Source organism: Patescibacteria group bacterium (genome assembly GCA_028717685.1).
Lineage (GTDB): Bacteria > Patescibacteriota > JAQUNI01 > JAQUNI01 > JAQUNI01 > JAQUNI01.
Window position 1 is genome coordinate 57,672 of the sequence record JAQUNI010000001.1, and the last position, 57,671, is coordinate 115,342.

Sequence of the window (57,671 nt, forward strand, 5' to 3'; positions counted from 1 at the left end):
AGCACGCCTAACACCTTTTTACGCTCCACGGGCCCAATTTGTTTGTAAATAAAAGAACCGTCCTCGGTAATGGTAAGTTTAAGGGTATCACCCTGAATAATCTTGGATTTAGAGGCATAATTGGCAGGCACGGGGTATTCTGTGTCGTCCGGCGCGACCATACTCTGACCATTGAAAATTCCCTGAATAATCCGCGTTTTTCCCACAGAAGAGGCTAACTCTTGAGCCTTTTCTATAATTTGTTTTTTACTGATTTTTGGCTTGGAGCTTTCCACATCTCCCCCCAAAAATTCAGTCAGAACCTTTTTAGCCTGGGAAAGATTGGACTCCGCTTGCTCTAATATTTCACGAATTAAAGCGATTTTTTCTAAATCTGCCATTTTTTTGCAATTTCTCTTTTATTTTATTTTTGGAGAAATTACCTGTTAATTTTTAGTTTTTGTTTTTGCGACTTTTTGATAAAAATAATATAGCAAAAAAAAGGGGAAAGGTCAATGATTTGCATTTGACCCCACTAGAGAAACATGCCCCACACGAATTTCTAACGGGGTTGACCTTCCAGAAATAAAGTTTTATAATTAATTTAACAGCACGAAACTTGCCTGTACTTTTTGAAGTTAAGACGAATAATGTCCTCCTTCGTTCTAGCGAACTACGGAGGGCAAAAAAATGAAAACCAAAAAAATCAGAATCATTAAATCTTATAATCTAACTTGGTATGATCTGGAGGCGCCGGAAGAAAAAGAATATAAATTTTTGCGTGAGCGTTTTCAATTTCACCCCCTAGATATTCAGGACTGCATTTCACCGGTGCAACGCCCTAAGATGGAAGAATATAATCACTATATTTTTTTAATTGTCCGCATACCCTTCTACCAAAAGGAGGAGAGAGTGATTCGCGCTATGGAGATAGATATCTTTGTGGGGCAAAATTATCTCGTTACCGCGCATCAGGGCAAAAGCACTACCTTGAAAGACTTTGTCCGCGAATGCCACGATTATCGCACGATTCGGGAAAAATATTTTCAATTTGGACCTGGCTTCTTATTATATGAAATCTTAAACCGGATGTTTGACCGCTGCTATTCTCTCCTTGACGCCGTAGGTAGCGAAATTGACCGCGTGGAAAATAAAATGTTCAAAGGCCAGGAAGGAGAGATCGTGGAAATCATCGCGGGAATCAAGAGAAATGTAATCAATCTACGCAAAATCATGAAAGCGCACGGACCACTGATGAAAAGATTAATCAACAACGAAAAATTCTTTTTAAATTTAAACGGCGCCCGCTTTAACAACAAGGACATTCTTTTTGATAATCTTTCAGACAAGGTCCAAGACATCTGGGACATCCTTGACGGCCATACGGAAACGATTGCCGCTTTAGAGACTACGAATGAAAATCTGATTTCTCATCGTTTGAATGAAATCATGAAAACCCTCACGATTGTCTCATCTATCCTTTTACCAGCAGCGTTGGTGACACAAATCTTCGGCATGTCCTACGACAACGCGCCTCTTTTAACCAATCGGATCGGATTCATTATTGTTTTCCTTTTAATCTTCTTTTTACCGCTTACTCTCATTCTTTTTTTCAAAAAGAAAAAATGGTTGTAAAATTGATTGACTTACGTTATATTATAAAGGCAGCTTTTTAAAAAATAGCTGTCTTTATTAGTTATGTGCTGTTGGCAAAGAATACCGGAAAGGAGGGATAACTGATGCACCTTGCAAAAACTACGGCGGCACTCCATATGGGTTCCGAGCTAATCGGTAAAATATACAGAACCCAAGGAGGCTTAGCGCTAAGGATCGTGCGCGTGGTTCATCAATGGCCAATTTTCAAATGGGTCACAGCGGATATATTGACAGCAATGCGTATGGTAATTGCATTTACCAATGTCTTGCTGTTTATCCTAGGAATAAAATGGGGCTTAAAGAATTTTCTTCCTTTCTTGCTAAGCCTTACCATTATTGCCTATGGATCCGACCTCTTTGACGGACAAATGGCCCGCTTGGAAGTAGAAGAAGGGAAAAAGAAAAAAGATACAAATTTTGGTCCTTGGTTTGACAATATGGCGGACAAAGCCGTATGCATACCAAGTATGTTTTTCATAATGTGGTTGCGGAGAGTTTATCTTGCGCCGATTGCAATGCTAATCGTAGATATCACTTTGGGAATTTTTCGCTGGGTGATTGCTCGGAAATATAAAATCCAGCTTAGCGCTAATCATTATGGAAAATTCAAAACATGGTTGCAGGGTTTTAGTATCAATTTTGTTTTAGTAGACTACCTTATTCCGGGTATTGGACAGGTGGGATATTACATTTTGCTCTTTGGGGCTATCCCTGTAGGCATATTAAGCTTCCTAAAACATTATCAGAATGCATATCCTCAAATCAAGAGAGCGCAAAACGGGCTTTGAAATAAAAGGCCCTTTTTTTTATCAATTTAATGAGGTAAAATAGGAGAAGGAATGAAATTATTCTACCTTGAATTACGAAATTCATTTGTCTATTAGCAGGCTATTCTCCCTCCCCCTCCAACTCCCCCTCGGGCAGGGGGAGTGTAATCAAGCTTATCGCTAATAGACGATACATTTTAGAATAATTAGAAATTTACAAATTTATGCTTCAACTCTACAACACTCTAACCAAAAAAAAGGAAACATTTATACCTCTGCATCGCGGCAAAGCAACGATGTATACCTGCGGTCCGACGGTTTATAATTACGCCCACATTGGCAATTTTCGCGCCTATTTAACCGCGGACATTTTGCGCCGTTTTTTGGAATATTCAGGCTATGAAGTAAAACACGTAAAAAATATTACCGATGTGGGACACTTAACGTCTGATTCCGACACTGGCGAGGATAAAATTGAAGCAACCGCGAAAAAGAAAAAATTGGATCCTTATGAAATTTCGCGTTTTTACACGGAAAGATTTTTAGAGGATGAGGCACGGCTTAATATCCTCCCGGCGCACAAATATCCCCGCGCCACCGCGCATATTCAGGAAATGATTAAAGCAATCGCCAGTTTAATCAAAAATGGCTACGCCTATGAAAAAAATGGCAATGTATTTTTTGATATTGCGCGCTTTAAAGATTATGGTAAATTATCCGGCAACACTTTGGAAAAACTAAAACAAGGAGCGCGGATTGAACCCCATCCGGATAAAAAAAATCCTTTTGATTTTGCCCTCTGGAAAAAAGCGGAAAAGGACCATATTATGCGCTGGGAATCGCCTTGGAGCGCGGGGTATCCCGGGTGGCATATTGAATGTTCAGCAATGAGCATGGAATACCTTGGCGAAACATTAGATATTCACACGGGCGGAGAGGATAATATCTTTCCTCACCACGAAGATGAAATCGCCCAATCAGAAAGTTTAACAGGCAAGCCCTTTGTCCATTATTGGGCGCATACAAGCTGGCTCCTTGTGGACAACGAAAAAATGAGCAAATCGCGCGGTAACTTTTACACTTTGCGCGATCTTGTTAAACTTGGCTACTCGCCGATGGCTTTCCGGCTTTTGGTTTTGCAATCACACTACAAAAGCCATCTCAATTTCACCCATGGGGCAATTGACGCGGCGCAAGAAGGCTTACAAAAAATATACGATTTTACAGAAACTATGCTCTTATCCGGCGAACACGAAAAAGGCGGCGCTTCGCCTCAAACAATCCGAAAGTTGATAAAGGAATACGAAAAAAAATTCATAGAAGCGCTGAACGACGATTTGAATACGCCCCAAGCCGTAGCCGTATTGTTTGATTTTATACGAAAAATCAATAATCTCGCTCCTCTGCGCAAGCGCGAAGCAAAGCCGATTTACAAATTTATATTACATTTGGATCGGGTTTTGGGACTCAAGATAGACAAAGTGGGTCAAGAAAAGCAGGAAATTCCAGAAGAAATAAAAAAGATGGCAGAGGAAAGAGAAAAGGCGCGCGAGGCAAAAGATTTCGCGCAAGCGGATAACTTGCGAAGGGAAATTAAAAAGGCCGGATTCCTAATCCGCGATACAAAGAAAGGCGCAATTTTGACTAAAAAAAGAGGGCACTCTCTAAACAGTGCCCACGTAAGGAGCTAACAATTTTTTAACTTGAATCATTATTAGGACAGGGGTGGGTAGAAAAAAAACAACTGGACGCGGGGATTGCCCACGATCATATAATCTCTTTCTGATAAACAGTGGGGCATCATTAGGGTCACGCCCGGTTTTAAATAAAGGTCGGAACCAAATCCCCTTAAGTATCCGCTCCCAGAAGTCACGGCTATTCCATAGAAGAAGCCCTCTTTGCATATTTTAACCTCTGAATTAACCGTAAGGCGAGAAGCGCCAAAGAATTGCTGTGTACCATCTGGCAGGATGGCGCATTCGTTATTTCCGCCTTCCGCCCAGATGGTGCGGGGCTTCATAAACACTTCACTTTCAAACTTTTCCCTGTTGAGATAGCCAAAGTCAAGAGAACCTAGGGCTGTTTCCCAGTCCAATCCTAATAGCCCGTCGGCAGCACGAGGCAGACCAAGCATCTTCCACTCGGCGAAGATGCTCCAGTCCGTCGGTTCCTGCGGCTCAAGGACACAGCAACCCATCAAGGAATGTGGCACTCCCGCGGGAATATAGAAGATATCCCCCCCAATCTCTGGTTCATATATATACATATAGTTGCGCATCGCGTTTCCGTTTTGATCCTTATACCATCCCGTAATGTCACGGCGAGTGATCTGGCGGTCCCAGCCCACCCATACTTTGGCATCTCTCCTTATTGCTATAATAATCCAGGCTTCCGTCTTCCCAAAAGGAGAGTTTAAATGTTTTTGCGCAAATTTGCGATCCGGATGCCAGTGGACAGGGATATAGCTTGCTGTGTCAAAAATCTTTACTAAAATCCCCAGCGCCTGCCCCCATTTTAGTAAATGGTCGGGTCCTAACATTTCGGCTGGGAATTGCGCAATCAGCTCGGTTAAAAGGACGGTGCCGCCTTCAGGAAGCGCAACCCGCCCAATCCCTTCATTGGGCTCGTTCGTTCTTCCTGGCGTCATTGCCTTGTTTGTAGAAAGAAACCAGCCTTCGGGGCGGCGATCATCTTTAGGATGAGGTTCGCCAAAGAATTGCGCCCTTAACTTTCCACCCTGGTAACAATGTGGAAAAACACTGGGGACCAGAACCAACGGACGTTCTAATAAGCTTCCCATCTTTGACCTCCTTGAAAGAGAGTTATTGGTTTATAGCGTTGTGAAAAAGAGCCCTCTAGAATTTAAAATTTTAACACTGTCTTATAAAAATGTCTAATTTTTGGCAAAAACTTCCCAAACCCTTTATTTGTCTGGCTCCCCTGGCAGGGATCTCTGACTCCCCTTTTCGCCAAATCTGCAAGGAATTTGGCGCGGATGCGGTTTTTACCGAAATGATCTCCGCTGAAGGACTTAGCCGCGAGCAAAATAAAACTCTAGAACTTACTTATTTTTCTCAAAAAGAACGACCCATTATTTTGCAACTCTTTGGTAAAAATCCAGAGAGTTTTGGGCGCGCCGCGCAAGTGATTCAAAATTTATCGCCTAGGAAAAAACCAGATGGCGTTGATTTAAATCTAGGCTGTCCGGCGCGCAAGGTAAAAACTCACGGTTCGGGAATCGCTTTGATGCGCGATCCCGATCTTGTTAATAAAATTATCGCCGCAATCACCGCGAACACCGATCTGCCGCTCTCCATTAAAATCCGCGCGGGAATTAGGAAAGAAGGGATTAAAGCGGCGAGTTTCGCCTCAAAAATCAACTGGCAAAAACTAGCCGCCATTATTGTCCACGGCCGTTATCTAGAACAAGGATTTTCCGGACCCATTGATTATACGGAAATTAAAAAAATCAAAATGATTGTGGGCGATAAAACCGTGATTGGAAATGGAGGGATTAATGGCTTAAGAAGCGCCCAAATAATGTTTAAAAAAACAGATGTTGATGGCATAATGATTGGCAAGGGAGCTTTGGGGAGACCGTGGATTTTTGAAAAAATTAAAAAAGCCTTAAAAAGAAAGACTCCCCCCTTCCTCCCGGAGGTCAAGGGAGAAATAAATACTCCCCCTCTTGATAAAGAAGGGGAAAGAGAGAGGGTCTTCGCCCCTTTATTGCCAAACACAATAAAAACCGCCCTCAAGCACGCGAGATTGATGATTGAACTCAATGGCGAGGGAAAGGGAATACGGGAAATGCGGAAACACCTTTTGTGGTATTTCCGCGATTTTGAGGGCGCTAAAGGAATAAGAAAAAAACTTACTAAAATTGAAACATTTAGAGATTTGGAGGACACTCTCCTTTATCTTTCCAGCAATTAGCCGCAACAATCATACCGCAAAAGATTAAGGCTGAAAGAATGATGAGCAATTTTATTATAAGCATCCCCCACCTTTTTTTAAAAGATGGGGAACCCTCTTTCTTTAATAAACGCACCCTTTGAACCCCTTCTTTTTCTATGCTATACTAAAATGAATTAACAGGCAAAATCTAGAAGCCTATGGCCGGAACGCAAAATCAAAAAGAAATAGAAAAAATGCCGCCTCAAAATATTGAAGCCGAGAAATCGGTTTTAGGGGCGGTGATGCTTGATCAAGACGCAATCATAAAAATCGCGGACACGATTAATGCCCAGGATTTTTATGTGCAAAAAAACAAACAAATTTTTGAAGTAATGCTTGAGCTTTATGAAAAGAGAGAACCGATTGACATCTTAAGCCTGTCTAACTGCCTGGAAAACAAAGGCACATTAAAAGAGCTGGGGGGGTCAACGTATTTAACGAGCCTCGTGAATAGCGTGCCTAGCGCCGCGAATATTTTGCATTACGCGAAGATTGTTCGGGAAAAAGCGACCTTGCGCAGACTGATTCAAACTGGCCAAAAGATTGTGGAGTTAGGATATCTGGAAGAAGAGGATTTGGAAAAATTATTAGATAAAGCAGAGCAAGGATTATTTTCCGTTTCCCAGAAATACTTAAAACACAATTTCATCCCCATCCAGAGTATTTTAACCGAGGCCTTTGACCGCATTGATGAACTCCACAAACAGAAAGGCAAGCTCCGCGGCTTGCCGACAGGCTTTACAGATTTAGATAATCTCCTGGCAGGTCTGCAAAATTCCGACCTTATTGTCCTCGCCGCCAGACCTTCAATGGGGAAAACTTCTTTAGCCCTGGATATTGCCCGCCAAGTAGCCACGCAAACGAAAGTGCCGGTTGGCATCTTTAGTTTGGAAATGAGTAAAGAACAGCTTGTGGACCGTCTCCTTTGCGCCGAAGCGGGCGTGGACCTTTGGAAAATGCGTACCGGTAAAATTAAAGAGGATGAATTCCCATATATTGGCGAGGCAATGGGCGTTTTGGCGGAAACGCCGATCTTTTTAGATGATTCCGCAACCAGTAATATTATGGAAATCCGCACTAAAGCCCGCCGCCTGCAAATGGAGCATAAAGTGGGACTCTTAATTATTGATTATTTGCAGTTGATGGAGGGCCGCACAACTGACAATCGGGTGCAGGAAGTTTCAGAAATTTCCCGCAATTTAAAGGCAATTGCCAGAGAACTTAATATCCCCGTCCTTGCTTTGTCTCAGCTCTCGCGCGCCGTGGAATCGCGCTCACCGGCCATTCCTCAACTTTCTGATTTACGCGAATCGGGCAGTATTGAACAAGATGCCGATGTGGTAATATTTATCTATCGGGAAGTAATGTACAAGCGGGAAACCGAACGCGCTAATATTGCCGACATCTTTATTAAAAAACACCGCAATGGTCCTACTGGCCAACTGGAGCTTTATTTTAACGAAAATCAAGCTTCATTCAAAAATCTAGACAGGCAACACAGTGAACTAACTACCTAACTGTCATTTCATAAAGCAGCCTGCCATGGGCGGACTTCGTCACGCCGAAGGCGGACTCCTCGCGTAATGACATTTATTTACTAACTATGTTTGACTCTCTTAAAAATCTCAACCAATTAAGGCAACAAGCTAAAAAAATCAAAAAAGAATTAGGTAAAGAAATCTTGATCGGCACCGCGGAAGATGGCAAAATTCAAATCACGATGGACGGCAACCAAGAGGTGAAGGCTGTGCGCGTAGAACCGGATTTGCTTACTTCCGAAAACAAGGAAAAAATTGAAAAAGGCATCAAAGAAGCGATTACCCAATGCATTACCCAAATGCAAATGGCGATGGCAAGGAAGATGCAGAATGGAGGAATGTTTTAAGTTAAAAGTTAAAAGTGCAAAGTGAAAAGTTGAATTTAAAGTTTAAAGTTTCTTTTGTAAAAGCAGCTGCTCCGCAATAATTTTGTACTTTAAACCGCAATTTTGAACTTTGAATTTTTAACTTTGAACTAATTTTATGTCTCTTCTTCCCCAATCCATAAAAGATTTAATAGACGAATTTGCCAAGCTGCCCGGCATCGGTCCTAAGACCGCGGCTAGGCTTACTTTTTATTTATTAAAACAGCCGGATCAAGAACTGGAACGTTTTGGCGAAACCTTGCAAAATCTAAAGCAGAAAATCAACCTCTGCCCCACTTGCTTTACATTAGTTCAAAATAACTTCTGTCCTTTTTGCGATAATGTTAACCGCGATTCTGATCTAATCTGCATAGTGGAAGAACCTTTGGATATTATTGCCCTGGAAAAAACCAAAGAATACCGCGGGCTTTACCATGTCCTCCACGGCATCATTTCACCGATGGATGGAATCGGACCCGAACACCTAAAAATCCCCGAGCTAATCTCCCGCATTAAAAAAAATAAACCCAAGGAGATTATCATCGCGACCAATCCCTCTCTTGAGGGAGAGGCAACGGCGATGTATTTACAACGGATTTTAAAAGATTTCAAGATCAAGCTTACTCGCCTTGGACGGGGATTGCCCACAGGCGGCGAATTGGAATATGCGGATGAAATTACCCTAGTGAACGCTCTGCAAGGGCGGAGAGAAATAAAGCTGTAAAACAAAATATAGAGACGCAATTCATCATATCTCTATAACATATTGATTCTATTTTCTATAGAGACAGGTTTAAAATTTGTCTCTATAGTTTTTTTTATTTACCCCGTTAGATTCGGTTTAGAAATATATTTCTAAACGGGATTGGATCTAACCTGGTTTACACACAATCTCTTGCACTTGTAAAACTGTATACTGCGGACGAAAACCTTGCCTTTTGGTATATCGCTTTTTCGCTTTGAATTTCAAAATATGCACTTTTTTACCTTTCTTCGCTGGCTCCAAAACCTTGACGGAAACCAAAGCGCCAGAGACGCGCGGCTGACCGATCTTAATCCCTTTGTCATCTGCATATGCTAGAACATCATCTAAATTCACGATTTCTTCTTTTTGGACATCCATTTTATCCACTTCTAAAACATCACCCCGCGAAACCATATATTGTTTTCCCTGAACACGAATAATCGCAAACATAAAATAAGGTAAATAATAATACGTGTTGAGATTATAGCAAAAAAAGAAAAACTGGTCAAATAAAAATAATACGCGCTTCTCTAGAAAAGGTGCTATAAAGAAACATTACGCGCCTCCTTACGGCGGTACCGCAAAACCAAGGTTAAAGCCAGACTAACCATAACGACGATCATAATGATCAGCGCCAAAAGTTTTTCTTTAGCTTGTAGAAACAAACCCGAAACCCCAAAGGCAAAAGATAAAAAATATAGAAAGAGCACGGCTTGACGATGAGTAAAGCCAATGCCCAAAAGACGGAAATGCAGATGTTTTGCGTCGCCCTTAAATGGCGAACGGTGCTCAAAAAAGACACGGCGGCAAATCACCCACAATGCGTCTAAAATCGGAATCCCCATAATAAGGAGCGTGGTGGCGATTTTTCCTCCCGCTAAAATAGCAAGCACCGCAAGCATAAAACCAGCGAACGTACTCCCGCCTTCGCCTAAAAAAATCTTCGCTGGATGGAAATTCAGAACTAAAAACCCCAAGAATGCGCCGGCGCAAATCACGGATAATAAAGCCGTTTCTGGCTGGTGCACGGCTTGGCTTAAACTTAAAAAAAACAAAATGCCTGCTCCAATCGCTGTAACCCCCGAAGCCAAACCATCCAAACCATCCAGATATTTCGTAGTGTAGATCATGCCCAAAATCCAGAAAAAGGCAAACAAATCCGCAAACAAAGTAAGATAATAAGGAATACCCGCTAAAGTAAAAATATGGATTTTCACCTGATCAAAATAAAAAAGCCCACCCAAAGGATTAGTCGCGTATTTGATGCCAATGCCGGAAGCTACGATGGCGGCAGCGGCAAGGAGCGGCCAGATAAACTGCTTCCACGGTTTCAAATTATATTTGTCGTCTAAAATTCCTCCAATCATTAAAAATAAGCCGCCTATTAAGACGCCAATAATATTTTTCAGCCTAATCGTGCCTGTGGCTAAACTATGCGTAAAGAAAAGGTAAAATAGAACTACCAAAGCGAAAGCCGCATAAACCGCCAGACCGCCTAAAAGAGGAATCGGCGCCTTTTGAATCTTGCGTGGTAAAATTGGATAATCCAAAATCTTGAAATGCAAAGCCAACTTGCGTACTAAAAAAGTCAAAATCAAACATAGCAACGCTCCAATGAAAAAGGGAGGAATAAAACTGGCTAAATTATAATTGAAAGTTGACATTGAAAAAAATTAAAAATGAAAAGTGAAAAATGTAAAATTAAATTGAAAACAATTTTTTCATTTTAGATTGTGATTTTTAATTTTTCATTTTATATTTTACGTTTTCTACTACACTTCCTTAAACAGCGCGCTGGAATGGGCTTTTGCGTCTTTGATATTTTCGGCTTTATGCAGCCGCGGTTTAGGCGTTACTAAAAAGCCCATATATTTTTTTAAGGCAAGTCGCGTCTGGGCGTCAATCGCGGGCACGCTCCCAAAAAAGATGGTTACAACGGGCAGTAAAATCCACTGTAAAACCATATAAAAATACTCATAACGCCGATGCCGTTTGGGTCGCGGCGGCACTAAAACTGTGGAAATAATCGCGGAAACGAAAATCCCAACCATAGAAAGGGACATTAAAAGCCGCGTCAAATAGGGAAGATTGCGCGCTAACACTGTTTCCCGAAAATCATCGCCTCCCAGAAATATGGGCATCCAACCGACAACCATTAAAATAATCGCCGTTACCGCCCAAGAATATTTTCCCTCTAACTCCCTGTAAATAATGCGCGTCTTTTTGAAAAAAGGAATGCCGCGCGTTCTTATGGAACGAAAAATCACATAAGGCAAATTTTCCACGCCCCAACCCCAACGCCTCCGCTGTTTATATTGATTTACAATACTTTCCCAAAAAGATCTGCCCAAAACCGTATCCATAGAGACCGGCATATAAAGAGGAATCACGCGATAGTTCCCGCGATAATGGAAAAAGCATTGATAGAAAATGCGCGAGTCTTCCGAGACGATATTCGTCTGCCAAAAACCGATTTCCACCGCGGTTTGGAAGCTCATCGCGTGGGAAGAAAAAGTTCCCATTCGCTCTGGACGCTCCTGCTCCATCATATGCCAAAAGGTAGTGGAAGCGCTAGCCACGCGCGCGAGAGCCGGCGCATCCCAAAGGTTGTTATTAAAGAAAGGAACAGGTTGGTAGGAAGCGCGCGTCCGATTTGGTGTCGCAAGATAATGATAGGCAAGACAGGAAAAATATCTGGGGTGGACACAGGTATCGGCGTCAAAAACAGAAACGATCACATTGTCATAGGGGATACCCTCTCTATCAAGCCATTTTTGGACCTCGCGACCCGCCCAAGTCTCGTTAGAACCCTTGCCGGCAAGTTCGCCGATAATATCGCCAGGGTGCACCGTAACCATAAATTTATAAAACTTGCTGCCAAATTTTTCTTCTAGGGCACCTGCGTTTTTTAAACCGTTTTCACAATCCCTCTCTTCCACGCCGAGCACAACAATCATCTTCCCTGTAGGATAATCGGAATCCACTAGGGCTTTAAAAGTGGTTTCTAAAACCTCCAATTCTTCTTTATAAGTAGGCAGGATAATCAAATGATAAAGCTCGCTCCATTTTTTATCACCCTGAAAGCTCTGGCATTTTGAGAACCAATCCGTTTTCAGATAGCGCTTCATGCGAAAATAAGAAGCAACCTGGTGGATGCAAAGATAAGAAACGCGCAAGAGCCAGTGCAAATCAAAGGCAATAATAAAAATCGCCACGGAGACAGGCTCAATAAATGAGAATATAATACAAGAAAGAAGCGTGCCCCAAGCCAAAGCCGCAGGAAGAATTTCTAAACTGCGATAAAGAATCCGATCAGAGGGGCTATCTAAACTTGTGTAGTGAGCGATACCTTTAGGGTCCATAAAAAAAATGTAAAATTAAAAATGAAAAATGTAAAATAACATTTGAGATTTTACATTTTTACTGGTTAATATAAATAAGACTTACTGCTCCGATTAAAACAAAAATTTGCACCGTGAACGCGGTTAAAAGTAAAATATAATTTACAAGACGATCTTTCAAATAAAACCAAAAACCGAGGACAAAATTCATTAAGATAATGAAGAGCCCGATTAAAGGAAGGGTAAAAACACGGTGATAAGAACCGATTAAATCAATGCCAAAATAGATATTATAATGAAGAGGAATGGGATATTCCGAGGGTTTGATAAAATAAGCCAAAAAAATCCAACTTAAAATGTTAAAAAATAAGCTCCCCAAAAAAAATCCTAAATTAGTTTTATTGCGCCAAAACTGGGCGCGAAAAAAGCTCCGGACATAAGCCCAGAAATGGCGAAAAATATTCGGTTTTTCTTGATTCTGAACTTCTTGCATCTTGCTATAACTATATCTAAAAAAGCCTTAAAAGTAAACCCCGTTAGAGAATTTTGTCGTCCTTCGGTTCTTTGAGCTGAGCTCAAAATTATATCCCTACTGTTCATAAATTAGATTGCTAAAATGTGGAATATTTTCTATAATAAATACGAAGTGACATCAGTAAACCCCATTAGGGAACGAAGCTTTCTAGCAGGGTAAATAAAAATGCACACAAAAAGCAAAATCACAGTAGTTTTATTTTTACTGATTTTGATTCTCGCCGGCGTCTTCCGTTTTTGGCAAATCAGGGATCTTCCTGGCGGACTCTACTCGGATGAAGGCGCGAATGGCTTGGATGTTTTGGATATCTTATCCGGCAAGAACCGCGATGTCTTTTATGAGCGCAACTATGGTCGGGAGGGATTATTCTTCTACCTGCTCGCTCTCTCGGTTAAAATTTTTGGCATTGGTGTCTGGCAAATGAAAATCGTCTCGGGGATTTTAGGAATCCTCACGATTATCGGCCTTTATCTCTTGACCAAAACACTTTTTAACCGCACGATCGCCCTTTTAGCCTCTCTATTTGCCGCAGTGTCTATTCCTTATACTTTCTTGAGCCGCGTGGCTTTCCGCGCCAATATGCTGCCTTTTGTCTCGGTTTTTCTTTTTTATTTCTGCGTGAAGACCCTCAAAGATAAAAAGGATAAATACTTTTATTCTTTTTTAGCCGGCATCTTCTTAGCCTTAGGATTTTATACTTATATTTCTTTCCGCATTATCCCCTTCTGCATCATCGCTCTTATTATCCTATTTGAAATTATTTGCCGCCGCACTGGCAACCCGAAAGGATTTATTGTCCCTCACCGAAAACAAATTTTCACTGCTCTTATTGCTTTTCTGATTGCCATCGCGCCTCTTGCTTTCTATTTCTACCAACACCCCTCTTCTTTTTTTGGCCGCGCCAATGATGTTTCTATTTTGAATCCCAATCTAGCGCATGGCCCTTTTTATTATCTCCTCCGTAATGTTGGTCTCACCGCAATTATGTTTAATGTCTATGGCGATGCCAATTGGCGCCATAATCTTTCGGAAGCGCCATTTTTTGACCCTGTGACTGGCGTTCTTTTCTTAGTCGGCTTGATCATCGCGGCGACTATATTTTTAAAAACAGGTTTAAAAGTTTTAAAGCATAAAGACATCGCTTTGCGCGAAACCTTTGCCGGCTATCTTCTTATTTTTGGCTGGCTTTTCAGCCTCCTTGTTCCGATGATAGCAACAGAAGAAGCAATTCCGCATTTCTTGCGCAGTATTGGCATTATCCCTGTCGTGTTTATTTTTCCCGCTTTGGGTCTGCGCGCCCTTTTCTTACGCATCCGCTACCGACCAGTGATGCTCGGTTTCCTGCTTCTTCTTTTAGTTGTCTTTGTGGTTAATTATAATCTCTGGCTATATTTTCAAGTAGCTAAAAACTCTTACGGATATTATACCTCCTATTATGGCGATTTAACTTTGGTCAGTAACTATATCAATGAAATTAACACGGGTAATACTAAATCCTCTCTCACTACTAGCGCTAATACTTTTCTAGTGCTTGATGATAAGGCTGACCGCACTGTCAGCTTCTTAACTGCGCCCGCGAATCCTTATACTTTAATACCAATCAACGCAGAGATAAAAACGACCTATCCCGAAAGCGCGAAAATTATCTTCCCCTCTTTAAGTTTTAATCGCTTGGCTTCCTTCCAGAATATTTTCCCGGAAGCGAGATTAGTCTACGAAGAATACAATCGGTTTGGGGAAAAGGCGTTTGAAGTATATACCCTGCAATAATTTTTTTACTATTTATCAAAATTTAATAATTTTCCCTGCGAAAAATTTTCAATTTTCAATTTCTAATTTTTATTAAATTTTTAATCTTAAAATTTTTAAACATTTAAAATTGATTTATTGAAAATTTAATAAAAATTGAAAATTAGAAATTAAAAATTACTTATGAAATGGCTCACTAAATTTGCTCCTCCTCTTCTGATCACTATAATAGTTTTGGTTTCCTTTTTTTCGGTCCAAAAAGATTCCGCGATTATGGATGAGGTCGCCCATATCCCTGCTGGCTATTCCTACCTGAAATTTGGAGACTACCGCTTAAATCCCGAGCATCCCCCTTTAGCGAAAATGCTGTCCGCTCTTCCTCTCCTTTTCTTGCACCTCCAATTCCCCTTAAACCATCCCACTTGGACAACCGACGTGAATGGTCAATGGGAAGCGGGATATCAGTTTTTATACCACCTTGGCAATGACGCGGATCAAATACTCTTTTGGTCGCGCCTGCCGATTATCGCTCTTTTAATCTTGCTGGGGATCTATGTCTGGAAATGGGCAAAAGAGCTCCTGGGGGCAAAATGGGCGCTGGCGGTTCTGTTTTTGTATGCTTTCTCTCCCACGATTATTGCCCATAGCCACTATGTGACCACTGATTTAGCCGCAACATGTTTTATCTTTATCGCCTTTTATTATTTTGTTCATTATTTAAAAAAACCGAGCCTTAAGAATACTCTTTTGGCTGGTCTTGCTCTGGGCTTAGCCGAGGTCGCTAAATTTTCGGCGGTTCTTCTTTTCCCGTGTTTTGTTCTCCTTGCCCTTATTCCCCTCCTTTTAAACAGGTCTCCCCAAACTTCTTGGCTCAAGCAAACAAAAAACCATATCGGCAAATTTATCCTCATTTGTTTGATCGCGCTCGGAGTAATCCTTATTGTCTATCAACCCGCGGTCTGGGCTTTCAATTTAGAAAAACAACAAGAATTAATCCGCGGTTCTATCGGACCGGAAAAAATTGAAAATATTGTGCTCGCTATAAGTAAAATCCCAGGAGCGCAAGGTTTTGCCCAATATATCTTGGGCGTTGTGATGGTCTTTGCCCGCGTGGGAGGCGGCAACACCAATTACTTCTTGGGTCAGGTTTCTAATCAAGGGTGGTGGTATTATTTCCCAACCTGTTTTTTTCTAAAAGAAACAATTTCGGTCTTAATCTTAACAGGATTAGCTTTGCTTTTTGTGATTCGCAAATTTGTCATCAATCTCGTAAAAGACCGTCCGCGCAAATGGCTTCCTTGGTTTAGGGAATACGCGCTTTGTCATCTGGCGGAAATCTCAATGGTAGTTTTTATCATTGTTTATGGGGTAGTCAGCATGAGAGGCAAACTGAACTTAGGCGTCCGCCACATTATGGTCCTTTTCCCCTTTATCTATATTTTAATCATTAAAGAATTCAAACGGCGTATAGCAGAAACTGCCTATAAAAAACTTTTCACAGGAATATTGATTGTTCTCCTTGTTTGGGTTGGCGTGGAAGTCACGATAAATTATCCTTCGTACCTTGCTTATTATAACGAGCTTGGTGGCGGTCCGAAGAATGGCTATAAATTGATCACAGATTCCAATCTGGACTGGGGGCAGGATTTAAGACGTATGGCGGAATGGGTGAACGCCAATCCTGAAATCTCAAAAATTAAAGTAGATTATTTTGGCGGCGGAGTGCCCTCTTATTATCTTGGCGATAAATATCAAGAATGGCATTCGCAAAATGGACCAACAACGGGTTGGATTGCTGTCAGCGCAAATTATTTTTCTGAAAGTATTTATCGCAAAGATTCCACCTTTGCCACCTCTTACTATTATCTAGAATTAAAAAAGCCCGAAAAAATCTTCGGGCATTCCATATTTGTGTATTATATACCGGAGGAATAAATTTCTAATTTTCAATTTCTAATTTCTATTAAATTTTTAATTTTAAAATTTTCAAACACCATTAGAAATGAAAAATTTCTAGACGGGATAAACCTTTTAAAAATTAATTCATTAGAAATTTAATAAAAATTGAAAATTAGAAATTGAAAATTACTTATAATACACCAATCCCTGCACCCTTAAATCAATATAGTATTTAATTTCTTTATTATTTTTCCCAATATCCTCTTTGAAAACTAAGGTTAAAGCTTCAAGTTGGTTTTGCAAGCTCTGTCTAGTGTCAAAAAATATTTGATAACCTTTGTCCGTTTTTATATACAAGTCGCGGGAATCAGAAATCGGCACAATGAATTCTTGGATTTTCAAATCCGTCTTTAGAGATAACAAATCCCGCACTTGAAAAAGGAAACTTAAAAAAGAGGGGTCTAAAATCTGCTCGCGCGGTTCTACTTTTTTAAAAGACTGATCATAAAGAACGGGTAATCCCTTTTCCCATACCGTTTCCTCGGGAATTTCCTCGCCGATTATTCCTTCCGCATCTAAAAAGTGATAAAGAATAGTGGGATTTTCGGGATAGGAGGTTGGAGTCAAGATGGCTTGTGACTCTTTATCTTTAACTTCCCCGATTTCCTCCCTACTCGTAGAATCACTGGCAAAAGCTTCAGGGGGTAAAAATAAATCCTGCGGCGCGCCATTTGCCCAAATCGCTTTCGGCTCCCTCTCGGTAATGATAATTTTTAAAACATCGGGGAATTCTTTTTTAATGTCTATTTTCTCAATCTGGGCAAAATGGGCATAGATTACGCTGCTTAAATGCTTTTTACCCGCAATAATCAAATTTTCTTTGGGAAAAATAAAGGCGCGTCCCTTTAAATTCTCGCGCGCCAAATTTTCCACATCTTCACCCTTGACATTAACATTGCCTACCACTACAATCTCCTTGATTTGCCAGAACGGAAAAAAGAATAAAAAATAAACAAGCGAACCTAACGCAAGCAAAAAAAGGAAAAAGGCAATTTTCCGCTGCAAATGTCCCGAAGCCTCGCGGACGCGAAAACGAGGAGTCGCGAGATAAATCCTCGGGCTCGCTAAGGTCCGCTTTTTCCTAAAAAACCCGCGTTTCCACTCCACTTTCCTTTTGCGGGATTTTTGTTTATACGGGTTTAAGTATAATTTTTTGCGGCTGGGTTTATGAGAAAACACTTGACAAAATACTAATGTTTATTATATAATATTAACTCGCTCTTTGATGGTACATTCTATATCTATATTTAGTTGTGCTTTGAATAGTTACAAAAAATTCTAATAATAAGGAGAGATGTTATGTCTTTTAATAGCGATATATATGATAGTTTTAGGGATATAACAACACCATATCAAGAGAAAAAAGTCGTAGCAGAAAAATTAGAAGGGATTATGCAAGAAATAGGAGAAATCTCTGCTAATTTGGTGCAACTCAACTCTGTGGAATTGTTAAAAGAGATTCTTTCCTTCCTTAAGCAAGATAGGCGAGGAGAAGCAGAGGAAGCCATTGGAAAAGCATGGCCAACTCTGGAACGTGAGTATTATAGTCTCGCGGAAGGATCCTCTTCCATCCCTCCTGAAAAGAAAAAAAAATTCTGGAAAATAGCCTCTTTAATAGAAGAGGCTGAGGACGATTTTATAGCCCAAGGATTAGATACTAACGTGTCTTTTTCTTTGGGCGGGGATAGCCATATAAGAACCATTAAACAGGACATGTGGCTCCCTCCAGACAAAAGAACCTATACGGTTCTTTTGCAAGAATTAATGCAAGCTGTATCTCTTCCGCAACCCTAAAAGTTGCGGATTTTTTTATAAGAATTGAAATATGATTTTTCACGATGCGATTTCCCAAACACTTGCTCTGTGATTAATCTTCTGCTTTAATATAAACAGGTTTGTTCCTAAATGCACCCTTAATGCACCTTGAATATCTTCAGGAGGTGAAAAATGGCGGAAGGTTTAAATATAAAACTAAGCCCTGTCCAAAGCTTAACAGCAAGAATAATCGCTGGAAAAGAAAATATGACAGGAGAAGAAATAATAACTGTCGCCCTAAACCTATATGAAACCGTACAGGGTGAGCTAGACTCATCACCTGACCGAGTAACCTTAGCGTTGGTGAAAAACGATGGAGAAATTTACAAGGAAATAATTCTCCCTAACCATATTCCTATACTACCCGCCCACACCGATATAATTTCAATATAAAAACCATCATCTTAAGGGAGGTTTAACAATGTCAGAGTTGAGTATCACATTTAGTAAGAACTGGAGTGCCGAGATAACAAGAATGGCTGAAAAAAGGGGAATAGAACCAAAAAACTTGATTTTAGACGCGCTGACTGTATTATCAGCCTTAGAAGAAGAACTAGCTTCTGGAGAGGGAAAACAAGGTTTAGCTTTAGTAAGCCCCCGTTTCCGAATCAGAAAAGAAATAGTGCTTCCCCGTTATTCCTCTAAACTATTAACAAAGAATGCGCTCACAATAGAGCCCACACTCGCCGTAGACTAAAAGCTACGGTTTTTTTATTCTACTAGACCCTTCTCCGCCTCCCGCTTCCCAAGGGGAGAGGAGTTATTATCCCCTCCTTTCCAAGGAGGGGCTAGGGGAGGTTCTGAGTCAGAACCCCACCCATCCTCCCCTTGGAAAGGGGAGGTGGGGGGAGAAAGGAAGGGGTCTTTCTACCTCTTAATCTCTTTGAACCCACAATACTTCTGCAAAATCTTGGGCACTTCAATGGAACCGTCTTTGCGCTGGTAATTTTCCATAATCGCAATTAAAACCCTACCAATCGCAATAGCAGTAGAGTTGATAGTATGGACAAATTTTTTATTCCCTTTCTCGTCTTTATATTTGATATTCAGACGGCGCGCTTGGAAATCCGTGTCGTGACTCGCCGAAACTACCTCGCGATAACAACTCTCTGACGGCAGCCAAGCTTCTAAGTCAATTTTTTTAGCATTAGGCGCGCCCAGATCGCCGGTTGCGATATTCACGGCTTGATAATGAATTCCCAAGCCCTGCCAAATTTCTTCCACGATTTTAACAATCATTTCGTAAACTTGCCACGAATCTTCTTGCGTAGCGAACGCGAACATTTCCAGTTTATCAAATTGATGCCCCCGCAAAATTCCTTTTAAATCCTTACCATAAGCGCCAGCCTCCCGCCGAAAGCAAGACGAAAAACCCATATAAAGTTTTGGTTTCCCGGGGGCTAGCCCCAAAATCTCGTCCATATGGTACGCTGCAAGCACAACCTCGGCAGTGCCAATTAAATATAATTTTTCTTTTTCATCACCCGTGAGCTCATAAATCTCATTTTTATCCGCGGGGAAGAAGCCTGTGCCATACATCGCGGCTTCGCGCACGAGCATAGGCGGCAGGATCGGAGTAAAACCTTTTTTAATTAAAATATCTAAGACATATTGTATAAGAGCAAATTCCAGGCTCACAAGCTCGTTTTTTAGATACCAAAAACGGGCGCCTGAAACCTGCGCGCCTTTTTTAATATCTATTAAATCCAAAGCCTCTCCCAATTCATAATGGGATTTGGGTTTAAAATCAAATTTTGATGGCTCTCCCCATTGATGATCCACCGCGTTGCCAGAAGCATCCGACGCCACTGACACAGAATGATCCGAAAGATTGGGAAATTGATCTAATAAAATTTTGATCTCCGCTTCTTTCTTCTCCAATTCCTCCCTTAAAACCTGCAATTGCTCCTTGTTCTTTTTCATTCCCATAATCATCTTGGCTTTTTCCTCCTCGCCCTGCGTCTGCACAACCTTTGCTGAAAATTCGTTCTTGACTTGTTCCAACTCATTTTTCTTTTGAATTAATGCCCGCCGTTTTTTATCCCAATCTAAAAATTCATCCACTTTTCCTGATGGCATTGCCTTTAAATGGCGATTTTTTAATTCTTGGCGCCAGAGGTCTGGCTGTTCGCGCAATAATTTTATGTCAATCATAATTTTATCTTTATAACGTGAATATTAAAGTCCTAAATTTTGAGATATATCTTGCATCGCCCGGAGGCCGATTTTCACAAACTCTTCTAAAGATAAACCAAAGGATTCACAAGAAGTAATTACTTCTCGCCGCGCGCCTTGGGCGAAGGATTTTTCTTTAAATCTCTTTAAGATAGACTGCATTGATAAATCAGATAATTTTTTTGATGGCAAAACCAAGGTGGCAGCCACAATCAAACCAGTCAAAGGATCCACAGCGTAAATCGCTTTTTCCATCAAGGTTTTGCGAGGCGCGCCGCATTGATCATTATGCGCCTTAATGCCAACCAAAATTACGGGATGCACTCCTTCCTGCTCTAAAATCCCTACGGTGGTCGGACCGTGTTTTTCCGGCGCTTCGCGATAATCAAACATTTCCATATCTAAGTCGTGCAGAAGACCAGTAAGCCCCCAGACTTCCTTATTCTTTTGAAAATGCTTGGCAAGAGCAGCCATTATCGCTTCCGTTGCCAACATATGTTTGCGCGAATTTTCATTCTTCACATATTGGCAAACCAAATCCCAAGCTTTGGCGCGCGTAATCCCTAGGTTCTCTGCCTCTTCGTTTTGAGCGGGCGCTTTTGTCGCTGGACAGACCTTTTGCGTATTTAATGGTTTCATTAAAGGAAAAAATACTGCCTCACGGATGCTCGGAGCGTTGGTTAAAAACATTACCAGACGATCAATACCCATGCCCCAACCCGCGATCGGCGGCATTCCGTATTCCATTGCCCGCACATAATCTTCATCCATCATATGCGCCTCCGCGTCTCCCGCTTCCCGCATTTCAACCTGTTCTTCAAAACGCCTACGCTGCTCCAGAGGGTCAACTAACTCAGAATAAGCATTGACTAATTCCTGCCCTAAAACCACTAACTGAAAACGATCCACAATCTTTGGATTCTGGTCATTCCTGCGCGCCAAGGGCGATAATTCAATGGGATGACCAGTTAGAAAAAGGGGACCTTTAATTTTCGGCCGCGAAACCTTTTTGTATAATTGATCTACTAAACCCCCAAAGCCTAATTTGCCAAAGCCTTCAATTTCAATTTTTTTCTTCCGCATTTCCTTTCTAAGTTTCTCCGCGGTATCAGCCTTGTTAATATCAATACCGCAATCTTCCAAAATCAAGCTTCCAAAATTTTTTCTCTGCCAAGGAGGAGTAAAATCTATTTTCTGACCTTGATAGTCAATCTGCAAGCTCCCAAAAACGCGGTTTAAGAGATAAACCAACATTTCTTCAGTTTGCGCCATTAAAAATTCATAATTTTTGTAAGCCCAATAAAATTCCAGCATCGTAAAATCTTGAAGATGGGCGGTGTCCATTCCTTCATTGCGAAAAACCCGCGCCATCTCAAAAACCTTTTCCAAACCGCCTACAATTAAGCGCTTCAAATATGTTTCCGGCGCAATCCTTAAATACAAGGGAATTTGCAGGGCTTCGTGCTCTGTAATGAAAGGACGCGCGAGCGCGCCCGAAGCCTTGGTTTGAAGCACTGGCGTCTCCACCTCCAAAAAACCCCTCTCCGTCAGAAAATCACGCAGGGCATCGCAGATCTCCGCGCGCTTTTTGAAACGCTCACGCACTTCCGGATGAACAAGCAGATCCAAATAACGTTCCCGAAATCTAATCTCTTGATTAGAGAGACCTTTCCATTTTTCCGGCAAAGGACGGATGGATTTAGCGAGAATTTTATAATCGGAAACGAGGAGGGTTCTTTCCCCTTTCCGAGTGACAAATACGGTTCCTTGGAGTTCAATAAAGTCGCCAATGTCAAAATTTTTAAAAAATTTGTATTTCTCCGGACCTGAAATGTCTTTTTTGAGATAAGCTTGGATTCTGCCGCTTTCATCATCAATATGGATGAAGGTAGAGCCGCCGTGTTCGCGAATGTTGCGTATGCGCCCCGCGACCACAATCTCGCCTTTTTCTTTTTCTATGGCTTCAAAATCATCCAATATTTTTTTGACTGTATGCGTCCGACGCGAAGAATCAGGGTAAGGATTGATTTCGGCTTTTAAAATTTTATTCAATTTTTCTTTGCGATTTTGGATTAAATCTTTAAGCATATATTTTATTATACCTTGAGTTACGAAATTCATTTTGTTATTGTGGGAGATTTTTCCTCCTCTTGACCTGCGGGAGACAGGGAGGGGTCTAATAAATGACTATTCTCCCTCCCCCTCCGCCTCCCCCTCGGGCAGGGGGAGTGTAATCAAGCTCCTCGTTAATAGATGACATATTCCGCAATTCAAGGTCTTTAATATATTATACCAAAAACCGTAAATTTTACCAAACAAAAACAGAGACGCAAAATTTCACGTCTCTACGCATAAAATATTTATCATCCCTCTCCTTAAGATATTTCCAAAATTTTGTATTCTATCTTACCACCCGGGGTCTCCACCTCTACTGTATCTCCTTTTTTCTTACCAAGAAGCGCCTGACCAATCGGGCTTTCATTAGAAATCTTCCCCAATGGAGGGTCAGCCTCGTTGGAGCCGACAATAGTAAATTCCTTCTCGCTGGCATTATTTTTCACCTTCACACTGTTTCCCACTGCCACAATATTATGCTGACCATTTTTATCAATAATAACCGCATTTTTAATCGTATTTTCAATCTCTATGATCTTTCCTTCATTAAAAGCCTGTTCATCCTTTGCGTCTTGGTATTCCGCGTTTTCAGAAAGATCGCCCAGTTCCTTGGCTACTTTAATCCGATTGGCAATTTCTCTTCTCTTGACTGTCTTGATAAACTCCAATTTTTCTTTTAATTTTTTAAGCCCTTCGGCAGTAATATATTTCTTTGTCATATTTTGTAAGTTTTTTAAAATGCGCTTACGCACTATATAAGCACATTTCTAGAGTTTTCTATTTAATTTAATATCACCATCATAATCCAAGGAAAAGGTGATGTCAAGAGGATAAATCAAATGCAAACTTTAAAAATCAAGATGCCTGCCTAAGCTGTTACTTAAGCTAACGGGGATTTTTAAACTTTGCATTATTTACCAGTTCCACCAGATTCATAAGGAGCATCATCACGGTCATTGGTCCGACGCCGCCCGGCACAGGCGCCAGAAAAGAAGCTTTTTTCTTCACGCTCGCCGCTTCCACATCCCCTTGGATTTTTCCCGCCCTCCAGCTCGTACCGGCATCAATTACGACGGCTCCTTTCTTGATCATCGTCCTGCGAATTAAATTGGGTTTACCCACACCCGAAATAATGATATCAGCTTTTTTAACTTGAGCGGCTAGAGCTTTTGTATTTTGATCGTAAACCTTTACGCTTGCGCCTAGTTTTTGCATTAAACGCGCCGTTGGCTCGCCCACTAATTTCCCCGCTCCCACTACCGCTACTTTCCGACCCTTCACTCCAATCTTATATTCCGCAAGAAGCGCGGCAATTCCTAAAGCCACAGGCGAGACGACAGCGCGATTTTTAAAACCCTCTACGTCCATCTTCTTGGGTATACATTTCAAGACTTGATCTCTATCAATACCTTGAGGCAGGGGCAATTGTACCACTACGCCGTGAGGTTTTTTTTCTTTAATCGCTAAACGCAATATTTGGCAAATCTTTGGAGCGGGAGAAGAGGGAGGCAAAGTGACTAAGGAAAAGCTGACCCCCAAGGAATGGCAAATTTCCTTTTTCTTGCGCACAAAAATTCGGGAGGCTCGATCCTGTCCGACCATCAAAACTAAAAGGCGAGGCTTTATAGATAGGCCCTTTATCTCCTTCTGAAGATAATGAAAAAAATTTCGGGCTAGTTTTTTACCATCTAAAATCTGGAACATAATATTGGTAATCAGTAATTAGTAATTAGTAATTGGTAATCGGGAGTCCTATAAATTACAAAATTTTTGAAAAGGAGTGAGCAAGAAAATTAGAGACAAATACTTAATTCCTGCTTCCTGATTTGTTCTTCCTACTGCCTATTGAAATACCACTCTAACACATTTTTTGCGATAGGCACGGCTGCTGCTTCACCGCCACCGCCGCCTTCAATTAAAATAGTAAGTGCAATTTTAGGGTGGTCGTAAGGCGCAAAACCAGTAAACCAAGCATGGGTAGGCTGTCCGCTGCCCGCAAATTGCGCGGTGCCTGTTTTTCCCGCCACCGCCACGGGAAGGCTATTAAGCAAACGGGCGGAACCTTCGGTCACGGTTTGGCGCATACCTTGCCGCACCACCTCTAAACTTTTGCTACTAATAAAATCTTTTCGGATAATCTCGGGGGAGATTTCTGTTTCTTTTTTTTCTATCTCATCAATCATCTTGTAGCCAATCTTTGGCTTGTAAAGAATCCCGCCATTCGCAATAGTAGCAATATAATTAGTAAGCTGCAAGGGACTCACTAAAATATCCCCTTGGCCAATACTCGCGTGATAAGTGTCTCCGATGTACCATTGTTCCCCTTTGACTTTTTCTTTCCATGCCGCATCAGGCACGAGGCCCGCTGCTTCTCCCGGTAAATCCACGCCGAGAGGGGCATTAAAACCAAACTTACTTGCCCAGGCTTTTATTCTATCTATTCCTAAACCCTCAATTCCAATGTCTTCATTTCCTCCGCCTACCATATAAAAAAACACATTGCAGGACTCGGCAATCGCGCGTCTGACATCCACCGCGCCGTGGGCTTTCCAGTCCGGAAAATTCCAAACCGTCCCTCCCCAACCTTGGTAAATGAGATTCCCCGGGCAATTCACTACTTCCGACGGGGTAATAATTTTTTCCTCTAAAGCGGCGGCGGCGATGAGAGGTTTGATAATGGAACCCGGGGGATATTCTCCGGAAATCGCTCGATTAAACAAAGGCTCGCTAGGATCACGATTCAACTCGTTCAATTTCTCTTCTGAAATCCCTTGGGTAAAAAGGTTATTATCATAAAAAGGGAAATTAACCAGCGCTAGAATGTGGCCATTCTCCGGATCCATAGCCACAACGGCTGCTCTTTCTGTTTTTGTTTGAGAAAGCATTGCCTTAACTTCCTCGGCAATCTTTTTTTCCAATTCTAGGTCCAAAGAGAGCTGCAAACTGCGACCCGCCTCGGGACTTTCTTGCCCGATGATCTTGGCAATTTGCCCGCGCGAATTTACCTCCGCAATCTTGCGACCATTTTTACCTTTTAAGACTTGTTCGTAGGAATATTCCACACCTTGTTTGCCAATATAATCGGTTAAAAAATAGCCCTGCTCTTTGTTCGCGGCGTACTCTTCCGGCGAAATCCTGCCGGTATAACCTATAATATGGGAAATAAGTTCCCCGCCAAGATATTCCCGCACAGGAGAACTAAGAAGACTAATCCCGGGCAGAGAAGATAATTTTGCGTCCAGAATTAACGCCTGGTCGCGCCCTAAATTACGCACCAAGATTTCCGGTTCATAAGAATGAGGATCCGCCTCCTGAAAAGCGGTCTCAATCTCTGTCGCGTCTTTCCCTAAAATCTGGGCTAAATTTTCAATAAAACTTTTTCTCTCGGGAGGAGGAGGCAAATCCGCAGGAATGAACACAACCTCGAAATTGGGAATGTTGCGCACCAATAAGTTACCCTTCTGATCATAAATAACGCCCCGAGGAGCCGCCAGGCTTAAAGTGCGAATCCGATTACTTTCCGCTTCCCTGGTGTAAGACTCCCCAGCTAAAATCTGCAGGGAAAAAATACGCCAACCCAAGATCAAAAAACAAATAATCACTACCAATCTGAAAAGACTCAAGCGCCCTAAGCGGAAACGCAGATCCGCCGGCCTTAAATCATCCTCTTGCGCAAAACCTTCCTGTCCCTCCCAATCCTTCTCCGCTAAAAACTTTTCGGAAATCTTAAATTCGGATTTTGAAAAATTAAAAAAATGCATTAATGGTTCGGCACAGCTCCTTAAGCTTTGCCCTGTAATCCGCCTAAGGCGGACAGGGCTTTGCCGAAGGATTAAAGTATAAGTCCGCCCAGCCGTATGGCGTGCGCGGCCTGCCTGCCTCCTTTTTTTATTTAATTTGTTCTTCTGTCTTTAATAATACAGAATAACAATATCTTAATATCCTGTAGCTCAATATTGTCACCGCTAAATTATAAAATATTGTGGGCAAAACCAGATATTTTAAATCATAAAATAAATCTATTTGAAGATCGCTTAAGCGCATCCAGCTAAAAAGTTTTACCAAAATAATCAGGGCTAAATTGTAAATCATACTGCCTAAAATAGTCATGAGAATAATCGCGCTCACGCCCCTTTCTCTGAATAACTTAAGAGATAATATTCTGACCAAGAAGATAACTAAAATAAAACTTAGAGTTACCACCCCGAAAGGAAGACTGGAACTAAAGTCTAAAAAAAGCAAAAATGGGAAATACCATTTCAAGGTTGTCTTGACTCCGAGGGTAAGAAAACAAATTAAGAAACCAATCAAAATAAAGTTTGGCCTCGCTAATCCAATACTTAAATGAGGTCCCCAAACCAACTCCAGAAAAAGTAAAAATAATAAAATCAGCAAGAAAAAAAATTTATTCATAATAGTTAAGCTTGCGGCAAAATTCTCCATTTAAAAGATGCGGACCACACCTATCTCCTTAAAATCTTCAATCTGAAGGATTGATGGTTCGGCTTCGCTCACCATTAATCATTGAGCGTAGTTGAAGAGTTGACATCCGTCACGACCAGCACCTTTTCTAATTTTGAAAAGTTCACATAAGACCGCACTTGGGCTTTTTGGAAAAGTTCACCGCTATTACTTTCCACCTTCACAATTTCACCAATCACTAACCCTTTGGGCAATTCACCGGAAAGCCCAGAGGTAATAACTATATCCCCGACCTGCACAATCTCGTTTTGGGGAATCATCTCCATTGTCAATCCCAAACCATGCTGACCATAAATATTACCACTTGCTCGCGAATCAATAATTAAAGCGTTCACCACGCTATTTTGATCAGTAATTAATAAAACGGTCGCTGTTTTGGAAAAAACTTCAATTACCTTGCCGACCAAAAATCCTTCCCCGAAAATCACGGGCGCGCCAACCCTGACATTATCTTGCGCGCCGCGATTGATTTTCAGACTCTGAATGAGATTGTCCGGATTCCGCCCAATGACTTCAGCGTCAATTCCTCTCACTCCTCCCTTCTCTTTAAATTTTAATTGATCACGTAAAAACACGTTTTCCTTCTCTATTTCTCTTAATCTCACATTTTCCGCAATTAAATGATAATTCTCTTCACTTAAACCTTGGTTTTCCCGCGCGAGATCTCGGATCGCCGTCAAGAGATGAAAAAAATTATCAATTTTATTGACTGTTTTAAAAGCCGCTCTTTCCACGGACGCAGTAACAACAAAAATCGCATTTTCCACAGGACGCAAAACCTTCACGTAATGCAAAAAAATGAGCAGTGTAATCACGCCCATTGCTAATAAAATCATACCCGATTTAGAACGAAAAAAACGAGGCATAAAAAAGCGTAAAGTGAAAAGTGTAAAGCGTAAAGTGTAAAAAATAATAACCCAGTATTTTAAGTTGCACGCTGTTCATTTTATGCTTTACGCTTTAAGTTTTAAGCTTTATTTATACTGCGTGTCCACCAACACCTCGCGCAAGAGGTCTAAATTTTCTAAGACCATGCCCGCGCCCCGAACAACACAAGTCAAGGGATCATTGGCGATCTGGACGGGCATCTGCGTCTCGCGTGCGACAAGACGGTCAAGACCGCGCAGGAGCGCGCCTCCGCCCGCCAAAATAATACCCCGATCCATAATATCCGCGACAAGTTCAGGAGGGGTTTCCTCAATCGTTCCTTTAATATTAGAAACTAGATTTCTGATGGAACGCGATAAGGCTTCGCGCACCTGACTATCATTAATAATCACCTCCTTTGGCAGACCCGTGACGAGGTCCCGACCGCGCAACTTTGCTTCCAAGGGTTTCTTCAAAGGCCAAGCCGAGCCAATGGCGATTTTAATTTCTTCGGCTTTCCTTTCGCCGATTAATAAATTAAAGTGGTCGCGGGAATATTGAATAACATTCTCGTTTAATTCATCTCCCGCAATCCGCAACGATCGCGCCACCACGCCCCCGCCCAGAGAAATTACCGCCATCTCGGTTGTGCCGCCGCCGATATCCACAATCATACTTCCCGAAGCATCTTGCACGGGAAGGCGGGAACCGATGGCCGCGGCCATCGGTTCTTCAATCAAGAAAGCTTGCCTCGCGCCAGCCGTGCGCGTGGCATCCTCCACCGCTCGCCGCTCCACTTCGGTGCAGCCCGAAGGAATGCCAATCACTACCCTAGGTCGCGGAATAAGAGTGAACATTCCTTGGTGCACCTTCTGAATAAAATATTTTAACATCTGCTCGGTCACTTCAAAATCAGAAATCACCCCGTCCACAAGTGGACGAGTGGCTACAATATGCATCGGCGTTCTTCCCACCATCTTTTTCGCTTCATTGCCAATTGCCAAAACCTGACCCGTCTTCGTATTCATAGCCACGACCGAAGGCTCATTGATGACGATGCCTTTCCCACGCACATACACTAAGGTATTCGCTGTCCCTAAATCAATGCCGATGTCGCGGGAAAAAGCGCCTAAAAAACGATTAAACATAATTTGGAATTAGGAATAGAGAATAATGAATAAGGAATAAGGAATTCTGAAAGTTACGCAATTCCTAAAAAAGGAGTAAGCAGAAATCTAAGGCAAACGCTTAACTCCTGCTTCCTAATTCCTGATTCCTGATTCCCAACCTAGTACGCTTGGGCGAAGAGCCAGCGATATTTCGCGTCTTTGCCGCAGTAAATACATTTACCTCTCTCTTCCTTTACGTCAAGCTCCAAACATCGCGCAGTCGCACGAGTTTCTTCTTTAATCTTATCCTCGCATTCGCTCTTCTCACACCAAAAGGCGCGCAGAAAACCCCGCTCCTTCTTCATTATATCTTGAAACTCCGGATAAGAATCAATAAGATGGGTGTGCTCTTGCGTGAATTTTTGGTGCCGCTCGAAAATCTCTTTTTGCATTATCTCCAGAGCCTTGCGAACCATAGACGGCAATTCCGCAAGTTTTATTTTCTCTTTAACAAAATTATCGCGCCTGACTAAAGTCGCCGCTCCCGCTTTCATTTCCCGCTCACCAATTTCCACGCGCAGAGGCACCCCTTTCAATTCCCACTTATTAAATTTAAAACCGGCAGTTTCTCCTTCTCTTAAATCCACTTCCACGCGGAAATCTTGGAGCGACTCTTTCACCTTTTCCGCAAAACCCAATACCTTGTCCTGACTTTCTGTTTTGAATATTGGAATAATGATGACCTGTAGGGGCGCGATTTGCGGAGGGAGAACCAAACCATTATCATCGCCGCCCGCCATCACAAGACCGCCGATGCTGCGCGTGGAAAGACCCCAGCTGTTCTGCCAAGGATAAAGATCGCGCCGGTCTTTGTTTTGCACGGTCCAATGAAAAGCGCGCGAGAAGTTTTGACCCAAATCGTGCGAAGTGCCACCCTGCAGAGCCCTGCCATCCGGCATCAAAATTTCAAAACTAAAAGTTTTTGCGGCGCCGGCAAATTTTTCTCTCTCGCTCTTCACGCCCGCGATGCCATAAAGAGATAAAAGCTCATTGTAGACTTTTTTGTATGTTTGAAGCGCCCACGTTACTGTCTCCAGACTCTCTTTCTGGGTCGCGTGCGCGCAGTGCCCTTCCTGCCACAAAAATTCCGAAGTCCTTAAAAATAAATAGGTTCTTTTCTCCCAGCGCACTACATTATTCCACTGATTAATCATAATCGGCAAGTCGCGCCAAGACTTCACCCATTTTTTGTACATTTCATACATCACAGTTTCCGAGGTGGGACGAATCACAAGTTTCTCTTTCAGTTTCTCGCCGCCTGCTTCCGTGACAACAGCCATCTCCGGAGCAAATCCCGCCACATGCTCTTTCTCTTTATTTAAAAAACTTTCCGGAATAAAAAGGGGAAAATAAGCATTTTGGACGCCATGGGTTTTAATTAAAGGGTCAAGAAAGGCTTGGATTTTCTCCCACAAAGCGTAACCATAAGGCCTAATAACCATACAGCCCTTCACAGGCGCGTAATCCGCGAGTTCCGCTTTCAAAATAACATCTTGATACCACTTTCTTAGATCTTGGCTCTTTTTGGTAATTTGTTTAACCCTCCCGCTGTTCGCCTCAGATAAACTGTTTGAGGATTTCGCTTGTTCGGTTTTATTTTTAATCATATGGATGCAAAAAACTTGTAGTGAACCCCATTAGAGAATGAAGTTCTCTAACGGGGTAAATTTATTGAATATTAGAAGAACATTTTAATTTTGTCCACAATGCCGAATTTTAAAACATCACGCGAAGTAATCATCAGCATCAATCCCATCAAAAGCACAAAACCCACTGTATTAGCCCATCTTTCAAACTTCCGATTCAAAGGGCGACGGATGATGCTTTCCACGCCTAAAAAGAGCAGACGCCCGCCATCCAAAGCGGGAAAAGGAAGGATATTGATAATCGCGAGATTAATGGAAAGAAGAGCGGTAAACTGCATCAAATAAACAAACCCTAAAGCAGTCGCGCGCCCCGTCATCACCGCCACGCCCACGGGACCAGACAGGTCCGCGGAAACTTTTCCCGTCATAATAATGTTCGCAACGAGATCATACAAAGTCCGCGCAATGAATTTCACGGCATAAGCAGTATCTATAATTCCCGCTTTCACCGCCTGCAGCAGGGGATAAGAAATAATCGCGGTTTTTACAAGCCCCACGCCCATAGGACCGTCGCCCTCGGGAAAATTAACGCGCGGCGTCCCTTTAAGGATAATTAATTCCTTACCCCTTTCAACGAGGAAGGTGGTTTCGCTACCGCGCGACGCGTTGATTATTTGCTGCATATCCTCTATTTCTTTAATTTCCTTGCCATTAATCTCGCGCACGGTATCGCCTATTTCCAAACCTGCGGCTTCAGCGGGCGAACCTTTATTAATCTCCAAAATCTGTACTTTAGGATCCCTAATGTTGCCTTTAACCTCGCCCTCCACCGTCTGCGGCGCGCCAATCTTGTAGCCCGCGGAAATTAAGACAGCAGCTAAAACAAGGTTCATCACGACCCCTGCCACCAAGGTGAGAGCGCGCTTGCCATAAGACTTAGAGGTAAAACTGCGCGGATCTTGCTTTTCTCCTCCGTCTTCACCCTGAATCTTAACAAAACCGCCTAGGGGAATAAGATTCATCGAGTAAACCGTCTCCCCGCGCCGCACAGCAAAAAGACGCGGCGGAAAGCCGAAGCCGAATTCTTCTACCCCCATTCCGAATTTCTTTGCCATCACAAAATGGCCCAACTCGTGGACAAAAATCAGCAAACCTAAAATTAAAATAAAAACAAAAAGAGTAAAAAACATGGAAAATTTCTAATTGACCTAATGTCTAATTTCTAAATAATTCCCAATGTCTAATAACCAATGACTAAAGAAAAATTTTAGACATTAGACATCAGTTATTAGTTAGGTCAATATAAAAATTAGATTAATGAGGCATGATTTCCTTTTCTTTCTTCTCGCTCATCATTTCTAATTTCAGGGTATATTCCTTGGTCTTCTGATCCAATTCCTCTAAACCACGAAACTTTTCATCCTCGGACATAGCTCCTTGTTTGGTCGCTTCTTGAACCTCTTCCCTGACCTTGTCACGCCAATGCCGCAAAGCAATCCGACTCTGCTCCAGTTTTTCCCTCAAAACCTTGATGAGCTGCTCCCTCCTCTCCTCCGTAAGATCAGGGAGTTTAATCCGAATAGCGTCCCCTTCTATGCTCGGATTTAAACCTAAGGGGGAACTCGCAATAGCCTTTTCCACATCCTTAATCACATTTTGATCCCAAGGTCTCACCACTAATATATTCGGTTCCGGAGCGGAAATGCTGCCTAGCTCTCGAATCTGCATCCGCGAGCCGTAAACCTCTACGACTAAATTTTCCACCAGAGAAGGATTTGCCCTGCCCGTCCGTATCCCCGCCAATTCTTCACCAAAATGCTTTAATGCCGCATCAAACTCGGGAGCGTATTTTTTAAAAATTGACTCAAACATATAGTAAGTAAACCCCATTAGAGAACTTCTTTTCTCTAACCCCGTTTGGAAATATGTTTCTAACGGGGTCAGCGTCTATATTTTTCCCACCACCGACTTTGTCGGCGGCTTTCTCTAACGGGGTAAAAATAATTATTTCTTGACTGCTCTCAAACCTAAATAAATAGTGTTGGGATTCACAGGATGATACCTGATGATATGGATCGCTTCAGCCGCATACATTTTGCGCACCTGCCAAGACTCGCCCTCGTTCACCGACTTAAAGACCGTATTCCCAGCAATAAAAAACAACTCTTCTTGATTCTGGGGATTCACCGCGATCGCCACAATCGGCAAAGAAGCGGAGGGCGTTAAAGTCTTCATCGGCGTCCAAGTCCTGCCTCCGTCTTGACTTAAGAGCAAGCCATAGCTCGTCGCCAGATAAAAAGTATTATTCCGCCTATCCCTTTCCAATTGATAAATCCACGACCCGCCCTTAAAGGGCTTTAAACCCTCCAGGGCAATTTCCGTCCAGGAAATGCCGCCGTCCTCGCTTTTAAAAATACCCTCGGTAGACGTTACATACCACATCATTCTAGAATCCTGCTCGTCCATCTGCAGCCTTCCTGTCTTCGCCGTAAGTTCTGCTAATTTAGTCCATGTTTTGCCCTGATCCTCTGATTTTAAAATCCCGCCCCAACCCGTGGTGGTAATGATATTATTATGATTATACCAATCAATCACAACATTATAAAGGGGCTGTCCCGCTATCGCGTCGGTAAAAATCATCTCCCAATTTTCTCCGCCGTCGCGCGTCGCGTATAGCCGGCCTGCCCCGCCCGAAAACACGCTCACATACATAATCTTAGGGTCGTCAGAATCAATAGCCATATCCCAAACGTCCCCAATGGTAATTTTCGTTGCCGCCCAGGTGTCCCCATTATTGCGAGAAACATACATTCCCTTGCCTTCCGAACCAAGATAAATTGTCTCTTTGTCCACGGGGTCAAAAACAATCTTTAAGATATTTAAAGCGGCAATGCTACTCTTCTCGTCAATCTTCACTTTGAAGGCCCAGGTCTCACCCCCGTCATCCGATCGCCAAATCCCCGCCTGCTTGGATTGAAAACAACCTGGCAGGCTTAAACCTAAAAAGAGGAAGGTTATAGGGAGCAAAAGAAGGAACGATTTTCGGGTCATAAAAATTAGATATTAATTAACAATGTTTCTAAAGCCAAACGTTTATTAATATTAAATTTCAAATTTTTTAAAATGATTTGCGTTGTCTGCGCAAGAGACAAAACCTCTCGGCTGGCGTAAGCTTGGCTTGCCTTCACAATCTCCGGAGCAAAATCGGGATTACTCGCTAAATCCAGGCAATTATTTTTGGCTAAGATTAAATTGTGATAAAAACCAAGCCACTCTCTTAGCATCTCTTCTAAAGCTTTGCCGTCGCGGGAGACTTTTTCCGCAAAGATAAAACGCCTGGCCAGAGAATCACTTTTTAATCGGATCAGATTGCGGACATAATCTATTTTCTTTTCCACTTCCTCGGGATTTTGAAAATAAGTCCAAGCCAATCCCGGACGCCCTTCCGAAAGATAAGCCAAGACGCGGGCTTGCTCCGAAGAGGCTCCCGCGCTCTTTAAAAAACTTTCTATCTCGCATAGGGCGACGCGGTAAAACTTAAAAATCTGGCACCGCGAAACAATCGTGGGCAATAAAATTTTTGCAGAGGGAGCGATTAAAATCAAAATCGTCTGCCCCGATGGTTCTTCTAAAAGCTTCAAAAAAGAATTCGCCGCTGGTCGGTTCATCTTTTCCGCGCAGGGCAGAAAGGCGATTTTATAAGAAGCGAAATAAGGAGTAAGAGCAAGATGATGTTTTAGTTCCCTCATCTGGTCAATAGTCACCAGTTTTTCTCCCTCCACAATTTTCACATCTGGATGCGCGCTTATTTTTTCCTTGTCTGCCAAATCCAAAATTTCCGCGATAAACCGCTTTGCGATTGCTTCTTTTCCTAAATGCGGATCGCCCGCAAAAAGATAGGCATGAGCAAAATTTTTCCGCGCCAAACTATGGCTCAAAATCTCAAGCTGAATTTTATGTCCCGCAATGCCGGAAAAAACATTCTTTGGAGGATTCGCCATATTTTCTGTGTCCAGCGCCTTTTTGAACGCCCCGCCGTCTTTTTCGTCGGAGGAAAAGAAACTACAACTTTTCGGTGAGGCTTTAATAGCTTGCCAAAAAGGGGCTTTAATTTATTATAACATAATTTTGAAATAAAAAAAGTGCGGGCTAATTGACCGCACCTAAACATAAAAAGTCTGTATTCGCAATCTAAATTTCTGTCTGTGGAACAATTATAAAATCTTTAATAACTGCTCATGAATTTTCGTGCCATTACTCGCCAAAAAGATACTATTTTTATCATTCTTTTCCTGCCTCCCTTTAAAATCGGTGATTAAAGCCCCTGCCTCTTGAGCAATTAATTTACCCGCAATATAATCGTAAATTTCATTGTCATTATTGATAATCGCCTCAATTTTCCCAGAAGCTAAGAGACAAAAATCCAAGGCGGGCGACCAATTAGTTAAGACTCTTTTCACTTTTACTGCGTTTAGTTTTCTGGTAAGATTATCGGCGTATTCTCTGGAATTAACATCATTACAAGTATAAACAACACTAACTCTTTTGATGTCCGCTTCTTGATTAACTCGCAGTTTTTTATTTTCCAAAAAGGCGCCTTTTCCTTTTTCGGCGCGATAGGTCTGATTTAAGATGGGGCTGTGAATCACCGCGGAGATCACCTCATTATTTTTCAATAAAGCGATGCAAACCGAAAAATTGGGAATACCTAAAACAAAATTATTGGAGCCATCCATAGGATCAACAACGAAGGTGTAATCTGATTTTTTATCTATTATTCCTTTCTCTTCGGAAAAAATATTGTAATGAGGAAATTCCAGGGAGAGAATCTTTAAGATTACAGCTTCGGATTCCAAATCCGCCTCTGTACGAAAATCAGAAACAGTGGATTTCTCTTGCAGCTCCATCGTCTTGCCAAAATATTTTTTGAGAATTCGGCCGCCATTTTCTGCGGCTTGGATTATTTTTTTTAAGCTAGAATCCATATATCCCTATTTTACCAAAAAATCCTGCTTGCGGATAAAAAAACAGAATTATATTCATTTTAAAAAAATAGTTAGCCCTACCTTTAAGTTTTACTAGACAGAATACTGTGCTTGTAGAGTTCCAAATTCTCTAGGGCTATGCCCGTGCCGCGAACCACGCAGAGAAGGGGATCTTCGGCAACATAAGAAGGCACGCCGATTGCTTTGCTCACGAGTTTATCCATATTGCGTAAAAGGGCGCTTCCACCGGATAAAACCATCCCCCGATCAATCACGTCCGCGGAAAGCTCGGGCGGTGTTTTTTGAAGCACGGATTTAATCACGTTGATAATCTCTCGCAAAGGATCTTGAATCGCTTCGGTCACTTCATTAGAGGTGATTTCAATGCTGCGCGGCAATCCCCCGACAATGTCGCGACCGCGAATCTCCGTCTTTTTATTTTCCGAAAGAGGCAAAGCGCTTCCGAGCTTGATTTTTACCGCTTCCGCCGTGGCGTCGCCAATCGCTAAATTATGCTTCGCACGCACATAATCTGTAATCGCTTGATCAAATTTATTGCCAGCCACGCGCGCAGAATTGGAGGTTACCACCCCTCCCAAAGAAATAATCCCCACCTCGGTCGTCCCGCCGCCGATGTCAATAATCATATTCCCCACGGATTGACCGATTGGAATCCCCGCTCCAATTGCCGCCGCCACAGGTTGCTTGATTAAATAAACCGCTTTGGCGCCCGCGTTCATCGTAGCGTCCACCACCGCTCTCCTCTCTGTGGAAGTAATCCCCACAGGCACAGAGACCATCACTTCCGGACGAAATAACCTGACCCCGCCAGTCGCTTTGTTAATAAAATAACGCAGCATCGTTTCGGTAATCCGATAATCCGCAATCACCCCGTCGCGCATTGGCTGGGAAGCTTTGATGTTTTCGTGGGTGCGGCCAAGCATTTGCTTCGCTTCCAACCCCACCGCTAAAATTTTATTGTCATCTAAAGAAACCGCCACTACTGTCGGTTCGTTAATCACCATTCCCCTCTTCGGCACGCAGACTAGGGTATTCGCGGTGCCGAGATCAATACCAATGCGTTTTGTGAACATAATGAAAACTTAAAACGAAAAGCGTAAAACGCAAAACTACAATGCAAAACTTAAAACTTTTTTTATCTTACTTGACGCCTTGATTATAGCATAGCGGAAATTGACGAGTCAAAGGAACGAATCTAGCAGTTGGAATTAAGAATCAAGAATTAAGGGATTGTTATATTTGTTTCATTGTTGCATTGTTGCATTGTTGAATTCGTAAATATCTTTTCGACCGTCATTGCGAGGCTATTTCCATAGAATCTTAGAAGCTACATTATCAACCCCCCTACCCCCTTGCCAGGGGGGTCAATTTTTTCCCCTTAGAAAATGAAGGGTGGGGGCTGGAAAAATTTTCTCCCCTGATAAGGGGAGAAGCAAGAGGGGTTGTAAAATGTAAATCAAAAAAGACAAGATTTTTTTTCTTGCCTTTTCTGTTGTAACCTCTTGATAATCTAATTTTTTAAAAATAGAACTTTAAGCCCCTCACTTGGTGGCATGGGGGAGAATTCAGAGAGATTATTTTACTCTTTTTATTTCCGCTCCTAAAGACTTTAATTTTCCTTCTATATTTTCATATCCCCGATCAATCTCCTCCGCCCGTTCAATGATTGATCGTCCGGAGGCGGCGAGAGCGGCGAGAACCAAGGTCGCGCCAGCGCGCAAATCAAGGCTCGTAATCTTACGACCGCGAAGTTTGGTCGGACCAAAAATTTTGGCGCGGTGGGCGTCCAGAATCTCCACTCTCGCGCCCATCTTTTTAAGTTCCCCTAAATATTGCAACCTGCCTTCGTACATTGGATCGTGAACCATACTCTCGCCTTTAGCTTGAGTCAAAAGCACGGCAAAGGGCGCCTGCAAATCTGTAGGAAAACCGGGATAGGGCAAGGTTTGGATTTTCAGAGCATTAAAACGGGGCGAGGGTAAAGTCTGCACATAATCCTTGCCCACGACAAAATGAGCGCCTGTTTCTTCTAACTTCTTCAAAAAAATCTTCAAATGTCCCGGATCCAAATTCTTTACTTTCACTGCGCCACCCGTGATTAAACCCGCGATAATCAATGTTCCCGCTTCAATCATATCGGGTATAATTTTGTGCCGAACGCCATGCAAAGTCTTGACGCCTTCAATCACAATCGTGTGCGTCCCCGCCCCATGAATCTTGGCTCCCGCTTGCCTTAAAAAACGCGCCAGATCTTGGACATGGGGCTCCGAGGCGGCAAGCTTAATCACGGTTCTACCCTTGGCCGTCACAGCCGCCATAATTAAATTCTCAGTTGCCGTCACGCTAAATTCTTCTAAAACCACTTCCGTTCCTCTCAATGCTTTCGTTTCCAAAACATAACAATCTTTCTCATGACGGATTTTCACCCCTAAGGATTGCAGAGCGTCCAAATGCGTATCTATAGGTCTTGCGCCAATATGACAACCACCAGGGTGAGGAATTTTTACTCTTCCAAAACGCGCGAGGAGTGACCCCACTAAAAGAATAGAGGAGCGCATCTCCCGCACTTCGGGAAAATTTAAGCCTCGAGATTTGACCGCCATCGCGTTCAATCGCACGCGATGGCTTCTCAGGTCACTTGCGACCTCTATATTCAGCCGCTCTAAGATTCGCTTCATCTTTTCCACATCCAAAATATTAGGGACATTTTCCAAAACCGTGCTACCCTGAACAAGTAGGCTTGCTGCCAAAATGGGAGTAGCTGCATTCTTTGCGCCTTGCACAGTAACCTCACCATTTAATTTTTTTCCACCTTGGATAATAAATTTTGCCATAAATGACTTTGACAATTGGTTCTTAATATGCTAAGTTAAATGCCGCCTTATTTTCCCTTGTTCAATGGCTGGCTGGATTATAATATGGTTAAATTCTCAAGAACAAACACTAAAACAGTTAAATAACAAACAATTGATTTATGCCCTATCTTTTCCGCCGCTTTCTTCTATTTCTAATCATCTTCATCTTTCTCTTGGCTGCCCCTTTAGTCTGTTTTTACGCTCGAGGGTATCGTTTTGATTTCCAAACTTTAGAATTCACGAAAACCGGCACCATCAGCATTAAAACTATTCCGCGCGGCGCTAGTATTTATCTGAATAATAAACTCTATCAAAACTTAAGCCCGACAAAAATTGATGGCTTAAAACCCAAAGACTACACCCTGAAAGTCACCAAACCCGGATACCAAGACTGGCAAGCGACCTTGACCGTAAAGCCCGAACTGGTAACCTCGGCAACACACATTATCCTCTTCCCAGAAAAAATCGAAGAAGAAGTATTGACAGCCGGCCAAATCAATAATTTTAATTTAAGCCCAGACCAAAAAAAAATTATTTATAATATCGCGCAGGGCGAGGATAAAGGTCTCTGGATCTTTGATCTGGACAAAAAACAAAATCTCAAAATTTCTGACATTTATTTTGATGAATTTGATTGGTCAGAGGATAGTCAGAAAGCGATTTTAACAAGAGAAGAAAAAAGCCAAAAAAGATACGGCATTTTGAATCTGAAGGCAAATGATGCGCCAGATTATTCATTTAAAATTCAAGATTTAGGAAGTGTCTTCCAAAAACCAATTGAAGAGGTGCATTGGCAAGCGGGTAATAATCAGAGGCTATTTCTTTTAAGCCAAGGTGATCTTTATGAAGTGAACTTTATAAAACTTGAAATTACCTTGCTCCAAAAAAACATTAAAGCCTACGCGCCCAATGCTTACGGCCTTTTCTGGATTCAAGAAGATCAAAGAAATTATTCCCTCGTTGCTCAAGATTACCGTCTTCTGAATCGCACCCAAATGATTGCTTCTTTGCCGGCGCGAGAAGAATATAAGATTATCCCGGGCGCAAAAAAAATTGCCGTTCTCGCGGATAATGATCTTTTCTTAATCCAAGACGAATCAACCTTGCAAATTGCGTCTAACGTAATAGACGCAATTTGGTCGCCAGACGGACAAAGATTGCTCTATTTTAACGAGCATCAATTAGGGAATTATTACTTAAAAGATGAAGAGAATATAATCTTAACGCGAGATAGCAGAATTCTAAAAAATGTCGGCTGGTGGCCGCGATCACAATATATAACCTTCACTGCGGAAGGAAAATTAAAATTTCTTGACGCAGCGCCAGAGATGAATACCCACTATATTACCGAGATAAAAAACACCCGCATCCCTGACACCAGAATTTACTGGAATAAAGATACAAAAGGAATCTTTATGCTTTCCCAAAATAGTCAAGAAGAAAGGGAAATTATGGAGATGAGATTAATAGAAGAATAGAATCTTAAGGGCGGCTTCGCCATTTAGGGTGTCGCTCGCAAGCGACACCTTTTTAACAAATTAACAAAAAATTCAGGTTTAAGTTTACCCCCACACCAATACATTGATGGTGGGGGCACACCAAAATCTTTGGTGAAGGATTTGGCGCCGCATACTTTACCTCTTGGAAAACTGCGGCGCGCGCCGGGCTCCTTTGAGCCCGTATTTTTTTCTCTCTTTTTTACGCGGATCGCGCTTTAGGAAACCGGCTCGTTTTAGCCTTTTCCGGAAATTGGGCTCAAAAAGGAATAAAGCTCGCGCAATCCCATGGCGCACTGCTTCGGATTGGCCCTTGACCCCGCCACCCTTGACCTTCACTTCCAAGTCAAAACCCTCCGGACGACCGACACAATTCTGGGCTTCGCATACTATTTTTTGCAAGCGGGATTCTAAAAAATATTTTGGGTAATCTTTATTATTGACTGTGATCTGACCCTTTCCGACCCTTAATTTGACACACGCAACCGCCTCTTTTCGCCTCCCCACAGCATAAAAATAACGCCCCTTGCGCGATCCCTTGCCCTTGGATACCTTCAGGTCCACTTCCTTCTCCGCTATTTGCGCGGGAGTCTCTTTTTTCGATTTAGATCCGGGTTTGACCTTCACCTTTTTGGAAATACTTTTCGTTTTTTTTGAACTCTGCATAAATTAATTGTTCTTTTGAAAACTTAGAAGATAAAAATTTTTTAAGAAATAATAAACCCTTACCACAAACTAAAGCTTAAAACGACCTCTGATGTTCTGATAACGAGGTAAACTTATTTTGATAAGGATGTTTCTGAGCCGTAAAAATTTTTAACCGTCTTAACATTGTCTTCCTTAATTTATTATCGGGCAGCATTCCCCTCACTGCTCTTCTTAATACGAGAGACGGATCGCGACCAAAGGCCTTTTTAAATGTTTCCGTCTTTAAACCGCCAGGATAGCCGCTATGACGATAATATTTCTTTTGCTCGACCTTTTTGCCTGTGACCCTTATTTGACGCGCGTTAATCACTACCACCCAATCCCCCCGATCTTCATAGAGAACAAATTGGGGCTTGTTTTTCCCCCTTAAAAGAATAGCAGTCTCACCTGCCAAACGTCCCAGCACTTTATTTTTGGCATCAAGGAGATGCCACTCTCTTTCAATTTCTCTCCCTTTGACTTTCATAGAGATAATATCTAATTTCTAATATTAAATACAATAGCTAATAATTAAAGCTTTTGTAACTTATAGCCTATAACTTGTGACTCAAGCCTTGTATTACAAGTTTCAAGTTATAAATTATAAAAATTATTTTACACTAATTCTATCTTCACCATTTTTGCACTGTCGCCAGCACGAGAGGAAAGTCTGATTATTCTGGTATAACCGCCAGGGCGCGTTTTATATTTCGGCCCTAGGACTTTAAAAACTTTTCCAGTCGCTTCTTTGGTCAAAAAGCGCAAAACATAACGCCGGTTCGCCAAACTTTCCGATTCTTTTCCCCGGGTCACCAATCTCTCCGCTAAAGGCCGCACCGCTTGCGCTCTGGCAGCTGTGGTCACAATTTGGTTATGCAAAATCAAAGCATTAGCCAACTGCCTAAGCAAAGCCTTTCTTTCATCGGGAGTTCTTTTTAATTTATTTCCCTTCTTTAAATGACGCATAATAAAATCTTTTTACCCCACACCTTTGTAAGAAGAGTACCCCGCGAGCCTAGGCTAACGGGTATGAATAGATATCAGTGAAATCCTTGCCTTCCGAGGTTTAATACTTCACGAGAAAGTGCGGGATTTATTTTTTTTGCTGCAATAAAATTCCTTTCCGACCTAGAATTCTTTTTATCTCTTTTCTCGCCGAATCACCAATGCCGGGGATTTTGCCCAACTTCTCTTCAGTCATTTTAGCTAAATCTTTCACCTTGGTAACTCTTTTCTTCTTGAGAGCGTTCAACGTCCGCTTAGATAACCTTAGTTCCTCCAAAGACAAATCTTCTAAAATGGCGGCGCTTGCCAAAACCGCTTTCTCTCTCTTATCCCCTACGTTCCGTCTCGGAGTCTTTTTAATCATCTCCTTGACTTTAGCCAGTTTTAACCCTGCCAGACAAGAAAAATGATTCACTAAAATCTTTGCCGCTTCTTCCAAGGCGTCTTTAGGGCTCACTGTACCATCCGTCTCCAAGTCTATATTCAACTTATCAAAATTCGTCATTTCTCCCACCCGAATATTCTCAATCTTGTAGGATACATTCTTAATAGGAGTAAAAATCGCATCAACGGCAATTTCACCAATTTCGCGCTTCTCTTCCTCCCTTTGTTCCACTGGTTTGTACCCCCTCCCTTGACTCACTGTAATTTCCATCTCCAGTTCAGCTTTCTTATCCGTCAAGGTCGCAATGCGCAAATCGGGATTAGCGATCTCCACATCGCTCCCCGTTTTTATATCACGCGCCTTCACTTCCTTTTCACCCTTAACATTTAAAGTAATCTTGACTGGTTCTCTTTTATACACTTTGAACCTCAACTGCTTCAAATTTAAAATGATATCCACCATATCTTCTTTCACAAAAGGCAAAGCGGAAAATTCATGATCCACCCCCTTAATCTTTACCGCGGTTACCGCCCCTCCAGGCAAAGAGGAAAGCAATACCCTCCGCAGAGCATTGCCCAGGGTTAAACCGTATCCTGGAAAACAGGGCTCAATTACTAAAGTCGCCCGATTCCCTTGGGATTTAATGATTTCCACTTTTTGCGGTAATTGAATTTCCTCCATATTATTTGGTTCTAAAAGACACTTCTTGAAGACTTAGGGTAAATTTTTATCTCTAAGCCTTGAAGCGCTTTTTATCTAAAATGTTATTAACGCGAATAGTACTCCACAATCAACGCCATATCCACGGAATGATCGACATCTCTGCGACCTGGTTTTCTTAAAACTGTAATTACCTTAGTTTTAGGCTCTACAGAAAGCCACGTTACGGGTGCTTCCACAGGCAAATCAAGTTCTTTAAAATACTTATTATTTTGCGCCCTGGGAATTAAGGCAATCTTATCCTTCTCCTTCACCTCATAAGAGGGGATATTAACTTTTTTACCGTTGACTACAAAAAATTCATGATTCACTAATTGCCTCGCCTGCTGACGCGAACGAGCTAATTGCGCCCGATAAACGACATTGTCCAATCTGGATTCTAAAATTTGAAACAAAATATCGCCGGTAACTCCTTTTTTTTGACTTGCCACTTTATAATAGCGGCGGAATTGCCGTTCCAGAATACCATAAAGACGGCGCAGTTTCTGTTTCTCGCGCAAATGAAGACCATATTCGGATAGCCTGGCATTAAAGGCTTTAGGGCCTGTCCTGCCAGGAATATAATTTTTGCGCACCATCGCGCATTTAGGACTAAGACACCGCCCACCCTTTAAAAAAAGTCTTATTCCTTCACGGCGACAAAGGCGACATTTAGGACCTATTAATTTAGCCATAAATTCGGAATTAGGAATAGGGAATTATGAATCATGAATCAGAAATTAGGAAGCGAGGAAAAAAGCTGTTCATCTTTATTCCTGATTCCTGATTCCCACTTCCTTTAGTTATACTCTTCTTGCTTTGCGCGGCCGACAACCATTGTGAGGAATAGGCGTAACATCCTGAATAGATAGAATAGTTAAACCGTTGGCCGCAAGTGCTCTCACTGCCGATTCACGCCCCGACCCAATCCCGTTTAAGAAAACGTCCACCTTTTCTAAACCATAAATCTGTGATTTTTCGCAAGCGCTTTGAGCTACTTTAGAAGCGGCATAAGGCGTGGATTTCTTTGCTCCCCTGAATCCCAAGCGTCCAGCAGAACCTTGGGCAATCACATTACCATGCAAATCGGTCAAACTAATAATAGTATTATTATAAGTAGCATAAATGTGTGCTTGACCTTGCGGCACGTATTTCCGAATTTTCTTGCGTTTTCCCTCGGGTTTCGCCTCGCCCGTTTTGGCTTTCTGCTCTGTATCGTAATCCGCATTAGATTCAATTGTTTTAATCTTCTTTTTGCCCATAATGTTGGAATTAGGAATTGTGAATCAGGAATTAGGAAAGAAGAAAAAAGGCTATTCATCTTTATTCCTTATTCAGATTTTATGTTTTTTCTGACGCCGACCTGCGACCGCTGCCTGCTGTTTTACGGACATTGCCCCGCACTGTCCGAGAGTTGGTGCGGGTACGTTGACCGCGGGCAGGAAGATTCTTCGCGTGCCGCGAGCCCCTATAACTTCCAATTTCTTTAAGACGTTTAATATTGGTGGCGACTATCCTTCTTAAATCCCCTTCCACCTTATATTTTTTTTCAATAATATCCCGGAGCCTCCCTTCTTCTTCACTCGTCAGGAGAGACACATGTTTATCGACATCCACCCGCGCCTCCACTAAAATTTTTCTAGCCAAAGATTGCCCTATGCCATAAATATAGGTTAAACCAATCTCTATTCTCTTATTGGGAGGTAAAATAACCCCTGCGATGCGAGCCATAAAATTGGAATTGTGAATTATGAATTATGAATTATGAAATTTGACAGCACATTCTTAATTTTAGATTTTCGCGATTCGTAATTCGTAATTCTAGATTCGGTGTTAGCCTTGCCTTTGTTTATGTTTGGGATTTTCACAAATCACAAAAACCCGTCCCCTCCGCCGGACAATTTTACATTTTTTGCAAATCTTTTTTACAGAAGGTCTGACTTTCATAATCCAAAATTATTAACTCTTCGGCAAAGTTCAGGCCGTTCAGGTCGTTCAGACTCCGAAGAGTCTTCAGACTCAAGGAGCTCTGAAAAGGTACTGAACAAAGTCGAAGCATTAAAGACTATAATGATCGATAAACGATGCGGCCGAGGGAAAGATCATAAGGACTTAATTCCACGCGAACCCTGTCACCCGGCATAATCCGAATCTTGTTCAGCCGCATTTTACCGGAGAGATGTGCTAAAATCTCATGGCCGTTTTCCAGTTTCACCTTAAAGGTCGTAGATGGCAAAACTTCGGAAACTTTCCCCTCCATTTCAATTACATCTTTTCTGGACATCCTGCCGGAAAACACAGGATTATTTTTAGTCTTCTTGAACTTAATCATAGGAAATAAAACCCCTTGAAAATCTTACTTAATGTAACATAAAATACTAAAAAAAACAAGGATTTCTGCTAAACCCGATTTACCCTGCGTGATAAACCCCGTTAGATCCCGTTAGAAATATATTTCTAACGGGGCCACGCGTAGTTTAAAAACCACGCTCAAGGTGTTTTTATATTATATAACCAAAGACACTAAAGAAGCAATACCTCCCAAAGAAATATGACGAAATCCTTATCTCGCGGAGACAAATGCCTTTTAAATATTCTAACATTACAACTTCTTAAATTTACCAACTATTCTTTAGGGAAGGGCGCTTAAAACTTGAACTTCTATCTTTTTCTCCAAGGCAGGAACCTTTCGAACCCAAAATGGCCAAAGGCGAATATCTACCTGCCGTACCTCCGCAAGCGATTGCAGATATTTTTGAGCCGCTTCTTTGTTTAAATTGACAATCTTTTCCTTAACCTTCCCCTCGTCAATTTTCCAAAATACCTCCTTTTCTATATGCACCGTCATTAGGGCTTTTTTTTCATTTAAATCAACGCTCTCTAACTTATAACTTACCCCCTCTTCAGAAAGATTAAGGATATATTTATCGGTTCCCAAAAGACTACTTACCGCGCGCAAGGCCGCATCCCGAGCCTCTTCTTGGGAAAAAATGAGCGCCCTCATTTGAATTTTAACGACGGTCTCAAATGTATCCGCTTCCTCGTCAACCTTCTTACTGTGTTTCACTTCCGAAACCTCGCTAATAAGCGCCCCCTCGGATAAGGTAAACCCAGCAGGGAGATTATTATTAATTTCTGCGCGGGCGCTAGACGTGAGACTCTCAGTAATCGCTTTTTGCGCTTCCTCTAAATCCTTTTGGGTTACTATTTCTATATCGCGCGAAATTCCACCGACGAATGGATTACTGCTCTTCGCATAAATCTTCTCTTGTTTAGCGGGCGAAAAGGCCACGATGTAAAAATCCGATGGTCCGATATTGCCTTCGGGACCAGCCTGATCCGCTACCACGCCGACCTTCACGCTGCCCGGAATCACCTTGCCTTCGCCAGAAACTGACGCAGGAGGAATAGTCACCTGACTTTCTGTCCGAAATAAAATATTTTCTCGCGACATTAAACGAGTAGTGGGCACAAGGAGCTGACTCACGCCCAATTCATTATAAAGGATGACCTCTCCCCGCGCTTTTTCTAAAACCTGTTTCTTTCCCGTAGGTTTAAAAATTCGCGTTTCCTGTTTTTCCAAAGTAATGATCCGCCCGCTAATGCCCTCTTTTGAATTATCCGTTGCAGGGACGTCAGCTTTCACGACAAGGCTCACGTTCTCGCTCAAAGGTTCACTCTTGGGCACAATCGTAACCGTTGCCTTTGGTAAAATCAAAAAAATAATCACTAAAATCAGAAAAAAGCTAAAGCCGATAAATCCTAAACCCACTTTTGCCGAAAGAGAGGAAAGCCTTGTTGTTTTTCGTTTAGATCTCTTCTTTATCCTCCCTCTGTATTCTCTTTCGGGAGAAGGGTCCGGCGGGCGGGAAGAATCAGATTCCACAGGCGACGACCTCCGCCTTGGATCGGCGAGACTAGTCTGCCCAGAGGAAGAATCTTGCCGTAAAGGGTAAAACTTATTGCTCTTGGCACGGCGAATAATATCAGACACAGAGACCGCGGCCACGCCATCAGGGGACAAAAATGGATTGGCGGCTCGCGGAGAAGATTGACGCCAATCTTCTCTTTGCGGGATTGGATTTCCCATCTTCGTCTCTTGCGGCTTTTCAATCTCCGTAGTCAAGACTGCTTGGTTGCCTACTTTTTCTCGGACTTCTAAGCCGGCGCGAGTAGCCAGATGCTTCCCCAGTTGATCGGCGGTAACAATAATAATCTTTCGGCCTAAAATGTCACCCTGGCTTTTTAAAAGCTTCAGATTGATGAAACTTTGCGAGAGGAGAGCCCTTTGAGGAATTACCAAAATAATCTCTCTATCGGTAATCTTCCGAATCCGATCAATTACGCTCGTAATCTCTTCATCAATATCAATGTAAATGGTTTTCATAATAATAAACTCAAAGCTCAAATGTCAAAACTCAAAACTACAGGTCAAAACTAAAAATTTTTCTTTTTATATTTTTTTAAAAGTTGATTTAATATTTTCAATAAAGGTTTTCGCCAATCATCTTCTAACTGAGATTTGATGAGTTGCACTAATATCTTATCTCCTGAAGTCAGATGCAATTTTTCCAACTTTTTACATTGAGCTAAAATTTCAAAATCAATATCGGTGGCTAAAACATATTTGCTTTTCTCTAATGGGGTTAACTGAAACTGCTTTGTCAATCTCTGTTTTCTTCTTTGAAGTAATTCCTGATAATGCCTATCTTCTTTTAAAACTTTTCTTAATTTATATCCCTGATATCCTAGATTCAGATAAAAATCTTCAATCGCTTGCATTGATTTCTCTTGCATAACTTTTAACTTTTAACTTATCTCATGTTTGCATCATCCTCACCACGCGCCTTAAAATGCCGCCCATCGCCCCTTCCTCGCCAGCTAAATCCAGAGCCAAGTTTGCGAGCGCCATTGGCGTCACATCTTGAGTCTGGGTGAGTTTCCCGGTTTGATCCACAATATTTACCACTTCCTCCGGTTTAATAAAACTTACTTGCGGCAGTTTGGCAAAAGCTAAATCTTCTGACCAGCGAGGATTCACAATACTCGCTTTGATTTCCGGCAAGAGAGAGCCGCCGCCGCAAAGCAGAATCCGCGAAGGCAATAAATCAGATTCAGTAAACTCTGATAAAGCGAGTTCCAAACCCGACATCCAGACTCGCGTATCGCCGGCCAAAACTTCTTTAACGCGATTGAGCTCTCTTATATCTAACTGACCTAAGGAATATTTGATTTTTAATTCCTCTGCCTCGGGCAATCCTATCCCTAATTCTTGAGAGATTCTTTTGGTAAAAGCGCGTCCGCCGAGGGCGAACATTTTGGTCCCCTCCACACCTCCATTGCGCACGACCGCGATATCCGTCGTCCCGCCGCCTACATCAAGAAAAATAGCGGAAAATTCCGGCGCGTCTTCAAGCCCCAAGGAACGCGCCACGGCGTAAGGCTCGGCGGCGATAGAGAGTAAATCTAAATCTAATTCCGCGGCAATAGTCTGAAGCGCGCCCAAGTGCACTAAAGGGGCGTAAGCATTGAAGATGCCAATAGAGACATCTTTGCCTTGAAAACCCAAAGGATTAGTCACCCTGTAGCCATCAATCCTGACATCCACAATCGCCGCGTTAATCAATTTCACGTCAATCTCCGCGTGCCCTGTTTCCCAAGCAAGCTGCTTCCTTACTTTATCAAAAGCTTTCCATTGCACCTTATGCAGAATATTCTTTAATTCCGGCATATCAATCTTGGTTTTAGGCTTCAATCTTTCATAATGCACGGTCGTTGTGGACCCTTTAACAAGTTCGCCAGCAATACCCAAAATAACCTGCGTGGGGCGAAAACCCACTTCCTTCTCCGCTTCCCGGATCGCTTTCTCGCAGGTAGTGACGACGCCGGCAATATCCGTCACCGCGCCTGATTGCATGTCGCCGAAAGCCTGATTCGCGCGACCCACTCCACCAACATAACCTTTACCCTCTTTAGAATCTACCTTGAAAATCAAAGCCTTTACTACCGCTGTCCCGATATCCAAAGCAAGAGCGTAATGGTTCTTTTCCTTTCTTTTTTTTAATCTTGCCAATAATCCCATAGTAATCCTCTTAAAAACCCAAAAATTTCCCCGCAAAATTAGGAGTTGATTTTTATTAACAGATGAGGTTTAAAATCGTTTATTTTTTTATTCAGGCGTTCCTCTCTACTTCATTTCTTTAAAAAATACAACATATCACAAAAAATATGACCTTCAGCGATAAAATATGTCTCGCCTCTTACTGAAATAATTATACAATTTTTGTCTTGATTTGACAAATGTTTATCCACAAAGCCTTCTGCTATTGACTTTTCCTGATTTTTATATTATATTAAACACTCCCCAAAAACCGAAAAAATAGGGAGGAAAAACAGAATGATAAAAGTATGGCTTGTCCTTATTATTTCTATGTTGGCAGGGGTGCTCGTTTATCAACTCACACATCCCGCGATACCCATTACGCCTACGCAGAATTTGCCGACTCAACGGTCCGAGAAAAAAGAAAATGCGCGGAAAACAATTTTATGTCGTAACGTTCATTATACCATAACAACATCGCGCTTGCCCCGCAGCAAGATAATGCAAATTAAAATTGAAGCGCTTGCCAGTTGGTATGGCGAAATATTCCACGGCAAAATAATGGCGAATGGCGAAAAATTTGATAAAAATAATTTCACTATTGCCACGAATCTATCAAAAACCATTCTACCTTTAAACCAAAGGGTGACGGTGCAAAACCCGCGGACTAAAAAAGAAGTCATCGCCCGCGTGACCGATCGCGGACCGTGGGATTGTGCTATGGAGAATGGTAAAATAGAACTAGTATATCTGAATGAACATCTCGTGCCTCATCCCGAAAGAAAGTTTGACCTTTCCGAAAGGATGGCGCGCGAGTTAGGTTTTTGGGAAAAAGGGGTAGAGAAGATTATTATCCTCTTCTCCATACCCGCAGAGTCTTAAAAAAGACTCTTTTTTATTTTATCTTTATCCCTTCGCCTTTTTAGAGAAGAATACTCCGCAGTCTCTGCGGAGTGATAGATTTATATATCAATCCATCAAACAGCTTATCCCCCATTCAATCTTTGACAAAATTAATATTCAATTATATAGTATCATCAGAAACTTAAAAAAACAAAAAACCTTATGGAAAAAACAAAAAAATCTCCAACTACCTCTCTTAAAACAGTCCTGACCTTCATCTTGTTATTGCTTATTACCGCCGTCTTAATTTGCGCTGGTTACTGGTATAAGGATAATAAGACGGATCAAACGCAAAAATCCGCTCCCGCGCCAGCAGCAACAACAACCAAAAAAAATAATACAGGAGTCTGGAATACATATGTAAATCAGAGATTTAATTATTCCGTGCAGTATCCCCCTAAATTAATCTTAATGCCTCTTTCCGAGGGGGATAATCCCTTCACGGACGCTGTAGAAATAGGCGATGAGGGCACCTTCATCGTGGAAAAAACAGAAACACCAGGCGAGACGGACAAAACAATGGTTGTTGAGGGCATCTATTTAAACGACCAGAATAAAAATCTCACCCTTAAAGAATTCGCAGAAACCCAAGGTTCATTTATTAATCTCTGTCATGAAGATAGACCAGAAAAAACCCAAGAAGTAACCGCTAAAAACGGCGCTAAAGGAATTGAAGCCTGGTATTGGGTTAAAGAGGGATGCGAGGGAGCAGAGGCAAGGAAGTTAAATGATCCCTATGTTTTCTTTGACGCGCGACCAACTAACGATGTGATCATTGAATTATATGAAGGTCAAATAGATGATGTATTTCCCGAAATCGTCTCCACCTTTACTTTTATTGAACCTCGTAACTACGGAGATTAATCCTCGCCCCAATAATCTGAAACCGTAATATATCGCACTAAAAGAAACGATCGGCGTAAAACATAAGTTTAATTATCAAAAAGGCTTTAAAGCACCATAAATCCCGCGCCTTTGCGAGCGGAATAAAAAGACCTTGGAAGGTAAGGGATTTTTTGATACCTAACTTGCCTAACGGCAGGTATTCTTCTCTAAAAGGCACGAGATAAACCATTCATCTCTAATGAATAGTTTTTTTTAAATTAAAAAACCTAGCAAAAAATGCTAGGGTAATCTAAGAGATATCAAACACCTGAAAATCACTGCCTATGGCGACGAAGTAACCCGGACGACCGAATTCTCCTGCCACTATTGTCCAAAACAAAGACCAAAGCAATAAAGATTGAGATGAACTTTGATGCCGCATACACAATGTGTATAGCGTTTTTGTGGACATCCCCAGGCTTTGCCGAGAATGACCGCCACCAAGCTCAGTCTCCAGAGCGGGAGGACTAATTATGTCTTCCTCTCTAATCGCATCATACTCGGCGAGTAGCGCGGATGGCAAATTATTTCGGATCAACTCCTTGTTATTGGTCTCGTTCTTTCCCATATGAAAACCTCCTTCACAAAAAGAATCTAGCTGAACTTTTCCCAACACACAATCTCTGTAATGTTCTTGCGCGGCTTTGCCGCTGGCGTTTCATCTGGAACGCCAATAGGTAAAAGGGCGACTATTTTATATTTCTCCGGCACTTTTAATATTGCTTCTACTTTCTTTTGATCAAAAGAGCCAATCCAGCAAGCGCCCAATCCTTCCGCGGTGGCTTGCAGCGCCATATGCTCCACGGCAATAGCCAAGTCTACCGCATAGGCGGGAACTTCGCAAGACATCAGGCTTTTAGGATTCAAAGCCACAGCCGCGATCACAACAGGCGCCTCGGCGATAAAACTTTGGTTGGCAACAATACTAATCTTCTTGCGAATCTCTGTGTTGCGCACCACAATAAATTTCCAATCCTGGGCATTATGCGCCGAAGGGGCGAGCCGTGCGGCTTCCAAAATTTTATTCAGTTTTTCTTCAGGCACAGGATCCGCTTTGTACCTTCGAATACTGCGCCGTTCGCGAATTGCTTGCGTAACATCCATATTTTATTTTTTCACTTTTTTAAAGCCTAAACTTTTTAATACTCTTATTGCCTGAATTAAATCCTTATCCTTCACTAAAATATGATCAGTGGAATAACTGGAAAGGACGAAAACACTGATCTTTGCCAGAGCTAACGACGTAGTGACTTTTGCCAGAAAACCCACTAATTCAAAGGGGAAAACTAAATCAAAAGTAATTATTTTCCATCCATTTTCCACGGATATTACACCATATTCAGGAATTTTCTCTTGTTCTATCACGACAGTGGTTTCCTTCTGGTCTTGGATCACCGCAAACGCATTAGGTAAAGGTCTCTTGGTTTTCAAAACTGCGTAAGTTTCATGGTGGATATAGATTTTTCCCTCCTTAAAATAATTTTTTAGTTCACTTTGATTTTGCTGACGGGCCATAATGACATTTGCGGGTTTTAATTTTAGAAATCTCTAAATTTTTTCGGTACCGAAAACTTGCCGATGTCCGATACGCCGGCCGACCTTTGCGACTGCCAATTTTGGCATAATTTCTCATATCAAAATTATCACCCCTCTTACACTCAATTGCTTTACTTTACTTTGCGTGGCACCATGTCTTTTGGCTTATCCTTGATATTTAAGAAATCCATAATACCTGATTTTATTCCCTCTAAAGTTTTGCTATTGTGCAGGCCAGCTTTCTCCGCCTGATTATAATCCAAGAATGATAATGCGCTTTCCCATTGCTCATTGTGGATATTTCCGATATTTTTCAAAGATAATTCCCCCCAAATGGCGTCAGAGGCATTCGTATTGCCTGGTTCACTAAACGATAGAGTGATTTCTCCCCTATTTTTGAGAGCAAAGTAGATTGGTCCACCCCCTTTTTTTAAAGAATTTCTTAAAAGGTCTTTATTCATAGCAGGCGGATCTATCCGGAAGGTATAACCTTTTTGCTCTTCGCTTTCAGGAGATAAATCTGGGTCCCCAGCTTCTTCAGGGTTAAATTTGATTTCTTCAGGCATAGATTTGGTTTTAATTAGTTAAATTAATTGTCTAACTGCTATCCCGCTGCAGAGGCATCTTGCTTATATTATATCAAAAATTTTGGAAATAAAAAGGGCTATACCGCGAACTTTTCGGAGGTCAGACGAAAGTCTGACAATTACCCTCGCGCGACCTCCGCGTGTCAAGCTTTCGCTTGACCTCCTTATGCGCGCCGCAACTTTTTGGAGAAAATAAAGATAAAACACGAAGCATTCTGCTACTGGGGCGCGTGCGTTTCTGGATTTCTGCTCCCTTGTCTCTTATCAAATATTTTGGTAATATTAGAATGTGGCAGGCGGTAATGTTCATATATAAAGTATTCCGCAATTTAATATTGCTAATAAATTATAATAAACTCGGGCAAAATCAATATAAAAACGGATAAGGGGAAAAATTGGCTTATCATAAGGGAAAATTAGCCCATCTTGTCGATGTTTCCAATAATACGGTTACTGACATTAAAGCAGGAAAACAAGGTAATCTCACTATAAGAAACTCTAAAAAAATCGCCAAAGCCCTCGGTATATCTGTGGATAATTTTTTAATATAATACATTCATATGGCAACAACAAAGAAAAAAATTCTCATCATAGAAGACGAAAAGCCAATGGCACGCGCGCTTGAACTTAAACTCACGCACGCGGGCTTTGAGGTGAAAGCGGTATTTAATGGCGAGGAGGGAATCAAACTTCTCCAAGAAGAAACCTACGCGCTCATCCTTCTCGATTTGGTAATGCCCAATGTGGACGGATTTATGGTACTGGAGATCCTTAAAGAGAAAAAAATAAAAACTCCGGTCATGGTTCTTACTAATTTGAGTCAAGATAAGGATGAGGAGCGTACGAAAGCGCTCGGCGCAAAGGAGTTTTTTATTAAATCCAATACGACAATTGCAACCATCGTTGAGAAGGTAATAAAACTTCTAGAATAACTATTTTCTTGTGAACCCCGCTAGAGTTATTTTTATGGTTAAAACGGGGAAAAAAATAAAAATATAAAATATGAAGGACAAATTAAAAAACGATACAGTCAATTCCAACGGGGTGAAATTTGACGACAAAACAATAAAGAAGATTCTCTTAAAAGGGAACTATATTACTGAAGAAGATGTTAAGAACGCGGATGATTTTGCCACAACGCACCAAGTGTCATTCATAGGGTATCTGCTCCAAGAAAATCTCATCACCAAGGACCTCTTGGGGCAGGCGATTGCCGAATCGTTCAAGGTTCCCTACGCTGACTTAAATTCAGCACCACCCGCACCTCTGCAGGTGCAAAAAATTCCGGAGGAGACCGCGAAAAAATATCACGCGGTTATTTTCGCTGAAGAAAAAAACAAAACCGTAGTCGCCACCGATAATCCAGAAGATCCAACACTCCTGCCGGAATTAGAAAAGCTGTTTGTCGGCAGGAGGTTGAGCATTGTCTATTCGCTGACCGAGGACATCAACGCGAGCTTTGTGCATTATCAAAAGCCGCTTGAAACCCGCTTCTCTAAGATTATTGAGAGCAAAGGGCGAGTCGCGCCAGAGCTTTTGGAAGAAATTTTTGATGACGCGCTCGTATATCATGCCTCCGACATCCATTTTGAACCCAGGCAGAAAGATGTGCTTGTGCGGTTTCGCATTGACGGCGTTTTACAAGAAACCGGCAGGATCCCCAAAGAATATTACGAAAATATTCTTAATCGCATCAAGGTGCAAAGCGGTTTGCGCATTGATGAACACTTTGCCGCGCAAGACGGTTCGCTCCGGTATGAACCCTCCTCCTTTAAAGCTTCCTCCTACGCTAACGCTCCAGCGGGCAAAAAGGATAGCGTTGTTGTTGACCTTAGAACCTCAGTTGTCCCCACTGTTGAAGGAGAAAAAGTGGCATTGCGCGTACTCTCGGCATATGTGCAAGGATTTTCTCTTGGTGATCTTGGTCTTTCGCCGGCACATCAGCAGATACTTGAGCAAGCCGCCACAAAACCATTTGGCATGATTCTCGTAGCAGGTCCCACTGGTTCCGGAAAAACCACTACGCTTTACGCACTTTTGAAACTTGTAAATAGCCCAGAGGTGAACATCACCACTATTGAGGACCCGGTGGAGTACAGGGTGCTCGGCGTGAATCAAATTCAAATCAATCCTCTAACAAATCTCACTTTTGCCAAAGGACTGCGTTCTATCGTCCGCCAAGACCCGGATATTATTCTGGTCGGCGAGATTCGCGACGAAGAAACAGCAGAAATCGCCGTAAATGCGGCACTCACCGGCCATCTTCTCTACTCCACATTTCACGCCAACGATGCCGCTACCGCCATTCCTCGGCTTCTGGATATGGGCATTGAACCGTTTCTTTTGGCTTCCACGCTTGAGGTTATTGTCGCCCAGCGACTCGTGCGTAAAATTTGCGAACATTGCCGGCATAGTGTTACCAAATCGGCAAATGATTGGAAGACGCCTCAGCTTCGGTCAGTTATGCCATATCTTTCCAAAAAGTCGATCACGCTCTATGAAGGGAAGAAGTGCGAGATGTGCGGCTATACGGGGTACAAAGGACGAACTGCTATTTTTGAATTCATCCAAATCACTCCGGAGATGCGGAATCTCATCTTACACTCCCCGTCAACTAAAGAAATCTGGCAACTCGCCAGTAAGGATGGTTCAAAAACACTTTTTGAAGACGGCATTGAAAAAGTTAAGACTGGAGTAACCACAATAGAAGAGCTGCTTCGCGTCGCCGAACCGCCGCAGAAGAGTGGGTAGTAGGATTAGTTGGTAGTTTGTAGTGAGTAGTTAGTAGTAAATATGAAAATTGAATCGTACGAAAATTTAATTGTGTGGCAAAAGTCAATGGATCTGGTGATTGCTGTTTATGCATTGACAGAAAAATTTCCAAAAGAAGAACTATACGGTTTAACTTCACAAATGCGCCGCGCAACTGTTTCAGTTCCTTCCAATATTGCGGAAGGTAGTAGGCGTGGTTCTCGAAAAAATTTTAGAAATTTTTTACTCAATGCGTATGGTTCCAGTGCAGAGCTTGGGACTCAGATCAAAATCGCGAAACGGCTTTCATACGGAAAAACCAAAAATTATGAGCAAGCGGATGCACTGCTTGATGAAGTAATGCGCATGTTAGACAAATTGACGTATGGGCTCAAAGAATAAAAGTCTACAAACTACCAACTACAAACTACAAACTATCTTCCTAGGCAAAGAACGGGACTATTTTATTGAGAATTTAAGCATGCTGGTCGCCGCTGGCATGCCGATTTTGGGCGTTCTCGACTCCATTGCCAAAGAACTGCGCTCGCGCCGCATGAAAAAAATTCTTGCTCTTATTCGGGAATATATTGAATCTGGCTCGCCAATTTGGAAAGCGCTTCAAACAACTAACCTGTTTGCCGACCACACTATCTCGCTTATCCGCCTTGGCGAAGAATCGGGAAAGCTTACGGAGAACTTAAAAGTGGTCGCGAATGAACAAGAAAAAAATCGGGTGTTCCACTCCAAGCTTCGTTCCGCCATAATGTATCCTGTATTCGTACTCTCACTCACGGTCATTATCGGTGTGGGCATTGCGTGGTTTATTTTGCCCAAGCTGGCGCTGGTGTTTGCCCAGCTTAAAATAACCTTGCCCCTTATCACAAAAATTTTGATCGGATCGGGAACATTTCTTGGCGAATATGGCCAATACGTCGTGCCCGCGGCAGTTATAGCAATATCAGTTATTTTTTTCTTTATTTTCTCATTTCCAAAAACAAAATTTATCGGGCAATTTATTTTATTTTCTTTGCCCGGCGTTAAACAACTTATTAAGGAAGTGGAGCTGGCGCGGCTCGGTTATCTTTTAGGCACGCTTCTTGACGCTGGACTGCCGGTAACCCAAGCGCTCAACTCGCTCGCAAGCGCTACCGAGATTGCGCCATACAAAAAACTCTACAAACACCTGCGCGACTCGGTAGAAGACGGCAATCCGTTCCGGAAAAGCTTTATTTCCTTTAAGCGCACTAATCATCTTATTCCCGAACCTATTCAGCAACTCATCGTCGCTGGTGAACAGTCAGGCACTCTTTCAGCAACTCTTCTTAAAATCGGAGAGACTTATGAAGCTAAAGCGGACACGACGACAAAAAATTTGACCGTGATTCTGGAGCCGATATTACTCGTCATCGTGTGGCTCGGCGTTGTAGCCGTGGCGTTAGCAGTGATTTTGCCAATCTACAGCCTTATCGGCGGATTTAACGCCAACCAGCCCGCAGCGGCACAGCCTCCTCCTGCCGAAGAACAGGTAATCAGTCCGCCGCCAAGTGTGGAAACAACAGCTCCAGATACAGAAACCGTGGAAGTAATACCCCCTCCGGATACAGAAATCATAGAGAAAAAACCAACAACGCTCCGCGTTCTTCCCACTAGCGTAGGGTATCTTAACGTGCGCGAGAAACCATCATTAACAAGTAAAATCGTCACGCGCGTTAAGCCGGGTGAAACATTTGAATACACTGAAAAAAACGAGAGCTGGTATAAAATTATTTTGCCGGATGGCAATTCCGGATGGGTGTTTGAAAAATATGTTGAAGAAAATGAATAAACAAAACTAACAAATGACACATAACATCTGACACATGACATTTGACACATATGAAACAAAAAAAATTATAGGAAAATAAAAGGGCATCGTCAGATGTTAGGTATCAGATGTTCCAAAAGGGTTTACCCAGCACCACTTTTTAGATTATAAA

60 protein-coding genes (1 of these 60 only partly in view) are annotated in these 57,671 nt (G+C 42.2%); 20 read left to right on the forward strand and 40 right to left on the reverse strand.

Features of this window, described 5'->3' with window-relative positions; translation table 11 throughout:
- A protein-coding gene (locus PHW01_00325; protein MDD5626449.1) for a hypothetical protein crosses the window boundary here: on the reverse strand, positions 1-380 show its 5' portion. The gene continues 316 nt to the left of window position 1, outside the view; 380 of the gene's 696 nt are visible here — the first part of the coding sequence; the start codon lies at positions 378-380; its stop codon lies beyond the left edge, outside the window.
- A 289-nt stretch (positions 381-669) separates the two neighbouring features.
- Between PHW01_00325 and PHW01_00330 the strand changes: the two genes are divergently transcribed.
- From PHW01_00330 to cysS, 3 genes are all read left to right on the forward strand, one after another.
- A complete protein-coding gene (locus PHW01_00330) occupies positions 670-1,614 on the forward strand; it encodes a magnesium transporter CorA family protein (GenBank protein ID MDD5626450.1) in 945 nt (314 codons plus the stop codon).
- A 104-nt stretch (positions 1,615-1,718) separates the two neighbouring features.
- Positions 1,719-2,423: a CDP-alcohol phosphatidyltransferase family protein gene (locus PHW01_00335; protein ID MDD5626451.1), complete on the forward strand. Its 705-nt coding sequence runs from the start codon at positions 1,719-1,721 to the stop codon at positions 2,421-2,423.
- Positions 2,424-2,626: 203 nt separating this feature from the next.
- Positions 2,627-4,093: a cysteine--tRNA ligase gene (gene cysS, locus PHW01_00340; GenBank protein MDD5626452.1), complete on the forward strand. Its 1,467-nt coding sequence runs from the start codon at positions 2,627-2,629 to the stop codon at positions 4,091-4,093.
- Between the two features lie 23 nt (positions 4,094-4,116).
- Here the strand turns inward: cysS and PHW01_00345 are convergent, their stop codons facing one another.
- Positions 4,117-5,202, reverse strand: coding sequence for a hypothetical protein (locus tag PHW01_00345; protein MDD5626453.1), 1,086 nt, complete (start codon positions 5,200-5,202; stop codon positions 4,117-4,119).
- 89 nt (positions 5,203-5,291) lie between these two features.
- Between PHW01_00345 and PHW01_00350 the strand changes: the two genes are divergently transcribed.
- The 4 genes from PHW01_00350 (at position 5,292) to recR (ending at position 8,986) form a co-directional block, all read left to right on the forward strand.
- Complete coding sequence (locus PHW01_00350) at positions 5,292-6,338, forward strand: tRNA-dihydrouridine synthase family protein (GenBank protein MDD5626454.1); 1,047 nt, start codon at positions 5,292-5,294, stop codon at positions 6,336-6,338.
- Positions 6,339-6,517: 179 nt separating this feature from the next.
- Positions 6,518-7,876: a replicative DNA helicase gene (dnaB, locus tag PHW01_00355; GenBank protein ID MDD5626455.1), complete on the forward strand. Its 1,359-nt coding sequence runs from the start codon at positions 6,518-6,520 to the stop codon at positions 7,874-7,876.
- Positions 7,877-7,962: 86 nt separating this feature from the next.
- Entirely contained in the window at positions 7,963-8,244 is a 282-nt protein-coding gene (locus PHW01_00360) for a YbaB/EbfC family nucleoid-associated protein (protein ID MDD5626456.1), read from the forward strand.
- A 136-nt stretch (positions 8,245-8,380) separates the two neighbouring features.
- The gene (gene recR / locus PHW01_00365; protein ID MDD5626457.1) at positions 8,381-8,986 is read left to right on the forward strand and encodes a recombination mediator RecR; all 606 of its coding nucleotides are present in this window, start codon (positions 8,381-8,383) and stop codon (positions 8,984-8,986) included.
- A 147-nt stretch (positions 8,987-9,133) separates the two neighbouring features.
- Here recR and rplU read toward each other — a convergent pair whose 3' ends face one another.
- The 4 genes from rplU to PHW01_00385 form a co-directional block, all read right to left on the reverse strand.
- A complete protein-coding gene (gene rplU, locus PHW01_00370; protein ID MDD5626458.1) occupies positions 9,134-9,457 on the reverse strand; it encodes a 50S ribosomal protein L21 in 324 nt (107 codons plus the stop codon).
- A gap of 92 nt (positions 9,458-9,549) precedes the next feature.
- On the reverse strand, positions 9,550-10,671 hold the full coding sequence (locus PHW01_00375; protein MDD5626459.1) for an MraY family glycosyltransferase: 1,122 nt from the start codon (positions 10,669-10,671) through the stop codon (positions 9,550-9,552).
- Between the two features lie 108 nt (positions 10,672-10,779).
- Entirely contained in the window at positions 10,780-12,369 is a 1,590-nt protein-coding gene (locus PHW01_00380; protein MDD5626460.1) for a glycosyltransferase family 2 protein, read from the reverse strand.
- Between the two features lie 58 nt (positions 12,370-12,427).
- Positions 12,428-12,841 (reverse strand): hypothetical protein, encoded by a 414-nt coding sequence (locus tag PHW01_00385; protein MDD5626461.1) that lies wholly within the window; start codon positions 12,839-12,841, stop codon positions 12,428-12,430.
- Between the two features lie 207 nt (positions 12,842-13,048).
- Between PHW01_00385 and PHW01_00390 the strand changes: the two genes are divergently transcribed.
- Both PHW01_00390 and PHW01_00395 read left to right on the forward strand, forming a co-directional pair.
- A complete protein-coding gene (locus PHW01_00390) occupies positions 13,049-14,653 on the forward strand; it encodes a glycosyltransferase family 39 protein (GenBank protein MDD5626462.1) in 1,605 nt (534 codons plus the stop codon).
- 162 nt (positions 14,654-14,815) lie between these two features.
- A complete protein-coding gene (locus PHW01_00395) occupies positions 14,816-16,567 on the forward strand; it encodes a glycosyltransferase family 39 protein (protein ID MDD5626463.1) in 1,752 nt (583 codons plus the stop codon).
- A gap of 150 nt (positions 16,568-16,717) precedes the next feature.
- On the opposite strand, the gene PHW01_00400 is transcribed toward PHW01_00395, so the two are convergent.
- Positions 16,718-17,770 carry a hypothetical protein gene (locus tag PHW01_00400; GenBank protein ID MDD5626464.1) on the reverse strand — a complete coding sequence of 351 codons (1,053 nt, stop codon included), beginning with the start codon at positions 17,768-17,770 and terminating at the stop codon, positions 16,718-16,720.
- Positions 17,771-17,890: 120 nt separating this feature from the next.
- On the opposite strand from PHW01_00400, the gene PHW01_00405 reads away from it, so the two are divergent.
- The 3 genes from PHW01_00405 (at position 17,891) to PHW01_00415 (ending at position 19,103) form a co-directional block, all read left to right on the forward strand.
- On the forward strand, positions 17,891-18,385 hold the full coding sequence (locus PHW01_00405; GenBank protein ID MDD5626465.1) for a hypothetical protein: 495 nt from the start codon (positions 17,891-17,893) through the stop codon (positions 18,383-18,385).
- A 153-nt stretch (positions 18,386-18,538) separates the two neighbouring features.
- A complete protein-coding gene (locus tag PHW01_00410) occupies positions 18,539-18,799 on the forward strand; it encodes a hypothetical protein (GenBank protein ID MDD5626466.1) in 261 nt (86 codons plus the stop codon).
- Between the two features lie 28 nt (positions 18,800-18,827).
- Positions 18,828-19,103, forward strand: coding sequence for a hypothetical protein (locus PHW01_00415; GenBank protein MDD5626467.1), 276 nt, complete (start codon positions 18,828-18,830; stop codon positions 19,101-19,103).
- A 170-nt stretch (positions 19,104-19,273) separates the two neighbouring features.
- Here PHW01_00415 and serS read toward each other — a convergent pair whose 3' ends face one another.
- From serS to murA, 16 genes are all read right to left on the reverse strand, one after another.
- Positions 19,274-20,560 carry a serine--tRNA ligase gene (gene serS, locus PHW01_00420; GenBank protein ID MDD5626468.1) on the reverse strand — a complete coding sequence of 429 codons (1,287 nt, stop codon included), beginning with the start codon at positions 20,558-20,560 and terminating at the stop codon, positions 19,274-19,276.
- A 24-nt stretch (positions 20,561-20,584) separates the two neighbouring features.
- Positions 20,585-22,669 (reverse strand): lysine--tRNA ligase, encoded by a 2,085-nt coding sequence (gene lysS / locus PHW01_00425; GenBank protein MDD5626469.1) that lies wholly within the window; start codon positions 22,667-22,669, stop codon positions 20,585-20,587.
- A 287-nt stretch (positions 22,670-22,956) separates the two neighbouring features.
- Positions 22,957-23,415: a transcription elongation factor GreA gene (gene greA / locus PHW01_00430; GenBank protein MDD5626470.1), complete on the reverse strand. Its 459-nt coding sequence runs from the start codon at positions 23,413-23,415 to the stop codon at positions 22,957-22,959.
- 166 nt (positions 23,416-23,581) lie between these two features.
- A complete protein-coding gene (locus tag PHW01_00435; GenBank protein ID MDD5626471.1) occupies positions 23,582-24,400 on the reverse strand; it encodes a bifunctional 5,10-methylenetetrahydrofolate dehydrogenase/5,10-methenyltetrahydrofolate cyclohydrolase in 819 nt (272 codons plus the stop codon).
- A gap of 131 nt (positions 24,401-24,531) precedes the next feature.
- A complete protein-coding gene (gene mrdA / locus PHW01_00440; GenBank protein MDD5626472.1) occupies positions 24,532-26,457 on the reverse strand; it encodes a penicillin-binding protein 2 in 1,926 nt (641 codons plus the stop codon).
- Between the two features lie 127 nt (positions 26,458-26,584).
- Entirely contained in the window at positions 26,585-27,109 is a 525-nt protein-coding gene (locus PHW01_00445) for a hypothetical protein (GenBank protein MDD5626473.1), read from the reverse strand.
- Between the two features lie 104 nt (positions 27,110-27,213).
- Positions 27,214-28,044, reverse strand: a complete 831-nt coding sequence (gene mreC, locus PHW01_00450) for a rod shape-determining protein MreC (GenBank protein MDD5626474.1) — start codon at positions 28,042-28,044, stop codon at positions 27,214-27,216.
- Positions 28,045-28,152: 108 nt separating this feature from the next.
- Positions 28,153-29,193 (reverse strand): rod shape-determining protein, encoded by a 1,041-nt coding sequence (locus tag PHW01_00455; protein MDD5626475.1) that lies wholly within the window; start codon positions 29,191-29,193, stop codon positions 28,153-28,155.
- A gap of 140 nt (positions 29,194-29,333) precedes the next feature.
- A complete protein-coding gene (gene proS, locus PHW01_00460) occupies positions 29,334-30,821 on the reverse strand; it encodes a proline--tRNA ligase (protein MDD5626476.1) in 1,488 nt (495 codons plus the stop codon).
- Between the two features lie 71 nt (positions 30,822-30,892).
- Positions 30,893-31,990, reverse strand: coding sequence for a M50 family metallopeptidase (locus PHW01_00465; GenBank protein MDD5626477.1), 1,098 nt, complete (start codon positions 31,988-31,990; stop codon positions 30,893-30,895).
- Between the two features lie 124 nt (positions 31,991-32,114).
- Positions 32,115-32,672: a ribosome recycling factor gene (frr, locus tag PHW01_00470; protein MDD5626478.1), complete on the reverse strand. Its 558-nt coding sequence runs from the start codon at positions 32,670-32,672 to the stop codon at positions 32,115-32,117.
- Positions 32,673-32,804: 132 nt separating this feature from the next.
- On the reverse strand, positions 32,805-33,851 hold the full coding sequence (locus tag PHW01_00475; GenBank protein ID MDD5626479.1) for a hypothetical protein: 1,047 nt from the start codon (positions 33,849-33,851) through the stop codon (positions 32,805-32,807).
- A gap of 5 nt (positions 33,852-33,856) precedes the next feature.
- Positions 33,857-34,801: a hypothetical protein gene (locus PHW01_00480; protein MDD5626480.1), complete on the reverse strand. Its 945-nt coding sequence runs from the start codon at positions 34,799-34,801 to the stop codon at positions 33,857-33,859.
- A 213-nt stretch (positions 34,802-35,014) separates the two neighbouring features.
- Positions 35,015-35,785, reverse strand: a complete 771-nt coding sequence (locus PHW01_00485; protein MDD5626481.1) for an inositol monophosphatase — start codon at positions 35,783-35,785, stop codon at positions 35,015-35,017.
- An 83-nt stretch (positions 35,786-35,868) separates the two neighbouring features.
- Positions 35,869-36,879 (reverse strand): rod shape-determining protein, encoded by a 1,011-nt coding sequence (locus PHW01_00490; GenBank protein ID MDD5626482.1) that lies wholly within the window; start codon positions 36,877-36,879, stop codon positions 35,869-35,871.
- A 501-nt stretch (positions 36,880-37,380) separates the two neighbouring features.
- Positions 37,381-38,640 (reverse strand): UDP-N-acetylglucosamine 1-carboxyvinyltransferase, encoded by a 1,260-nt coding sequence (gene murA / locus PHW01_00495; GenBank protein MDD5626483.1) that lies wholly within the window; start codon positions 38,638-38,640, stop codon positions 37,381-37,383.
- Between the two features lie 140 nt (positions 38,641-38,780).
- On the opposite strand from murA, the gene PHW01_00500 reads away from it, so the two are divergent.
- A complete protein-coding gene (locus PHW01_00500; GenBank protein MDD5626484.1) occupies positions 38,781-40,139 on the forward strand; it encodes a PEGA domain-containing protein in 1,359 nt (452 codons plus the stop codon).
- A 156-nt stretch (positions 40,140-40,295) separates the two neighbouring features.
- Here PHW01_00500 and rpsI read toward each other — a convergent pair whose 3' ends face one another.
- The 12 genes from rpsI to PHW01_00560 form a co-directional block, all read right to left on the reverse strand.
- Positions 40,296-40,715 carry a 30S ribosomal protein S9 gene (gene rpsI, locus PHW01_00505; GenBank protein MDD5626485.1) on the reverse strand — a complete coding sequence of 140 codons (420 nt, stop codon included), beginning with the start codon at positions 40,713-40,715 and terminating at the stop codon, positions 40,296-40,298.
- A 184-nt stretch (positions 40,716-40,899) separates the two neighbouring features.
- Positions 40,900-41,331 carry a 50S ribosomal protein L13 gene (rplM, locus tag PHW01_00510; GenBank protein MDD5626486.1) on the reverse strand — a complete coding sequence of 144 codons (432 nt, stop codon included), beginning with the start codon at positions 41,329-41,331 and terminating at the stop codon, positions 40,900-40,902.
- 128 nt (positions 41,332-41,459) lie between these two features.
- Positions 41,460-41,810, reverse strand: a complete 351-nt coding sequence (rplQ, locus tag PHW01_00515) for a 50S ribosomal protein L17 (protein ID MDD5626487.1) — start codon at positions 41,808-41,810, stop codon at positions 41,460-41,462.
- A gap of 127 nt (positions 41,811-41,937) precedes the next feature.
- Positions 41,938-42,915, reverse strand: coding sequence for a DNA-directed RNA polymerase subunit alpha (locus PHW01_00520; protein ID MDD5626488.1), 978 nt, complete (start codon positions 42,913-42,915; stop codon positions 41,938-41,940).
- An 86-nt stretch (positions 42,916-43,001) separates the two neighbouring features.
- Positions 43,002-43,628 (reverse strand): 30S ribosomal protein S4, encoded by a 627-nt coding sequence (gene rpsD, locus PHW01_00525; GenBank protein MDD5626489.1) that lies wholly within the window; start codon positions 43,626-43,628, stop codon positions 43,002-43,004.
- Between the two features lie 108 nt (positions 43,629-43,736).
- On the reverse strand, positions 43,737-44,195 hold the full coding sequence (gene rpsK, locus PHW01_00530; GenBank protein ID MDD5626490.1) for a 30S ribosomal protein S11: 459 nt from the start codon (positions 44,193-44,195) through the stop codon (positions 43,737-43,739).
- Positions 44,196-44,274: 79 nt separating this feature from the next.
- Positions 44,275-44,664 carry a 30S ribosomal protein S13 gene (rpsM, locus tag PHW01_00535; protein MDD5626491.1) on the reverse strand — a complete coding sequence of 130 codons (390 nt, stop codon included), beginning with the start codon at positions 44,662-44,664 and terminating at the stop codon, positions 44,275-44,277.
- Positions 44,665-44,766: 102 nt separating this feature from the next.
- Positions 44,767-44,880, reverse strand: coding sequence for a 50S ribosomal protein L36 (gene rpmJ / locus PHW01_00540; GenBank protein ID MDD5626492.1), 114 nt, complete (start codon positions 44,878-44,880; stop codon positions 44,767-44,769).
- 118 nt (positions 44,881-44,998) lie between these two features.
- Positions 44,999-45,217 (reverse strand): translation initiation factor IF-1, encoded by a 219-nt coding sequence (gene infA / locus PHW01_00545; GenBank protein MDD5626493.1) that lies wholly within the window; start codon positions 45,215-45,217, stop codon positions 44,999-45,001.
- A gap of 348 nt (positions 45,218-45,565) precedes the next feature.
- Complete coding sequence (locus tag PHW01_00550; GenBank protein ID MDD5626494.1) at positions 45,566-47,320, reverse strand: hypothetical protein; 1,755 nt, start codon at positions 47,318-47,320, stop codon at positions 45,566-45,568.
- A gap of 50 nt (positions 47,321-47,370) precedes the next feature.
- On the reverse strand, positions 47,371-47,730 hold the full coding sequence (locus tag PHW01_00555; protein MDD5626495.1) for a hypothetical protein: 360 nt from the start codon (positions 47,728-47,730) through the stop codon (positions 47,371-47,373).
- Between the two features lie 22 nt (positions 47,731-47,752).
- Positions 47,753-49,015: a cell division FtsA domain-containing protein gene (locus PHW01_00560; GenBank protein ID MDD5626496.1), complete on the reverse strand. Its 1,263-nt coding sequence runs from the start codon at positions 49,013-49,015 to the stop codon at positions 47,753-47,755.
- A 315-nt stretch (positions 49,016-49,330) separates the two neighbouring features.
- On the opposite strand from PHW01_00560, the gene PHW01_00565 reads away from it, so the two are divergent.
- Both PHW01_00565 and PHW01_00570 read left to right on the forward strand, forming a co-directional pair.
- Positions 49,331-49,915, forward strand: coding sequence for a septal ring lytic transglycosylase RlpA family protein (locus PHW01_00565; protein ID MDD5626497.1), 585 nt, complete (start codon positions 49,331-49,333; stop codon positions 49,913-49,915).
- Positions 49,916-50,098: 183 nt separating this feature from the next.
- A complete protein-coding gene (locus tag PHW01_00570; protein MDD5626498.1) occupies positions 50,099-50,800 on the forward strand; it encodes a hypothetical protein in 702 nt (233 codons plus the stop codon).
- A 37-nt stretch (positions 50,801-50,837) separates the two neighbouring features.
- Here PHW01_00570 and PHW01_00575 read toward each other — a convergent pair whose 3' ends face one another.
- The 5 genes from PHW01_00575 to PHW01_00595 form a co-directional block, all read right to left on the reverse strand.
- Positions 50,838-51,011, reverse strand: a complete 174-nt coding sequence (locus tag PHW01_00575) for a hypothetical protein (GenBank protein MDD5626499.1) — start codon at positions 51,009-51,011, stop codon at positions 50,838-50,840.
- A 60-nt stretch (positions 51,012-51,071) separates the two neighbouring features.
- On the reverse strand, positions 51,072-51,389 hold the full coding sequence (locus PHW01_00580) for a hypothetical protein (protein ID MDD5626500.1): 318 nt from the start codon (positions 51,387-51,389) through the stop codon (positions 51,072-51,074).
- A gap of 26 nt (positions 51,390-51,415) precedes the next feature.
- Positions 51,416-51,925 carry a nitroreductase family protein gene (locus PHW01_00585; protein MDD5626501.1) on the reverse strand — a complete coding sequence of 170 codons (510 nt, stop codon included), beginning with the start codon at positions 51,923-51,925 and terminating at the stop codon, positions 51,416-51,418.
- 3 nt (positions 51,926-51,928) lie between these two features.
- Positions 51,929-52,336 (reverse strand): ACT domain-containing protein, encoded by a 408-nt coding sequence (locus PHW01_00590; protein ID MDD5626502.1) that lies wholly within the window; start codon positions 52,334-52,336, stop codon positions 51,929-51,931.
- Between the two features lie 152 nt (positions 52,337-52,488).
- Positions 52,489-52,923 (reverse strand): hypothetical protein, encoded by a 435-nt coding sequence (locus tag PHW01_00595; protein MDD5626503.1) that lies wholly within the window; start codon positions 52,921-52,923, stop codon positions 52,489-52,491.
- A 416-nt stretch (positions 52,924-53,339) separates the two neighbouring features.
- Between PHW01_00595 and PHW01_00600 the strand changes: the two genes are divergently transcribed.
- The 5 genes from PHW01_00600 to PHW01_00620 all read left to right on the forward strand — a co-directional run bounded on the left by PHW01_00600 (position 53,340) and on the right by PHW01_00620 (position 57,520).
- Positions 53,340-53,495: a helix-turn-helix transcriptional regulator gene (locus tag PHW01_00600; protein MDD5626504.1), complete on the forward strand. Its 156-nt coding sequence runs from the start codon at positions 53,340-53,342 to the stop codon at positions 53,493-53,495.
- 9 nt (positions 53,496-53,504) lie between these two features.
- Positions 53,505-53,876, forward strand: coding sequence for a response regulator (locus PHW01_00605; protein ID MDD5626505.1), 372 nt, complete (start codon positions 53,505-53,507; stop codon positions 53,874-53,876).
- Between the two features lie 70 nt (positions 53,877-53,946).
- The gene (locus PHW01_00610) at positions 53,947-55,695 is read left to right on the forward strand and encodes a GspE/PulE family protein (GenBank protein MDD5626506.1); all 1,749 of its coding nucleotides are present in this window, start codon (positions 53,947-53,949) and stop codon (positions 55,693-55,695) included.
- A gap of 42 nt (positions 55,696-55,737) precedes the next feature.
- A complete protein-coding gene (locus PHW01_00615) occupies positions 55,738-56,097 on the forward strand; it encodes a four helix bundle protein (GenBank protein MDD5626507.1) in 360 nt (119 codons plus the stop codon).
- Positions 56,081-57,520 carry a type II secretion system F family protein gene (locus PHW01_00620; GenBank protein MDD5626508.1) on the forward strand — a complete coding sequence of 480 codons (1,440 nt, stop codon included), beginning with the start codon at positions 56,081-56,083 and terminating at the stop codon, positions 57,518-57,520. The genes PHW01_00615 and PHW01_00620 overlap by 17 nt, the downstream gene beginning before the upstream one ends.
- Positions 57,521-57,671 lie beyond the last annotated feature (151 nt).

Bases quoted from the DNA above. Each gene is read 5' to 3' on its own strand.
- rplU (MDD5626458.1), bottom strand. From the start codon at position 9,457: ATGTTTGCGATTATTCGTGTTCAGGGAAAACAATATATGGTTTCGCGG.
- PHW01_00555 (MDD5626495.1), bottom strand. From the start codon at position 47,730: ATGCAAGAGAAATCAATGCAAGCGATTGAAGATTTTTATCTGAATCTA.
- mrdA (MDD5626472.1), bottom strand. From the start codon at position 26,457: ATGCATTTTTTTAATTTTTCAAAATCCGAATTTAAGATTTCCGAAAAG.
- PHW01_00435 (MDD5626471.1), bottom strand. From the start codon at position 24,400: ATGTTCCAGATTTTAGATGGTAAAAAACTAGCCCGAAATTTTTTTCAT.
- rpmJ (MDD5626492.1), bottom strand. From the start codon at position 44,880: ATGAAAGTCAGACCTTCTGTAAAAAAGATTTGCAAAAAATGTAAAATT.
- PHW01_00345 (MDD5626453.1), bottom strand. From the start codon at position 5,202: ATGGGAAGCTTATTAGAACGTCCGTTGGTTCTGGTCCCCAGTGTTTTT.
- PHW01_00465 (MDD5626477.1), bottom strand. From the start codon at position 31,990: ATGTTTTTTACTCTTTTTGTTTTTATTTTAATTTTAGGTTTGCTGATT.
- PHW01_00395 (MDD5626463.1), top strand. From the start codon at position 14,816: ATGAAATGGCTCACTAAATTTGCTCCTCCTCTTCTGATCACTATAATA.
- PHW01_00575 (MDD5626499.1), bottom strand. From the start codon at position 51,011: ATGGTTTATCTCGTGCCTTTTAGAGAAGAATACCTGCCGTTAGGCAAG.
- mreC (MDD5626474.1), bottom strand. From the start codon at position 28,044: ATGCCTCGTTTTTTTCGTTCTAAATCGGGTATGATTTTATTAGCAATG.
- PHW01_00615 (MDD5626507.1), top strand. From the start codon at position 55,738: ATGAAAATTGAATCGTACGAAAATTTAATTGTGTGGCAAAAGTCAATG.
- PHW01_00475 (MDD5626479.1), bottom strand. From the start codon at position 33,851: ATGACCCGAAAATCGTTCCTTCTTTTGCTCCCTATAACCTTCCTCTTT.
- PHW01_00350 (MDD5626454.1), top strand. From the start codon at position 5,292: ATGTCTAATTTTTGGCAAAAACTTCCCAAACCCTTTATTTGTCTGGCT.
- PHW01_00605 (MDD5626505.1), top strand. From the start codon at position 53,505: ATGGCAACAACAAAGAAAAAAATTCTCATCATAGAAGACGAAAAGCCA.
- rpsD (MDD5626489.1), bottom strand. From the start codon at position 43,628: ATGGCTAAATTAATAGGTCCTAAATGTCGCCTTTGTCGCCGTGAAGGA.
- PHW01_00480 (MDD5626480.1), bottom strand. From the start codon at position 34,801: ATGGCGAATCCTCCAAAGAATGTTTTTTCCGGCATTGCGGGACATAAA.
- PHW01_00595 (MDD5626503.1), bottom strand. From the start codon at position 52,923: ATGCCTGAAGAAATCAAATTTAACCCTGAAGAAGCTGGGGACCCAGAT.
- PHW01_00410 (MDD5626466.1), top strand. From the start codon at position 18,539: ATGGCGGAAGGTTTAAATATAAAACTAAGCCCTGTCCAAAGCTTAACA.
- PHW01_00390 (MDD5626462.1), top strand. From the start codon at position 13,049: ATGCACACAAAAAGCAAAATCACAGTAGTTTTATTTTTACTGATTTTG.
- PHW01_00585 (MDD5626501.1), bottom strand. From the start codon at position 51,925: ATGGATGTTACGCAAGCAATTCGCGAACGGCGCAGTATTCGAAGGTAC.
- PHW01_00565 (MDD5626497.1), top strand. From the start codon at position 49,331: ATGATAAAAGTATGGCTTGTCCTTATTATTTCTATGTTGGCAGGGGTG.
- PHW01_00610 (MDD5626506.1), top strand. From the start codon at position 53,947: ATGAAGGACAAATTAAAAAACGATACAGTCAATTCCAACGGGGTGAAA.
- PHW01_00385 (MDD5626461.1), bottom strand. From the start codon at position 12,841: ATGCAAGAAGTTCAGAATCAAGAAAAACCGAATATTTTTCGCCATTTC.
- lysS (MDD5626469.1), bottom strand. From the start codon at position 22,669: ATGCTTAAAGATTTAATCCAAAATCGCAAAGAAAAATTGAATAAAATT.
- PHW01_00500 (MDD5626484.1), top strand. From the start codon at position 38,781: ATGCCCTATCTTTTCCGCCGCTTTCTTCTATTTCTAATCATCTTCATC.
- serS (MDD5626468.1), bottom strand. From the start codon at position 20,560: ATGATTGACATAAAATTATTGCGCGAACAGCCAGACCTCTGGCGCCAA.
- PHW01_00405 (MDD5626465.1), top strand. From the start codon at position 17,891: ATGTCTTTTAATAGCGATATATATGATAGTTTTAGGGATATAACAACA.
- PHW01_00335 (MDD5626451.1), top strand. From the start codon at position 1,719: ATGCACCTTGCAAAAACTACGGCGGCACTCCATATGGGTTCCGAGCTA.
- rplQ (MDD5626487.1), bottom strand. From the start codon at position 41,810: ATGCGTCATTTAAAGAAGGGAAATAAATTAAAAAGAACTCCCGATGAA.
- PHW01_00590 (MDD5626502.1), bottom strand. From the start codon at position 52,336: ATGGCCCGTCAGCAAAATCAAAGTGAACTAAAAAATTATTTTAAGGAG.
- PHW01_00560 (MDD5626496.1), bottom strand. From the start codon at position 49,015: ATGGGATTATTGGCAAGATTAAAAAAAAGAAAGGAAAAGAACCATTAC.
- PHW01_00415 (MDD5626467.1), top strand. From the start codon at position 18,828: ATGTCAGAGTTGAGTATCACATTTAGTAAGAACTGGAGTGCCGAGATA.
- infA (MDD5626493.1), bottom strand. From the start codon at position 45,217: ATGTCCAGAAAAGATGTAATTGAAATGGAGGGGAAAGTTTCCGAAGTT.
- PHW01_00550 (MDD5626494.1), bottom strand. From the start codon at position 47,320: ATGAAAACCATTTACATTGATATTGATGAAGAGATTACGAGCGTAATT.
- recR (MDD5626457.1), top strand. From the start codon at position 8,381: ATGTCTCTTCTTCCCCAATCCATAAAAGATTTAATAGACGAATTTGCC.
- rpsK (MDD5626490.1), bottom strand. From the start codon at position 44,195: ATGGGCAAAAAGAAGATTAAAACAATTGAATCTAATGCGGATTACGAT.
- murA (MDD5626483.1), bottom strand. From the start codon at position 38,640: ATGGCAAAATTTATTATCCAAGGTGGAAAAAAATTAAATGGTGAGGTT.
- rpsM (MDD5626491.1), bottom strand. From the start codon at position 44,664: ATGGCTCGCATCGCAGGGGTTATTTTACCTCCCAATAAGAGAATAGAG.
- PHW01_00330 (MDD5626450.1), top strand. From the start codon at position 670: ATGAAAACCAAAAAAATCAGAATCATTAAATCTTATAATCTAACTTGG.
- frr (MDD5626478.1), bottom strand. From the start codon at position 32,672: ATGTTTGAGTCAATTTTTAAAAAATACGCTCCCGAGTTTGATGCGGCA.
- PHW01_00455 (MDD5626475.1), bottom strand. From the start codon at position 29,193: ATGTTTAATCGTTTTTTAGGCGCTTTTTCCCGCGACATCGGCATTGAT.
- proS (MDD5626476.1), bottom strand. From the start codon at position 30,821: ATGATTAAAAATAAAACCGAACAAGCGAAATCCTCAAACAGTTTATCT.
- PHW01_00620 (MDD5626508.1), top strand. From the start codon at position 56,081: ATGGGCTCAAAGAATAAAAGTCTACAAACTACCAACTACAAACTACAA.
- PHW01_00445 (MDD5626473.1), bottom strand. From the start codon at position 27,109: ATGAATAAATTTTTTTTCTTGCTGATTTTATTATTTTTACTTTTTCTG.
- PHW01_00360 (MDD5626456.1), top strand. From the start codon at position 7,963: ATGTTTGACTCTCTTAAAAATCTCAACCAATTAAGGCAACAAGCTAAA.
- PHW01_00490 (MDD5626482.1), bottom strand. From the start codon at position 36,879: ATGTTCACAAAACGCATTGGTATTGATCTCGGCACCGCGAATACCCTA.
- PHW01_00375 (MDD5626459.1), bottom strand. From the start codon at position 10,671: ATGTCAACTTTCAATTATAATTTAGCCAGTTTTATTCCTCCCTTTTTC.
- PHW01_00580 (MDD5626500.1), bottom strand. From the start codon at position 51,389: ATGGGAAAGAACGAGACCAATAACAAGGAGTTGATCCGAAATAATTTG.
- rplM (MDD5626486.1), bottom strand. From the start codon at position 41,331: ATGAAAGTCAAAGGGAGAGAAATTGAAAGAGAGTGGCATCTCCTTGAT.
- PHW01_00570 (MDD5626498.1), top strand. From the start codon at position 50,099: ATGGAAAAAACAAAAAAATCTCCAACTACCTCTCTTAAAACAGTCCTG.
- dnaB (MDD5626455.1), top strand. From the start codon at position 6,518: ATGGCCGGAACGCAAAATCAAAAAGAAATAGAAAAAATGCCGCCTCAA.
- greA (MDD5626470.1), bottom strand. From the start codon at position 23,415: ATGACAAAGAAATATATTACTGCCGAAGGGCTTAAAAAATTAAAAGAA.
- PHW01_00485 (MDD5626481.1), bottom strand. From the start codon at position 35,785: ATGGATTCTAGCTTAAAAAAAATAATCCAAGCCGCAGAAAATGGCGGC.
- cysS (MDD5626452.1), top strand. From the start codon at position 2,627: ATGCTTCAACTCTACAACACTCTAACCAAAAAAAAGGAAACATTTATA.
- PHW01_00520 (MDD5626488.1), bottom strand. From the start codon at position 42,915: ATGGAGGAAATTCAATTACCGCAAAAAGTGGAAATCATTAAATCCCAA.
- PHW01_00380 (MDD5626460.1), bottom strand. From the start codon at position 12,369: ATGGACCCTAAAGGTATCGCTCACTACACAAGTTTAGATAGCCCCTCT.